The organism is Gordonia sp. NPDC003424, from assembly GCF_053588655.1.
The window spans coordinates 1-57,192 of record NZ_JBSFQJ010000010.1 but is presented as its reverse complement, the minus strand read 5'-3'; the positions used below and the strand labels follow the sequence as shown (position 1 = coordinate 57,192).

At 68.1% G+C, this 57,192-nt stretch carries 51 protein-coding genes (1 of these 51 only partly in view); 24 read left to right on the top strand and 27 right to left on the bottom strand.

Features of this window, described 5'->3' with window-relative positions:
- On the top strand, positions 1-939 hold the 3' portion of the coding sequence (locus tag ACWDTI_RS16070; protein WP_449739104.1) for a DNA polymerase IV. 216 nt of this gene lie to the left of the window's left edge; only the last 939 of its 1,155 coding nucleotides appear in the window; its start codon lies off the left edge, out of view; its stop codon occupies positions 937-939.
- Positions 940-956: 17 nt separating this feature from the next.
- Complete coding sequence (locus ACWDTI_RS16065; protein WP_449739202.1) at positions 957-1,913, top strand: esterase/lipase family protein; 957 nt, start codon at positions 957-959, stop codon at positions 1,911-1,913.
- A 31-nt stretch (positions 1,914-1,944) separates the two neighbouring features.
- Here the strand turns inward: ACWDTI_RS16065 and ACWDTI_RS16060 are convergent, their stop codons facing one another.
- The 10 genes from ACWDTI_RS16060 to ACWDTI_RS16015 form a co-directional block, all read right to left on the bottom strand.
- A complete protein-coding gene (locus tag ACWDTI_RS16060) occupies positions 1,945-3,432 on the bottom strand; it encodes a hydrogenase large subunit (RefSeq protein WP_449739103.1) in 1,488 nt (495 codons plus the stop codon).
- Positions 3,432-4,871, bottom strand: coding sequence for a proton-conducting transporter transmembrane domain-containing protein (locus tag ACWDTI_RS16055; protein ID WP_449739102.1), 1,440 nt, complete (start codon positions 4,869-4,871; stop codon positions 3,432-3,434). The genes ACWDTI_RS16060 and ACWDTI_RS16055 overlap by 1 nt, the downstream gene beginning before the upstream one ends.
- The gene (locus ACWDTI_RS16050; RefSeq protein WP_449739101.1) at positions 4,871-5,533 is read right to left on the bottom strand and encodes a hypothetical protein; all 663 of its coding nucleotides are present in this window, start codon (positions 5,531-5,533) and stop codon (positions 4,871-4,873) included. Before ACWDTI_RS16050 ends, ACWDTI_RS16055 begins: the two co-directional genes overlap by 1 nt.
- Positions 5,530-6,471: a respiratory chain complex I subunit 1 family protein gene (locus tag ACWDTI_RS16045; RefSeq protein WP_449739100.1), complete on the bottom strand. Its 942-nt coding sequence runs from the start codon at positions 6,469-6,471 to the stop codon at positions 5,530-5,532. The genes ACWDTI_RS16050 and ACWDTI_RS16045 overlap by 4 nt, the downstream gene beginning before the upstream one ends.
- A complete protein-coding gene (locus ACWDTI_RS16040; RefSeq protein ID WP_449739099.1) occupies positions 6,468-8,468 on the bottom strand; it encodes a proton-conducting transporter transmembrane domain-containing protein in 2,001 nt (666 codons plus the stop codon). The genes ACWDTI_RS16045 and ACWDTI_RS16040 overlap by 4 nt, the downstream gene beginning before the upstream one ends.
- A 2-nt stretch (positions 8,469-8,470) precedes the next feature.
- Entirely contained in the window at positions 8,471-9,052 is a 582-nt protein-coding gene (locus tag ACWDTI_RS16035; protein ID WP_449739098.1) for an NADH-quinone oxidoreductase subunit B family protein, read from the bottom strand.
- Positions 9,049-9,426: an ArsR/SmtB family transcription factor gene (locus ACWDTI_RS16030; RefSeq protein WP_449739097.1), complete on the bottom strand. Its 378-nt coding sequence runs from the start codon at positions 9,424-9,426 to the stop codon at positions 9,049-9,051. The genes ACWDTI_RS16035 and ACWDTI_RS16030 overlap by 4 nt, the downstream gene beginning before the upstream one ends.
- A 167-nt stretch (positions 9,427-9,593) precedes the next feature.
- Positions 9,594-10,088, bottom strand: coding sequence for a SixA phosphatase family protein (locus ACWDTI_RS16025; protein WP_449739096.1), 495 nt, complete (start codon positions 10,086-10,088; stop codon positions 9,594-9,596).
- Positions 10,085-10,363, bottom strand: a complete 279-nt coding sequence (locus tag ACWDTI_RS16020) for a hypothetical protein (protein WP_449739095.1) — start codon at positions 10,361-10,363, stop codon at positions 10,085-10,087. The genes ACWDTI_RS16025 and ACWDTI_RS16020 overlap by 4 nt, the downstream gene beginning before the upstream one ends.
- Positions 10,364-10,429: 66 nt before the next feature.
- On the bottom strand, positions 10,430-11,446 hold the full coding sequence (locus ACWDTI_RS16015; protein ID WP_449739094.1) for an LLM class flavin-dependent oxidoreductase: 1,017 nt from the start codon (positions 11,444-11,446) through the stop codon (positions 10,430-10,432).
- Positions 11,447-11,613: 167 nt separating this feature from the next.
- Between ACWDTI_RS16015 and ACWDTI_RS16010 the strand changes: the two genes are divergently transcribed.
- Positions 11,614-12,105, top strand: coding sequence for an SRPBCC family protein (locus ACWDTI_RS16010; protein WP_449739093.1), 492 nt, complete (start codon positions 11,614-11,616; stop codon positions 12,103-12,105).
- 69 nt (positions 12,106-12,174) lie between these two features.
- Positions 12,175-13,032 (top strand): DMT family transporter, encoded by an 858-nt coding sequence (locus ACWDTI_RS16005; protein WP_449739092.1) that lies wholly within the window; start codon positions 12,175-12,177, stop codon positions 13,030-13,032.
- Positions 13,033-13,056: 24 nt separating this feature from the next.
- Here the strand turns inward: ACWDTI_RS16005 and ACWDTI_RS16000 are convergent, their stop codons facing one another.
- Positions 13,057-13,518 carry a flavodoxin domain-containing protein gene (locus ACWDTI_RS16000; protein WP_449739091.1) on the bottom strand — a complete coding sequence of 154 codons (462 nt, stop codon included), beginning with the start codon at positions 13,516-13,518 and terminating at the stop codon, positions 13,057-13,059.
- Positions 13,519-13,717: 199 nt separating this feature from the next.
- Here ACWDTI_RS16000 and ACWDTI_RS15995 point away from each other — a divergent pair, with 199 nt between their 5' ends.
- From ACWDTI_RS15995 to mmsB, 3 genes are read left to right on the top strand one after another with little or no spacing between them, the layout of a single operon-like run.
- Positions 13,718-15,250 carry a CoA-acylating methylmalonate-semialdehyde dehydrogenase gene (locus tag ACWDTI_RS15995; RefSeq protein WP_449739090.1) on the top strand — a complete coding sequence of 511 codons (1,533 nt, stop codon included), beginning with the start codon at positions 13,718-13,720 and terminating at the stop codon, positions 15,248-15,250.
- Between the two features lie 9 nt (positions 15,251-15,259).
- Positions 15,260-16,426 carry an acyl-CoA dehydrogenase family protein gene (locus tag ACWDTI_RS15990; protein ID WP_449739089.1) on the top strand — a complete coding sequence of 389 codons (1,167 nt, stop codon included), beginning with the start codon at positions 15,260-15,262 and terminating at the stop codon, positions 16,424-16,426.
- Positions 16,427-16,448: 22 nt separating this feature from the next.
- On the top strand, positions 16,449-17,318 hold the full coding sequence (mmsB, locus tag ACWDTI_RS15985) for a 3-hydroxyisobutyrate dehydrogenase (RefSeq protein WP_449739088.1): 870 nt from the start codon (positions 16,449-16,451) through the stop codon (positions 17,316-17,318).
- A 73-nt stretch (positions 17,319-17,391) separates the two neighbouring features.
- Here the strand turns inward: mmsB and ACWDTI_RS15980 are convergent, their stop codons facing one another.
- The 3 genes from ACWDTI_RS15980 to ACWDTI_RS15970 all read right to left on the bottom strand — a co-directional run bounded on the left by ACWDTI_RS15980 (position 17,392) and on the right by ACWDTI_RS15970 (position 19,093).
- Positions 17,392-17,760: a DoxX family protein gene (locus ACWDTI_RS15980; RefSeq protein ID WP_449739087.1), complete on the bottom strand. Its 369-nt coding sequence runs from the start codon at positions 17,758-17,760 to the stop codon at positions 17,392-17,394.
- Positions 17,761-17,762: 2 nt separating this feature from the next.
- Entirely contained in the window at positions 17,763-18,275 is a 513-nt protein-coding gene (locus ACWDTI_RS15975; RefSeq protein ID WP_449739086.1) for a MarR family winged helix-turn-helix transcriptional regulator, read from the bottom strand.
- A gap of 176 nt (positions 18,276-18,451) precedes the next feature.
- Positions 18,452-19,093: a TetR/AcrR family transcriptional regulator gene (locus ACWDTI_RS15970; RefSeq protein WP_449739085.1), complete on the bottom strand. Its 642-nt coding sequence runs from the start codon at positions 19,091-19,093 to the stop codon at positions 18,452-18,454.
- Positions 19,094-19,323: 230 nt separating this feature from the next.
- On the opposite strand from ACWDTI_RS15970, the gene ACWDTI_RS15965 reads away from it, so the two are divergent.
- The 8 genes from ACWDTI_RS15965 (at position 19,324) to ACWDTI_RS15930 (ending at position 28,223) form a co-directional block, all read left to right on the top strand.
- Entirely contained in the window at positions 19,324-20,907 is a 1,584-nt protein-coding gene (locus ACWDTI_RS15965) for an amino acid permease (protein ID WP_449739084.1), read from the top strand.
- A gap of 89 nt (positions 20,908-20,996) precedes the next feature.
- Complete coding sequence (locus tag ACWDTI_RS15960) at positions 20,997-21,887, top strand: urea amidolyase associated protein UAAP1 (RefSeq protein WP_449739083.1); 891 nt, start codon at positions 20,997-20,999, stop codon at positions 21,885-21,887.
- A gap of 82 nt (positions 21,888-21,969) precedes the next feature.
- Entirely contained in the window at positions 21,970-22,638 is a 669-nt protein-coding gene (locus tag ACWDTI_RS15955) for an urea amidolyase associated protein UAAP2 (protein WP_449739082.1), read from the top strand.
- A gap of 5 nt (positions 22,639-22,643) precedes the next feature.
- Positions 22,644-24,680: a 5-oxoprolinase/urea amidolyase family protein gene (locus ACWDTI_RS15950; protein WP_449739081.1), complete on the top strand. Its 2,037-nt coding sequence runs from the start codon at positions 22,644-22,646 to the stop codon at positions 24,678-24,680.
- Positions 24,677-26,353: an allophanate hydrolase gene (gene atzF / locus ACWDTI_RS15945; RefSeq protein WP_449739080.1), complete on the top strand. Its 1,677-nt coding sequence runs from the start codon at positions 24,677-24,679 to the stop codon at positions 26,351-26,353. Before ACWDTI_RS15950 ends, atzF begins: the two co-directional genes overlap by 4 nt.
- A gap of 221 nt (positions 26,354-26,574) precedes the next feature.
- Positions 26,575-26,769, top strand: coding sequence for a hypothetical protein (locus ACWDTI_RS15940; RefSeq protein WP_449739079.1), 195 nt, complete (start codon positions 26,575-26,577; stop codon positions 26,767-26,769).
- A 12-nt stretch (positions 26,770-26,781) separates the two neighbouring features.
- Complete coding sequence (locus ACWDTI_RS15935; protein WP_449739078.1) at positions 26,782-27,672, top strand: DUF3558 family protein; 891 nt, start codon at positions 26,782-26,784, stop codon at positions 27,670-27,672.
- Entirely contained in the window at positions 27,669-28,223 is a 555-nt protein-coding gene (locus tag ACWDTI_RS15930) for a DUF3558 domain-containing protein (RefSeq protein WP_449739077.1), read from the top strand. Before ACWDTI_RS15935 ends, ACWDTI_RS15930 begins: the two co-directional genes overlap by 4 nt.
- Positions 28,224-28,376: 153 nt before the next feature.
- Here ACWDTI_RS15930 and ACWDTI_RS15925 read toward each other — a convergent pair whose 3' ends face one another.
- Positions 28,377-29,213 (bottom strand): acyl-[acyl-carrier-protein] thioesterase, encoded by an 837-nt coding sequence (locus tag ACWDTI_RS15925; RefSeq protein ID WP_449739076.1) that lies wholly within the window; start codon positions 29,211-29,213, stop codon positions 28,377-28,379.
- A 100-nt stretch (positions 29,214-29,313) separates the two neighbouring features.
- On the opposite strand from ACWDTI_RS15925, the gene ACWDTI_RS15920 reads away from it, so the two are divergent.
- From ACWDTI_RS15920 to ACWDTI_RS15900, 5 genes are read left to right on the top strand one after another with little or no spacing between them, the layout of a single operon-like run.
- Positions 29,314-30,993 (top strand): FAD-dependent oxidoreductase, encoded by a 1,680-nt coding sequence (locus tag ACWDTI_RS15920; RefSeq protein WP_449739075.1) that lies wholly within the window; start codon positions 29,314-29,316, stop codon positions 30,991-30,993.
- A 2-nt stretch (positions 30,994-30,995) separates the two neighbouring features.
- On the top strand, positions 30,996-32,270 hold the full coding sequence (locus ACWDTI_RS15915) for a glycosyltransferase family 4 protein (protein WP_449739074.1): 1,275 nt from the start codon (positions 30,996-30,998) through the stop codon (positions 32,268-32,270).
- Positions 32,264-32,992, top strand: a complete 729-nt coding sequence (locus ACWDTI_RS15910) for a class I SAM-dependent methyltransferase (protein ID WP_449739073.1) — start codon at positions 32,264-32,266, stop codon at positions 32,990-32,992. Before ACWDTI_RS15915 ends, ACWDTI_RS15910 begins: the two co-directional genes overlap by 7 nt.
- Positions 32,989-34,035 carry a prenyltransferase gene (locus tag ACWDTI_RS15905; protein WP_449739072.1) on the top strand — a complete coding sequence of 349 codons (1,047 nt, stop codon included), beginning with the start codon at positions 32,989-32,991 and terminating at the stop codon, positions 34,033-34,035. Before ACWDTI_RS15910 ends, ACWDTI_RS15905 begins: the two co-directional genes overlap by 4 nt.
- 54 nt (positions 34,036-34,089) lie before the next feature.
- A complete protein-coding gene (locus tag ACWDTI_RS15900; protein WP_449739071.1) occupies positions 34,090-34,944 on the top strand; it encodes an LLM class F420-dependent oxidoreductase in 855 nt (284 codons plus the stop codon).
- A gap of 469 nt (positions 34,945-35,413) precedes the next feature.
- Here ACWDTI_RS15900 and ACWDTI_RS15895 read toward each other — a convergent pair whose 3' ends face one another.
- From ACWDTI_RS15895 to ACWDTI_RS15850, 10 genes are all read right to left on the bottom strand, one after another.
- Positions 35,414-35,722 carry a Rieske (2Fe-2S) protein gene (locus ACWDTI_RS15895; RefSeq protein WP_449739070.1) on the bottom strand — a complete coding sequence of 103 codons (309 nt, stop codon included), beginning with the start codon at positions 35,720-35,722 and terminating at the stop codon, positions 35,414-35,416.
- Complete coding sequence (gene nirB / locus ACWDTI_RS15890) at positions 35,719-38,190, bottom strand: nitrite reductase large subunit NirB (RefSeq protein ID WP_449739069.1); 2,472 nt, start codon at positions 38,188-38,190, stop codon at positions 35,719-35,721. Before nirB (ACWDTI_RS15890) ends, ACWDTI_RS15895 begins: the two co-directional genes overlap by 4 nt.
- Complete coding sequence (locus ACWDTI_RS15885; protein ID WP_449739068.1) at positions 38,190-38,543, bottom strand: molybdopterin oxidoreductase; 354 nt, start codon at positions 38,541-38,543, stop codon at positions 38,190-38,192. The genes nirB (ACWDTI_RS15890) and ACWDTI_RS15885 overlap by 1 nt, the downstream gene beginning before the upstream one ends.
- Before the next feature lie 32 nt (positions 38,544-38,575).
- On the bottom strand, positions 38,576-42,679 hold the full coding sequence (locus ACWDTI_RS15880) for a molybdopterin-dependent oxidoreductase (protein ID WP_449739067.1): 4,104 nt from the start codon (positions 42,677-42,679) through the stop codon (positions 38,576-38,578).
- Complete coding sequence (locus ACWDTI_RS15875; protein WP_449739066.1) at positions 42,676-43,407, bottom strand: sirohydrochlorin chelatase; 732 nt, start codon at positions 43,405-43,407, stop codon at positions 42,676-42,678. The genes ACWDTI_RS15880 and ACWDTI_RS15875 overlap by 4 nt, the downstream gene beginning before the upstream one ends.
- Positions 43,400-44,647, bottom strand: coding sequence for a uroporphyrinogen-III synthase (locus ACWDTI_RS15870; RefSeq protein ID WP_449739065.1), 1,248 nt, complete (start codon positions 44,645-44,647; stop codon positions 43,400-43,402). The genes ACWDTI_RS15875 and ACWDTI_RS15870 overlap by 8 nt, the downstream gene beginning before the upstream one ends.
- The gene (nirD, locus tag ACWDTI_RS15865) at positions 44,647-45,018 is read right to left on the bottom strand and encodes a nitrite reductase small subunit NirD (RefSeq protein WP_449739064.1); all 372 of its coding nucleotides are present in this window, start codon (positions 45,016-45,018) and stop codon (positions 44,647-44,649) included. Before nirD ends, ACWDTI_RS15870 begins: the two co-directional genes overlap by 1 nt.
- Complete coding sequence (nirB, locus tag ACWDTI_RS15860; RefSeq protein ID WP_449739063.1) at positions 45,002-47,575, bottom strand: nitrite reductase large subunit NirB; 2,574 nt, start codon at positions 47,573-47,575, stop codon at positions 45,002-45,004. Before nirB (ACWDTI_RS15860) ends, nirD begins: the two co-directional genes overlap by 17 nt.
- Positions 47,572-49,011, bottom strand: coding sequence for a nitrate/nitrite transporter (locus ACWDTI_RS15855; protein WP_449739062.1), 1,440 nt, complete (start codon positions 49,009-49,011; stop codon positions 47,572-47,574). The genes nirB (ACWDTI_RS15860) and ACWDTI_RS15855 overlap by 4 nt, the downstream gene beginning before the upstream one ends.
- A gap of 404 nt (positions 49,012-49,415) precedes the next feature.
- Complete coding sequence (locus ACWDTI_RS15850; protein WP_449739061.1) at positions 49,416-50,033, bottom strand: TetR/AcrR family transcriptional regulator; 618 nt, start codon at positions 50,031-50,033, stop codon at positions 49,416-49,418.
- Positions 50,034-50,141: 108 nt separating this feature from the next.
- On the opposite strand from ACWDTI_RS15850, the gene ACWDTI_RS15845 reads away from it, so the two are divergent.
- Both ACWDTI_RS15845 and ACWDTI_RS15840 read left to right on the top strand, forming a co-directional pair.
- Positions 50,142-51,551, top strand: coding sequence for a flavin-containing monooxygenase (locus ACWDTI_RS15845; RefSeq protein WP_449739060.1), 1,410 nt, complete (start codon positions 50,142-50,144; stop codon positions 51,549-51,551).
- A gap of 2 nt (positions 51,552-51,553) precedes the next feature.
- Positions 51,554-52,504, top strand: a complete 951-nt coding sequence (locus tag ACWDTI_RS15840; RefSeq protein WP_449739059.1) for an alpha/beta hydrolase — start codon at positions 51,554-51,556, stop codon at positions 52,502-52,504.
- A 99-nt stretch (positions 52,505-52,603) separates the two neighbouring features.
- Here the strand turns inward: ACWDTI_RS15840 and ACWDTI_RS15835 are convergent, their stop codons facing one another.
- A complete protein-coding gene (locus ACWDTI_RS15835) occupies positions 52,604-54,019 on the bottom strand; it encodes an APC family permease (RefSeq protein ID WP_449739058.1) in 1,416 nt (471 codons plus the stop codon).
- A 102-nt stretch (positions 54,020-54,121) separates the two neighbouring features.
- Here ACWDTI_RS15835 and ACWDTI_RS15830 point away from each other — a divergent pair, with 102 nt between their 5' ends.
- Both ACWDTI_RS15830 and ACWDTI_RS15825 read left to right on the top strand, forming a co-directional pair.
- Positions 54,122-54,778, top strand: a complete 657-nt coding sequence (locus tag ACWDTI_RS15830) for a TetR/AcrR family transcriptional regulator (RefSeq protein ID WP_449739057.1) — start codon at positions 54,122-54,124, stop codon at positions 54,776-54,778.
- Entirely contained in the window at positions 54,775-55,902 is a 1,128-nt protein-coding gene (locus ACWDTI_RS15825; protein ID WP_449739056.1) for a DmpA family aminopeptidase, read from the top strand. The genes ACWDTI_RS15830 and ACWDTI_RS15825 overlap by 4 nt, the downstream gene beginning before the upstream one ends.
- 103 nt (positions 55,903-56,005) lie before the next feature.
- Here ACWDTI_RS15825 and ACWDTI_RS15820 read toward each other — a convergent pair whose 3' ends face one another.
- Positions 56,006-56,968 carry a hypothetical protein gene (locus ACWDTI_RS15820; RefSeq protein WP_449739055.1) on the bottom strand — a complete coding sequence of 321 codons (963 nt, stop codon included), beginning with the start codon at positions 56,966-56,968 and terminating at the stop codon, positions 56,006-56,008.
- Positions 56,969-57,192 lie beyond the last annotated feature (224 nt).

Sequence of the window (57,192 nt, the reverse complement as noted above, 5' to 3'; positions counted from 1 at the left end):
CGCAAACTGCCCGACGCGGTGTACCTGCCCCTCGACATCCCCGCCTACGACGTCGCGTCCGGCGAGGTCATGGAGGTCCTGCGGAGCTTCGGACATCCCGTCGAGGTGTGGGGCTGGGACGAGGCGTACCTGGGGATCGGGCCGTTGCCGGCGCCCCCGACACCCGTTGACACCGCGCCCGTTGACACCGCACCCGACGACGCGACCGTCGTCGGGATCGCCGCCGATATCCGCGCGGAGATCCTCGCGCGCAGTGGGCTCGCCTGCTCGATCGGCATCAGCGACAACAAACAGCGTGCGAAGATGGCGACCGGGTTCGCCAAGAAGGGCGTCTCGGGGGCCGAGCTGGCGGCGGACAAGGTGTTCCTCCTCGACGACCGGAACTGGCTCGACCTGATGGGCGATCAGCCCTGCCGCGAGCTGTGGAGCGTCGGGCCCAAGACCGCTGCGAAGCTCGAGAGCGCCGGCGTCGCCACCGTTCGCGATCTGATCGCGACTCCGCGCGACCGACTGATCTCGATTTTCGGTCCGCACCAAGGCAATTGGCTCTACGTCCTGTGCCGCGGCGGCGGTGACCCGTCGATCACCGAAGAGCCGTGGCTGGCCAAGTCGCACTCCAAGTCCCGGACCTTCCCCGTCGACCTCACCGACCGCGTCGAGATGCGATCTGCAGCAGAGCAACTCACCGGTGAGGTGCTCGACCAGGTGCTCGGCGAAGAACGTGTGGTCTTCCGGGTCGCCGTCACGGTGCGCACCTCGACGTTCTTCACCCGGACCAAGTCGCGCAAGTTGCCGGGGGAGACCACCAGCCGCGACGACATCCTTCCAGTGGTGATCGCGTTGCTCGATGACTTCGACGTCGACCGCCCGGTGCGGTTGCTCGGCGTGCGTCTCGACCTGGTGGCAGACGACGCGGAACTCACGGAGGTGGACGCGTGATCACGTCCCGGCGCACGATGCGCGCAGTGCTGGTGCTCATCGGTCTCGTCGTCACGGTGGCGGCCGGTCACCCGGCGCCGTCACCGGCGTCGCCTCGTCCCCGGCCCCCGCTTCCGGTCACCTACGACTTCTTCGCTGGTATCGCCGCCGAGCTCGCCGACCCGGGCGGATCGTTACCCGGGACCAACGACTTCAGCTGCCGCCCTTCGCCCGCCCATCGTCGGCCGGTGGTCCTTCTGCACGGCAGCGGCGGTGGGCGGCAAACCAATTGGGCCACCCTCGGGCCCGCGCTGGCCAACGCGGGGTACTGCGTGTTCGCTCCCACCTACGGCGCGGTCGGCACGGTCTGGCCGGCATCGGCGCTCGGCGGACTCGGCCCCAAGATCGACAGCGCATGGGACGTCAAGCTCTTCATCGATCGCGTACTCGCCGTCACCGGCGCGCGACAGGTGGACATCGTCGGGCATTCCGAGGGGACCCAGATCCCCACCTACTGGATGAAGTACTTGGGTGGGAAAGGCAAAGTGGCCCACTATGTCTCGCTCGCGCCGTACTGGCGGCAGGGGCCCGACGACGACGATGCCCGCGGGGAGTCGATCGCAGCGTTCCGTCGTGCGCTCGGCGTATCCGCCGCGCCCCGTCCACCCTGTCCGGCGTGTACGCCGCCGCCCCACGACGCGGACTTCAACCGGGCGGTACGTTTCCCCACGCCCTACCTGCCCGGCGTGCGGTACACCAACATCGTCACACGCTACGACGACGTCGTGGTGCCCTTCGACGTCGGCATCCTGCCCGGTGGGCCGGGCACCGAGGTGCGCAACATCGTGCTGCAGCACGGGTGCCCGCTCGATCATGCCGATCACCTGTCCATCGTCGCCGACCGTCGCGCGGTCGCCGAAGTGCTCGGGGCACTCGACCCGGCGCACGCGCCCCCCGTCCCGTGCGTCCCCGTGCCGCCCTTCACCGGCGGGTGAGCCGGCGATCGGTGGTGTGCCGCACGGACGGTTACAGGTCGTTACCCGCGTAGGACTGGTTGAAGCTCTTGTTCGTCAGCGGGAAGTCGGGAACGATCGTGTCGTTCAGCGCGACGGGCAGGGCGGGCCAGTTGAAGAACGACGGGTCGGTGATCCGCACCCGGGTCAGCAGACCGTCGTCGAGTTCCACGTGGCAGGTCACCGGACCTCGCCAGGCCTCAACCGAACCGATGCCGATGCCGTGTCCGCCGGACGCGTCGACCGATCCGCAGGTGTCCGATCCACCCGGTGCATGGCCCGGCTCGGACACCAGTGCGCACACCAGCCCCGCCGACACGGCGGCCTCACGTTCGCGGACGCGGAAGCGGGCCAGCACGTCACCTGCCGACTCCGTACACACCCTGAACGAGTCGGGCAGTTCGACGAACGGGTGATCGCGGCGCAGATCGGCGTCGATGCCGGAAGCGCGCGCGACATAGCCGACGGTCCCCAACGCGACGGCCTCGTCGGTGGGGAGCACACCGGTCCCCGCGAGCCGCTCGTGCACCATGCCGTGACCGCGGATCAATTCGCAGAGCGCGGCGATCTCGTCGCCGATCATGCCCACCGATGCGGGGTCCGGGAGGCGACGCACCGTGGCGCCACCGAGCCGGATTGCGCCACGCAGGAACCGGTGACCGGTGACCGTCTCGTTGATCCGCAGCAACCGCTCCCGCAGCGCGAGGGCGTGGACGTTCGCGATGCCGAATCCGGTGTCGTTCGCGATGGCGCCGATGTCGGTGACATGGTTGGCGAGACGTTCGAGTTCGAGGAGGATCGCCCGGACCCGACGCTGTGCCGGCGGGACGTCGACGCCGGTCGCGGCCTCCACCGCCATCGCGTAGGCCAGGGCGTGTCCGATCACGGTGTCACCGGTGACGTGCTCGGCGAGGTGAAGTGCCTCGGCCGGGGTACGGCCCTCGAAGCACTTCTCCACACCGCGGTGGAGGAACCACAGCCGGGGCTGCATCGCGATGATCGTCTCGCCGACGACGGAGAAGCGGAAATGCCCCGGTTCGATGATGCCGGCATGTACGGGGCCGACGGCGATCTCGTAGATGCCCGGCCCGGACACCTCCGCGAACGGGTAGCCGGCCACATCCGGCCCGAAATCGGGGGTCGGCCCGTCGAGCATCGGCGCCCATCCGGACGGCCAATGGGCATGGGTGACAAGTCGTTTGGGCATTGGGTGATTGACCGGCCGGACGCCGAAGAGGTCGGCCATCTCGCGTTCGAACCGTCCTGCGGGATAGGACAACTCGGCGAGGCTCGGCACCGCCGGGTCGGTGGCGGGGATGTCGACGGTCAGTTCGACGTCGTGCCCCGCCGAGCGGGCCGGGGCGACGAACACGTACCGGATCCGAAATCCGTCGCCGCGCGGACGACACACGACGGTGGCCAGCCGTCGGCCCTCGGCGAGTTGATCGGCGGCCGCGCCGGGCAATTGGTCGCGGCTGATCTGCCGGACGTCGTAGGTCATCACACACCGCCGATCGCGGCGGCCGCCTCGGTGAGCGCCGAGCCCACCGGACCGGCGATGAACGGCAGGACGGCACACACCACGAGCGCGGCGACGATCGGCATCTGCAGTCCGCCGGCACCGGTTGTCGAACCTGTCACCTCGGCGCCGGCTGTCGTCTCCGACGGGCGGCCGAACACCATCGGACCCGTGATGCGGATCAAGGCGGCGAACACCAGCGTGAGCAATGCCAGCACGACCAGTACCAGCCACCCCAGACCCGCCCGCCAGCCCGCGAACACGATCGACATCTCGGCGAGGAAGATGCCGAACGGTGGCATTCCGAGCAGCCCCACCAGTGCGGTCAGCCACGGCACCGCCAGCCGCGGACGGCGGGTCAGCAGGCCGCGCAGGTCGGCGATCGCGGTGGTCTGTTCGGTGGCGAGGATGCGTCCGGACAACACGAACATCACCGCTTTGATGAGGCCGTGCATCAGCATGTACAGCAGGACCGCGGCGAGTGCCGGCGCGCCGATCGCGGCGCCCACCGCCATCATGCCCATGTGCTCGATGCTCGAATAGGCCAGCATCCGCTTGTAGTCACGCTGTCGCCACAGCAGGCCGGCGGCCAATGCGACCGAGGCCGCGCCGAATGTCGCCAGCAATGCGCGCATCAGACCGGTGCCGAGCGTGTGGTCGGCGATCGCCTGGACGCGGATGATCGCATACAGCGCGCACGACAGCAGCACCCCCGACATCAGCGCCGACACGGCAGCAGGTGCCTGCCCGTGAGCGTCGGGCAGCCAGCTGTGCATCGGTGCGAGTCCGGCCTTGGTCGCGAAGCCGAGAACCGCCAGCGCGCTGCCCAGCCGCAGCAACCCGGGATCGAGACCGTCGGCTTGGGACAGGTCGGTCCACGCCAGCGTGGCCTCACCGCCGACCGACGACGCGTAGATCAGCACGATGCCGAAGAACGCCATCACGATGCCGACCGAGCCGAGGACCACATATTTCCACGCGGCCTCCAGCGCCAGCCGGGTGCCGTTGTGCGAGACCAGGAATGCGGTCGCCACCGTCGTCGCCTCGATGGACACCCACAGCAGGCCCAGGTTGTCGACCACCACCGCGAGCGACATCGTGCCGACGAAAACGCAGAGCAGGGCGGCGTAGCGCGGCGGCACGTCGGCGCTCGCCGACCCCAGTCCCGCCCAGGTGGCCACCAGCCCGACGGCCCCGATCGTGGTGAGCATCCAGGCCGACGCCATATCCGCGCGGACCTGGCCGCCCAGAGCGGTCACCGGGGCCGACAAGGTCGCCGACAACCATGCGCCGGTCGCGCAGGTGACGGCACTGACCGTGACGGGCGCCCAACGGCGCACGACTGCCGGACCGGCGGACGGCAGTGTCGCCGTCGCGCACACGATCGCGACCAGGACCGGGAGGAGAGGTAGCAAGTCCATCAGTCGTGCAGCCTGTTCAGTCGGGTGATGTCGGTGTCGCCGAACTCGTCGCGCAGCCGAACGGTGAACACACCTAGGATGACCATCACCAGCAGGACGTCGAAGGTGGCGGCGAACTCGACCAGCAACGGCACCCCACCCGAGGAGAAGAAGGCGACCGCGGCGATTCCGTTGTCCAGCACGAGGAAACCGACCAGCATGGTGATCGCCTTGCGGCGGGTCGACATCGCCAGCAACCCGATCAGGATCACCGCGACACCGACCGGGGTCAGCCGGATCGCCTCGTCCGGACTGTCGGAGACCAGCGGCCAGATCGCGGCGTACGCGCCCACCGACAGCGCCGCCGCGAGCACCAGGGTCGCCGTCGGATTGATCAGCGGTCGATCGGTGTCGGGTTCGGTGTCGCCATCCGCAGAGCGCGATGAGCGCAGCGCCCGCGCGAGCAGCAGCGGCAGTGCGACGATCTTGACCGCGACGACCAGGGCCACCACGGCCACCGTCCAGCGATCGTGATGATGCGCGCCGATCACCGCGACCAGCACCGCCAGCGCTGCACCCTGCGCGGCGAGCACTCGAACGGCGCCGCTCTCGGATCGGCGCCAGACCGTCAGCAGCGCGGTGACCAGCAGCGCACCCGCGCACGCCTCGAGAATCGCGATCATGCCGGCACCACCGCCGACATCGCCACGGCGAGGAAGGCGAGAACCATGGAACCGGCCAGCAGCTCGGGCACCCGGAACAGCCGCAGTTTCGCCATGCCGACCTCGGCCACCGCCAGCAGCGCACCGAGCACCAGGACCTTGACCACCAGACTCACCACCCCCACGATCAATGCCGGTCCCGCCGCCGTGGCCACCCCCCACGGCAACGCAAGGTTCGCGAGCAGGCCCAGCAGGGCGACCAGCTTCAGCGACGCCGCCAGATCCAGCCAGGCCAGGTCTCGTCCCGAGCTCTCCAACACCATCGCCTCGTGGATCATCGTCAGTTCCAGGTGTGTCGACGGGTTGTCCACCGGTAGCCTCGACCCCTCCGCGATGACCGCGATCACCAGCGCCGCCAACGCCAGCAGCCCGACCGGTGAGACGATCACCGCCGGATGCTCCAGGCGCACGTCGAGGATTTCCGACAGGTCGGAGCTGCGGGCGGGGGTGGAGATCGCGTAGATGGCCAGCAGCAGGGTGGGTTCGACCAGGGCCAAGACCGTCAGGTGGCGGCTGGCGCCCATGCCGCCGAACGCGGTGCCCCCGGCCAATCCCACCAGCGCGGGCACGATCGCGCCCACCGCCATCACCGACACCACCACGAACAGGTCGCCGGGGACGATCGTGGCGCGGGAGGTCAACGGGATCAGCAAGCACAGCGTCAGCGCTGCGGCCGCACCGATCACCGGCCCCAGCCACAGCAGCTGTCCGCCGGTCGGGATGCGTTGCGGCGCACGGCGGAACATCTTCGCGAGGTCTCGCCACGGCTGCCACACGCCGCCGCCGCGCCGGCCCTCGAGGGTGGCCTTCACCGTGCGGATCACGCCGAGGAGCAACGGCGCGAGCGCCACGACGGTCAGCGCCTGGACAATCGCGACCACCACCGCATCACCGGTCATAACGGCATCGCCGCGATCACCATGACAACGACCACGGCCGTGAACGAATAGACGATGTAGCGGTGGATGCTGCCGTTCTGTATCCGCCGCGCCCACACGCCGGCCGCGTCGAGCAGCCGCAGCAGCGGCAGATACACCCGATGCTCGACGACGTCGTCGGTGGTCAGGGCGGCGTCGACACGTTCGACGAGATACTGCGATTCGCCGCTCTGGGTCACCTCGACGTCGCGTGTCGGCGCCAGCACGTCGTCGAAGACGCGGAGCACGGGCTCGGAGAAGGACGTCGCGGTGTACTGCATCCGCGGGTTCGTCAGCACGCCGCCGCAACCCCACGGCAGCTCGGCGCGTTCGGCCCGATGCCGACGGGCCAGGGCGAATGTCGTGGCCGCCACCGGAATCAGCGTCACCGCCGCCAGCAGCACGATCGCGCCCGGCGACAGGCGTGCGGTCAGACCGGGGATGACGACGGCGAGCGGATGACCCGAGGTGTCGGCCCCCGTATCGGGTAACAGCGGCACCAGCGCCCGGCACGTCGCACCCGGGAGCAGGCCGAGCGCCAGGACTGCGATCGCACCGAGCACCAGGCTGACACGCTCGGCCGGGCCCGCCTCGTGGGCGTCGGCGGCGCCGGCCGAGCGTGGCAGGCCCAGGAATCCGATGCCGTAGGCCTTCACGAACGTCAGGATCGACAGACCGACGGTCAGCGCCACGACGGCGACCGAGACCGGGAACAGCAGCCGGTCGACAACCGGCGCCCCCTCCGGGGTGGCGTGCACCAGGCTCTGGAGCAGCACCCACTCGGCGACGAACCCGGCCGTGGCGGGCAGCCCGGCCGCACCGAGTGCGCCGATGCCGAACACGCCCGCGGTCGTGGGCATCCGCGCGGACAGTCCGCCGAGTGCGTCCAGGTCGCGGTGTCCGGTCGCGTGCATCACCGATCCGGTGGCGAGGAACAGGGTCGCCTTGAACGCGGCGTGCGCGGCGCACAGCAACAGCGCGGCCAGCAGCACCGCCGATGCGACCAGCGGGCTGCCGGCAGCCTGCAGCAGCACGTAGGCGCCGACGGCGAGCGCGATGAGTCCGAGGTTCTCCGTGGTCGAGTAGGCGAGGAGCACCTTGAGGTCACTGCTGACCGACGCCCGCAGGATTCCGTAGGCGGCCGAGACGCCGCCGGTGGCCAGCACGATCGCCCCCCACCATGCGGGTAGATCGGGCACCAGCCGCAGACACACCAGCAGCAGCCCGTACACACCGAGTTTGACCATCGCCGCGCTCATCAGCGCCGAGACGTAGGTCGGTGCCTCGGGATGAGCGTGTGGCAGCCAAACGTGCACTGGTACCAGGCCCATCTTGACCGCACAGCCCAGCGCGATCAGACTCGCACCCCACAGTCGCGCCGACCCGTCGGCAGTCAGGTGCGCGAAGTCCGCGGACGGACCCGAGGTCGCGCACAGGGTCGCGAAGCCGGCGGCGAGCAGCACGAAACTCAACTGCGACATCGCGGCATACCAGACCGCCGACCGGACCGCGGAGACGCGGTGGGCGTGGTCGGCGAGGACCAGTGCGGCCGATCCCAGCGCCATCAGTTCCCAACCGAGGAGGAAGGTGATCGGGTTGGCCGCGGCGGCCACCAACTGCATGCCCGCCACGAAGACCGCGAACGCGGACCACCCGGTCCGCGATGCGGCCGGCCCGTGTTCGGTCGCCGCACCGGTCCACGCGGCGAGTACCGCGACCGCGGAGACCAGCAGTAGAAAGAAGCCGCCGAGCCGATCGGGGTCGACGACCAGTTGCATCCCGGGTAGCGCGGTGGGCAGCGTCAACCGTGCGGTGGAGCCTGCCATGGCCAACCCGCCGGCGAGGGTACCGAGCACAGCGGCCAGCACGCAGAGACCACCGGCGGTCACGGACCGGCGCGTCGTCGTCGGGGATACGCAGGCCGCGACGACCGCGAGGAGACCGGCCGCGAAAGGTGCGGCGAGAAGCGCAGTGGGCATGATCAGCGCCCAGAGATCTGCCGTAATGCGGCCACGATGTCCGCCGGGGTGGGTGGATCGCCGGGAATCTCGAGGTCGACCGGTATCACCGCGGACACCGGACCCACGACACCGTAGGCGTCCCGGAAACAGCCGCCGTCGATCGCCGCGTCACCGGCCGCGACGACGATGCGGGGAGCCGGCATGGACTCGAACGTGTTGCGCAGGGGGCTGGCCATATTGCGGGTCACGCACCCGGCGACCAGCAGCACGTCGGCGTGCCGCGGTGACGCGACGAGGTGGATCCCGTACCGCTCGACGTCGTAGACCGGTCCGAGGGCGGCCTGCAGTTCGAGTCCGCAGTCGTGGCCACCGCCCGCGTCGACGTAGCGGACGTGCATGCTGCCGCGCAACCTGCGGGCCTTGGCCTGCCACGGTGCGTTCGACGGGGATCGGGCCGGGGCCGGAGGGGATGACTCGGCGATCCGGCCGGTGCGCAGAACGAGTGCGGCGAGGGTCGACAGCGTGGCACCGGATCGGTGCTTGCGCCGCGCCGGCGCCGTGTCCGCGGGGAGAACCGCGGATTCTGGGGCCGACGGACTCATTTCCTGGTCACCGGGGGTAGGGATGCGATCGCCTCGAGCTGAGCCTGCTGCGCGCCGAGCGTGTCGAACAGGAAAGTCCGCGCGATGACGAGCAATTCGGAGACCTTGGGGTGTGCGAGTTCGTAGAACACGGCGTTGCCGACCCGCTCACTGACCACCACGTGATGGCGTTTGAGCACGGCGAGGTGTTGCGACAGAAGCGTCGGTTCGAGCTCGGTGATGGCCAGCAGTTCGCTGACCGCCGTCGGCGCGTCGTTGGCGCTGAGCACTTCGAGTACGCGGATCCGCGCGGGATGCGCGAGCGCCTTGAACAGGTTGGCCTTGATCTCGTACAGCGGACGTTCTGGTCCGCTCATCGCGCCGTTGGACGCCATCGGTAACTCCTCGACCACGCAATGACTTGACTGATTTCTGGATTGATGAATTGCACGAATTCTCAATCCGTACGATAGCCCAGACCTATGGGCGTCGCCAAGTCGCTCCGCCGACGATGGCGGAGACCCGGGTGGTCGCCTGCACGCGGCGGCCCCCGCACATGAGTTCAGGTCGCGGTGTCACGCGGGATCCGGACTCCGATCAGTTCGGCATCCGCATCGGCGTCGAGGCCGATCTGCCCCCACGCAAGGCCCACCCGCAGCACCGCATACGCCGATGTCGGGAAGCGGTCGATCTCGCCGTCCGGGTCGATCGTGAGTGCGGTGGCGGGCATGCCCGGTGAGTGCCCGACGACCAGTACGGTCGAGGCTTCCGCGGGCGCGTGCAGGCGCAGCGACTCGAGAATCTCGTCGGGCGAGCCGCCATAGATCTCGTCGACGAAGGTGGTCGGGGCATCGATCCCGGTCTGCTCGAGCGTCTCGCGGGTGCGGGTCGCGGTGGAGCAGAGGACGGCGTCGATGTGCAGTCCTTCGCGGGTCATCCATTCCCCCGCGAGGGCGGCCTCGCGTTGTCCGCGGTCGGCGAGTGGGCGATCGTGATCGCCGACGCCGGGCGGATAACCGGACTTCCCGTGCCGCAACAGCACCAATGTGCGGCTCATGCGACCCCCTCGATTCGACGGGTACCGGGTGGCGCTGCTGCGATCTCACGCAGGACGGTCACGGTCGCCCGCCACGCCGACGCCTCCTGTCGGCAGAAGGCGGCATGCTCGTCGTTGCCGGTGAGTTGGAGATCGTCGGCACGCTCGTCGTAGTCGATGCACTCGTCGAGCGCGGCGGCGATCAGCGCCGCGGCGAGTGACGGGGTGGCACACACCCGGGCGATGGTCTCGGCGTCGAGCGTCGCGAGTCGTTCGAGTTCAGCGCGGTAGGACATGTGCCTCACGGTACGGCGCGACACCGACAGGGTGGCGGCACCACACCGAGCCGCCCCGAACGTGCCTCACATCCGTCCGACGGCGTCGAGCAGCACGCCCAGCGTCGTCAGCTGCTCGTCGAACGAACCGTCCACCTTGGCCAGCATCTCGTCGATCCCCACCGCGCGGTAGGCCCGCAGCCGGTCCACGATCATCTCCGGCGGTCCGAGAAGGTTTGTGCGACTGCCCAGTTCGAGCGGGACCGCGCGACGGGCCGCGTCCCGATCGCCGGCGCGCCACAGGTCGGCGACCCGGGCGACATCCTCGCCGAACCCGAGCCTGGCGAATGCGTCGTTGTAGAAGTTACGGCCGCCGGTGCCCATCGCCCCGATGGTGAACGCGTAGCCGTCGGCGTGCCGCCGGGCCGCCTCGTCGACGTCGTCGGTGACCTCGACGGCCACCGGCGCGACCAATGTCAGATCCGTGAGAGAACGTCCGCCGGCGGCGGCGCCCTCACCCAGCGGTCCGAGGAACACCTCGGCCGCCTCCGGGATGAATGCGTTGCCGAGCCAGCCGTCGGCGAGTTCTCCGGTCAGTCGCAGATTCGCCGGCCCCATCGCCGCGACGTACACCGGGACGTGGGCGGGCGCGACCAGCGGGGTCAGCGCCGCCCCCGCACTGTCGGGGAGTGGCAGCGGGTAGATCTCGCCGGGATGCTCGAGTCGATCGCCGCGTTCGATGATGCGGATGATCTCGATGGTCTCCCGCGTCGTCTGCACCGGTTTGGTGAATCGCACCCCGTGAAAACCCTCCATCACCCGCGGGCCCGACACCCCGACGCCGAGCGTGAATCGGCCACCGGAGAGCTGCTGCAGACTCATCGCGGACGTACCCAGCAGCGCGGGCGAACGCGAGCCCAACTGCACCACGAACGTGCCCAGGCCGATCCGTTCGGTGCGTGCCGCGACGTAGGCGAGGCCGGTCAGCGCGTCGTATCCCCACACCTCGGGCACCCACAGGGTGGAGACGCCCAGCCGTTCGGCCTCCTGCGCGAACTCCACCGCGCCCGGTAGCCGCGGTTCGATCATCGCTCCGATGCGCATCGTCGTCTCCTCGCCGGCCGACCTGGCCTGCACCCGTCCTGACGCCGCTCGTTCCCCGCGTACTCATCGCCGATCGGCAATGCGCCGCAAACCCACGTGCCGCTCTATGCAGGGTGGCATAGTCCATGATGGGCCAGCAACCATCCGAGCCGCCAAGGGGATCACCAGTGCGCTATCGCGATCAACCGACCATCGAGGTCGCCGAGAAGTTCGACGCCGACCCGGCGACGGTGTGGGATCTCGTCACCGACATCACGTTGCCGACCCGATTCTCGGCGGAACTGCAGCGGGTCGAGTGGCTCGACGGTGCCGACCACCTCGAGGTGGGGGCGCGCTTCCGTGGCCACAACCACCATCCGGCGCTCGGCGACTGGCAGACCGAGTGCCGGGTCGTCGAGTTCGAGCCGCCCACCCGCTGGGTGTACGAGGTCTCCGCCGCCGAACCGTTCGCGACCTGGGGATTCGAGGTCGACCCGGAGCGTGACGGCGGCGCGACCGTGCGGCAGTGGGCGCGCATGGGTCCCGGCCCGTCCGGACTGACCCCGGCGATCGAACGGATGCCCGAGAAGGAGGGCCGGATCATCGCCCGACGGCTGCGGGAATGGGAACAGGGCATGCGCGCCAACCTCGCGGGACTCCGCGAGATGCTCGGCCACTGACGCCGCCCACGCACGCCCGGCACACGGGCCTACAGCGATCCGGGCGACCGACTGGTTAGCCTGGACCGCGTGCACTCCTGGCTCCCCGCGTTGCTCGCGCTCATCGCGGCGCTGCTGATCGCCACCGGGTCGGTGATGCGTCAGCGCGCGTCGCACGCGTCCGGCGCGATCCGTCAGGGGTGGTGGCTGGGTGCGGTTGTCGCGTTGTGCGGCTTCGCCTTTCAGGTCGCAGCGCTGGGTCTGGGGCCGATCCTGCTGGTCCAGCCACTGGTCACCTTCGCGGTGCTGTTCGCCCTGCCGTTGGAGGCCTGGGCCGACCATCGCCGCCCCATGCGCATCGAGTGGATCTGGGGTGCGGTGCTCGTGGTGTGCGTGACGGTGTTCCTGACGATCGCGCAGCCCGAGCCGTCGGACCGCCGACCGAACAACATGCTCACCGTGATCATCGTCGGGGCGATCGTCGGCGTGCTGGTGTGCTGTGTGATCGTCGCCGAACGGTCGAACCGGCACTATCGCGCCCTGCTGTACGGGGTGGTCGGCGGCATGCTGTTCGGGATGTCGGCGATCCTCGTCAAGACCGTGGTCAATCAGTCCGTCGAGGACGGTCTGCGCACCTTCGTGCAGCCCGGCCTCTACCTGTTCCTGGTGGTCGCCGGATGCGCGATCGTCGCGCAGCAGCGCGGCTTCGGAGCCGGTGAACTTCAGACGTCGTTCCCGGCGCTCACCGTCACCGAACTGGTCGCGTCGATGGCACTGGGCATCGCCCTGCTCGGCGAGAACATCGCGGTCTCCGTGCCCACGGCGCTGTTCCTCGGCGTGGTGCTCGCGGCCATCGTGCGGGCCGTGCTCGAACTGGCACGCCACGCCGGCGAACGGGCCGAGCACATCGTGTGGCCCGATGGACCGGACCCGATCAGCAAATGCTGACGCGGGCGTGGCAGCGCGACGGCGTCAGTTCGCGCTGACGGGCTTGACCACGGAGTTGATCTCCTGCGCCCAGTCGCTGGCCTGCTTGGCGGGCTTGACGACCGACGAGTTGTCGTGACGTGCGTGCTCGCCGACCTGGGTCGCGCCGCGCTTGGTCAGCATCTCGGCGATGATCTCTCCACCGCGGTTGAAGGTCTCGCCGTACACCGAGTCGCCGAGTCCGAAGACCGCGAAGCGCAGTCCGGTCAGATCGGGATCGACCGAATCGAGCTCCTCGGCGAACGGCAGCGCGCCGGTGGGGAGCTCGCCCTCGCCGTAGGTCGAGCAGACGATGACGACGAAGTCGGCGGGATCGAGATCCTCGACGGCGAACTCGCTCATGTCGTAGATCGACGGATCGTGATCGACCGCGAGCACATCGGAGATGGCATCGGCGACCAACTCGCCGTTTCCGGTTTCCGTGCCGTACAGAATGACGACCGACATGACAGATCTCCTCTCGTGGCCGCGCGTTCTTCTATCACGACCCAGGCAACTTCGGTGAACGAGGGTACCCGCGCGTGCCTCCTCGGTGGTAATCGACGAGAACGCCCAGTTCAGAGGGGGTGGGAAAAATTACTTGGATGTCCTACTATTGGGTGCAGAGGCCAATATCCCGACTTCGATGAAAACCAGGTGATCTCTCGTGTCTGCTTCTGACGTCCGGTCCATCCCGCACTACTTGAACGGTTCGGCCGTGACCGCCACCGACGGTCGGTTCGCCGACGTCTTCAATCCGAGTACCGGTCAGGTCGCCGCGCAGGTGCCGCTGGCCACCACGGCCGAGGTCGACGCCGCGGTCGCCACCGCCGTCGAGGCGCAGAAGGAATGGGCGGCGTGGAATCCGCAGCGTCGCGCCCGGGTGATGATGCGTTTCGTCGACCTGGTCAACCAGAACGCCGACGAGTTGGCCACCCTGCTCTCGCTGGAGCACGGCAAGACCCACGCCGACGCGAAGGGTGACATCCAGCGCGGCATCGAGGTCATCGAGTTCGCCATCGGCATCCCGCACCTGCTCAAGGGTGAGTTCACCGAGGGTGCCGGCGGCGGCATCGACGTGCATTCGGTCCGCCAGCCGCTCGGCGTGGTGGCCGGCATCACCCCGTTCAACTTCCCCGCGATGATCCCGCTGTGGAAGGCCGGCCCGGCCCTCGCGTGCGGCAACGCATTCATCCTCAAGCCCAGTGAGCGGGACCCGTCGGTGCCGGTGCGGCTGGCCGAACTGTTCACCGAGGCGGGTCTGCCCGACGGTGTCTTCCAGGTCGTCCACGGCGACAAGGAATCCGTCGACGCGCTGCTCAACAATCCCGATGTGCAGGCCTTCGGCTTCGTCGGCAGCTCCGACATCGCGCAGTACATCTATTCGACGGCGGCGGCCAACGGTAAGCGCTCGCAGTGCTTCGGCGGCGCCAAGAACCACATGATCATCCTGCCCGACGCCAATCTGGATCAGGTCGTCGACGCGTTGATCGGTGCCGGCTACGGCAGCGCCGGCGAGCGTTGCATGGCCATCTCAGTGGCCGTGCCGGTGGGGGAGCAGACCGCAGATCGGTTGCGCGCCCGCCTGATCGACCGTGTCAACGCGCTGCGGGTGGGTCACAGTCTCGATCCGAAGGCCGATTACGGCCCGCTGGTGACCGCGGCCGCCCTCGAACGCGTCAAGGGTTACATCGGCAAGGGTGTCGAGGAGGGTGCCGACCTGGTGATCGACGGCCGCGAGCGCACCAGCGACGAGCAGACCTTTGGTGACGAGGACATCTCCAACGGATTCTTTGTCGGCCCTACCCTTTTCGATCATGTCACCAAGGACATGTCGATCTACACCGACGAGATCTTCGGTCCGGTGCTCGCAATCGTCCGCGCCCACGACTATGAAGAGGCCCTCGCGCTGGCGTCGGATCACCAGTACGGCAACGGTGTCGCGATCTTCACCCAGGACGGCGACGCCGCCCGCGACTTCTCCGCGCGGGTCAACGTCGGCATGGTCGGCGTCAACGTCCCGATCCCGGTCCCGGTGGCCTACTACACCTTTGGTGGGTGGAAGCGCTCAGGTTTCGGTGACCTCAACCAGCACGGCCCGGCATCGATCCAGTTCTACACCAAGACCAAGACGATCACCTCGCGGTGGCCGTCGGGCATCAAAGATGGCGCCGAATTCGTCATCCCGACGATGGACTGACGCGGCCTGATGACCACGTTCACAGAGAGCGGTCTCGACGGCGACGAGCGGGTGATCGTCGAGACCGCAGCGGGTTTCGCCGCGAAACGGCTCGCGCCGTTCGCCCTCGAATGGGATGCGTCCAACCACTTCCCGGTCGACGAGCTGCGCGAGGCCGCCGAACTGGGCATGGGTGCCATCTACTGTTCCGAGGATGTCGGAGGCACCGGACTGCGCCGCCTCGACGGGGTGCGGATCTTCGAGCAGCTCGCCTACGCCGACCCGGCCGTGGCCGCGTTCCTGTCGATCCACAACATGTGCACCTGGATGGTGGACAAGTACGGCACCGATGAGCAACGCGCACAGTGGATTCCACGACTGGCGAGCATGGAGACCATCGCCAGTTACTGCCTCACCGAACCCGGCGCCGGATCGGACGCGGCGGCGCTCGCCACGCGCGCCGAACGCGTCGGGGACGATTACGTGCTGACCGGGGTGAAGCAATTCATCTCGGGGGCCGGGTCGAGTGACCTGTACGTCGTGATGGCACGGACCGGCGGCTCGGGGCCGAAGGGCATCTCGACGTTCCTCGTCGAGAACGGTTCGCCCGGACTGTCGTTCGGCGCGCAAGAGCACAAGATGGGGTGGCACGCCCAGCCCACCGCCCAGGTCATCCTCGACGAGGTCCGGGTGCCGGCGTCGAATCTGCTCGGCGCACAAGAGGGTATCGGGTTCGGCATCGCGATGAACGGTCTCAACGGCGGCCGGATCAACATCGCCGCGTCGTCGCTGGGCGGGGCGCAGGCCGCGTTCGACAAGGCCGCGAGCTACGTGGCGTCGCGCAAGGCGTTCGGCCAGGCGCTGATCGACGAGTCGACGATCCGCTTCACCCTCGCCGACATGGCCACCTCGCTGCAGACGTCACGGCTGATGCTCTGGCACGCCGCCGCCGCACTCGACGCCGACGCGCCGGACAAAGTGGAGCAGTGCGCCATGGCCAAGCGCTACGTCACCGACAGCTGCTACACGGTGGCCGACCAGGCCCTGCAACTCCATGGCGGCTACGGATACCTGTCCGAGTACGGAATCGAGAAAATCGTGCGCGACCTCCGGGTGCACCGCATCCTTGAGGGGACCAACGAGATCATGCGGGTGGTGCTCGGCCGTTCCATTGCCGCGCGGCACCGTGAGAACTGAAGAGACAACAGGAGATTCGACAATGACGACGATTGCCTTCCTGGGACTGGGCAACATGGGCGGCCCGATGGCCGCGAACCTGGTGAAAGCCGGCCACACGGTGCACGGCTTCGATCCGGTGCCCGAGGCCGTGAAGACCGCACAGGCCAATGGGATCGACACCTTCCCGACAGCCGTCGAGGCGGTGGCGACCGCCGAGGTCGTCATCACCATGCTGCCCAGCGGCGCCATCGTGAAGAATCTGTACGCCGAGATCCTGCCCGCCACCCCCACCGGCGCGCTGTTCATCGACAGCTCCACCATCTCCGTCGACGACGCCCGCTCCATCCACACCCAGGCTGTCGACGAGGGTTTCGCCCAGATCGATGCCCCGGTGTCGGGCGGGGTCAAGGGGGCCGTCGCCGGCACGCTCGCGTTCATGGTCGGCGGTGAGAACGAGGCCTTCACCGCCGCTCGCTCGACGCTCGAACCCATGGCGGGCAAGGTGATCCACTGCGGTGGCGCCGGCGCCGGACAGGCCGCCAAGGTGTGCAACAACATGGTGCTCGCCGTGCAGCAGATCGCGGTCGGCGAGGCCTTCGTGCTCGCCGAGAAGCTGGGTCTGTCCGATCAGGCGCTCTACGACGTGATCACCGGTGCCACCGGCAATTGCTGGGCCGTGCAAACCAACTGCCCGGTGCCCGGTCCGGTGCCCACGTCGCCGGCCAACAACGACTACAAACCCGGCTTCGCCACCGCCCTGATGAACAAAGACCTCGGTCTGGCGATGGACGCCGTCGCCAGCACCGGCTCCCGCGCGCCGCTCGGCACCCACGCCGCTCAGCTGTACAAGGCGTTCGCCGAACAACATTCGGATCTGGACTTCAGCGCGATCATCACGTCTCTGCACTGAGGTGCTACCGCTGATCGAGTGAACCCCGCCGATCGAGTGCCATTTTCGTTGATCGATCTCATCGAGACCGACCTCACACCCACACCGTCGCCAGCCAAACCGTCACCGCGGCAACGACGATCAGCCCGATGTTGAGGCCGATCTGCTTCGTCTCGCCGCGGGACAGGTGAAACCCGGTGGCCAGAACCTGCAGGGCGACGAAACCGATTGCGGCGCAGAGTGCCAACACCGGGGCGATACCGGTGAGCGGGGGCAGGATCAGACCGATCGCGCCGAGTACTTCGATGGCGCCGATTGCCCGGACGCCGGGCATGGGGATCGCGGTCCCGGCCCACGCCATCATGGGCTGCAGTTGCTCCTGGCTGCGGATCAACTTCAGCCCGCCCGAATAGAGATAGAAGACCGCCAGCAGGGCGGCGACGATCCAGTACGCGATGGTCATGGTTACTCCTCGGAGAAGTCGCCGGAGTTACGGCGCAGGGACTCAATGGCTTTTACCAGTGAGACCATCTCGTCCTCGCTCATGCCGACATCGGAGAACACTGCGCGATTGAGTGTCGTCGTGGCGTCCTCGACCGTGGACTGACCCAGTGCGGTGATCTGCACCAGTGTGGTGCGTCCATCGGTCGGATGCGGTACGCGCCGAACGAGGTCGGCCTCCTCGAGGCGGCGGATCGCGTGCGTCACGCTGGTCACGTGCACTTGCAGGCGGTCGCTCGCCTTGGTGATCGGCAGCGCACCCTGCCGGGAGAACGCCAGCAGGCGCAGCAGTTCGAAGCGCGAGAAGGTCAGGTCGTAGGGCCGCAGCGCCGACTCCACCCTGGCCAAAAGGATCTGGTGGGCGCGCATCACCGAGGTGACCGCGACCATCCCGTCGGCGACGTCGCCCCACCCCGCGTCGATCCAGTTCTCCCGTGCCTGCTCGATGGGGTCGAAAGGCATGCTGCGCCCGGCCATGTGATCACCCTAGGGCATGGGCTGCGGTCCGGAACCGATCCGTCGCCACCCCCACGACCCGCGGCCACCAACTCATCCGCCGACGCCATCCGCATGACAACCATGGTTCCTCCCCCTCGTTTGCGAGAACTCTCCAAATACTTGCGGAGAGTTGTCGCAAACCGGGGGGAAGAACGTCAACCGGCTGCCCGGTGCTCCAACAACATCCGGATCGCGTCGACGATGGTGTCCACCAGCCCCGCGACGGTGTGGTCGCCCAGTTCGCCGCGCTCCTCGTCGGACCGCATCATGATGGCGGACTCGACGAGCCGAAACGGCAACAATGCCCTGGTGTCGGCGGGATCACCGAGCGCGGTGGCCGCCAGGCGCTCGTAGATACCTGCCAATTCGCCACGCGCAGAACGGAATTCGGCGAACTGTGGATCGCGTACCTCGGGCAGGAGGTAGAGCGCACCCAGGTTCCAGCGTGACTCGGCCAGTTGAGTGACGTCATAGCGGGCGAGGTCGAGGAGTCGGTTCAGCGCCGGTCCGTCGCCGTCGAGGAGTTCCCGGGCGCGTTCGAGGGGCGCGGTGACCGTCGTCCCGAGCAGTGCGACGAGGATGTCGTCCTTTGTCCCGAAGTAGTGGTACATCGACGCCTGACGGATACCCACGGCCTCGGCGATCATCCGGGTCGACGTCCCGGTGTAGCCGTGCCGGGTGAACAGTTCGGCCGCCGCGTCGAGAATCTCCTCGCGTGCGGTCTCGCCCCGGCGCTTCGGTTTCTCCAGACGTGGCCGACCCGGCCCGACGGGACGTGGGGTGGAGCGTGCGGCCATCGGAAAGCCCAACTCCTCTTCGGGTGTTTACGTCTCGCGACAGAATTACCCTAGCGCAGTGATGGTCCGAGGTCGCGCCGGCCGACCTGCGTCGGCGTAACACGGCTGTAGCAGGAGGTAGCGTAAGCGCAACAAATCTGTCACTTGATAGAAAAACCGCTGCGGTTATCTATCAACTGGCAGATAAACCAAGCTCGACGTGGAGCCTTCGACACCAGAGAGAAGCACCCATGACCTCCACCGCCCCAAATTCCGCACCCCAGGCCAACGGCATTTCGTCGGTCGAGGATGCCGCGACGCTGACCCAGCTCGGCTACGAACAGGAACTGCACCGGGGGATCGGCGGCTACGCCGCGTTCGCCTCCGGTTTCTCCTTCGTCTCGATTCTCACCACCGTCTTCGCGCTGTTCGCCCTGGGCTTCGGCCTGGGCGGTCCGGCGTTCTTCTGGACCTGGCCGATCGTGTTCGTGTGCCAGTTCTGCGTGTGCCTGATCTTCGCCGAACTCGCCGGCAAGTTCCCGGTGGCCGGCGCCATCTATCAATGGTCGCGCCGACTCGCCGGCAATGCGGTCGGCTGGTTCGCCGGATGGTTCATGCTCATCGGTTACATCGTGAGCGTGGCCGCCCTGGCGATCGCGATGCAGAGCGTGCTCCCCGAGATCTGGTCCGGATTCCAGTTCGTCGGCGACGATGTCAGCCTCACCTCGGTGTCGGGCGCGACCAATGCGATCATCCTCGGCACGATCACGATCATCCTGTGCACGGCGATCAGCGCGGTCGGGGTGTCGTTCATGGGCAAGATCACCGTCACCGGCGTCACCATCGAGATCGTCGGCGTGGTGCTGCTCGTGGTGCTCATGTTCCTCAAGGCCGAGCGGTCGCCGATGGCGGCGGTGGCCAACGACGGTTCGCACGGCACCGGCCTCGGCTACTTCCCTGCATTCCTCGCCTCGATGCTGATGGCGTGCTACGTGATGTACGGATTCGACTCCGCCGCGGAACTCTCCGAAGAGACCAAGGATCCGCGGCGGACCGCACCCAAGGCCATCGTCAACGCGCTGCTGATCTCGTTCGTCGGTGGTGGCCTGATGATCCTCGGTGCGCTGATGGCCGCACCGTCGCTCGACGCCCCGGAGCTCTCCGCCCAGGGCATCGCCTGGGTGATCACCAGTCAGCTCGACACCTGGATGGGTAAGACGCTGCTGGCCATCGTCGCGGTCGCCATCTTCTCGGCCACCCTGGCAATCCAGGCGTCGGCATCGCGCGTCATGTTCTCCATGGCCCGCGACAACCGACTCCCGTTCAGCGGCTTCCTGTCTCGCGTCAACCCGCGGACCGGTACGCCGGTCATCACCGGCATCGCGGTCAGCGCGCTGTCGATCCTGGTCCTGCTGGTCAACCTCGGTCAGGCCGGTGTGTTCGCCGCGATCACCAGCGTCTCGGTCGTCATCGTCTACCTCGCCTACCTGATGGTGACCGTGCCCGCCCTCATCCACCGGCTGCGCGGCCGGAGCCTCTCGCACGGCAAACCGGTTCTCGACCTGGGCCGCTGGGGGATTCCGGTCAACCTGATCGCGGTGGTGATGGGCGCCGCGCTGTGCGTCAACATCGCCTGGCCGCGCGAGGAGGTCTACGATCCCGCGGGCACCAGCTGGTACCTGCACTACTTCGCCATCATCTTCGTGCTCGCCACGCTGATCGTCGGTTACTTCGCCTACCTGCGGGTGCGTAGTCTGCCGGGTGCCCCGGAACCCGAGGATGCGCTGGTGAAGTCGACGCCCAAGTCCGAGGTTGCCACAGAACCTGTCATTTGATAGAAATAGGGGGAGTGACGACACTCCCGTCGGTTGACCCGGCCCAGGACGACCTGGGCCACACCCGAATCCATCAGGGAGATGCCCAGATGACCACTCACTCTTCACCCGCCGGACCCTTGGTGGCTGGGCCGGCGCCTCGCACCGCGGGCACCGCGTCCACCGCGGGCGCCCGCGAGCACGCCCGCAGCCAGGCCGGCACCATCACCGACGCGATGCCGGTGGTGCCCGCGGCGAACTGGCCGCACCCGCCCGCCGGCGTGGATTCCGCCGAATTGACCTGGGCCGAAACGGTTCCCGGCGGTCGATACACCAGCAAGGTCCTGGCCCGCGGCACCCGGCTGCGACTGCGGGACATCACCGGGTCGGCCTGCGCGCACCTGCTGCTGTGGCGCGCCGACGCGCCGTGGGAGCGACTGAACGTCGCCGACACGGTCAAGGTGCCGTGGCAGGCCTACCTCGGTGCCGGCCACCCGTTGCTCAGCGACCAGGGCCGGGTGCTGGCGACGGTGATCGCCGACGACTCGGGCCATCACGACGCCCTGTGCGGCACCACGACGCTCGCCGCCAACGCCGCGAAATACGGTGATGGACATGTGCATTCGGCCAGCCCGGCCGGCCGCGAGATGTTCACCCTGGCCGCGGCCAAACACGGCCTCACGCCGACCGACGTGGCGCCGTCGCTGTCCTTCTTCCACGGTGTCGTGGTGGAGGCCGACGGCACGCTCACCTCGAAGGGCTCGGCCGGGCGCGACAAGTCGGTCGACGTCATCCTGCACCTGCCGTGCGTCGTCGCCGTCGTCAACACCGCGCACCCGCTGGATCCGTCGCCGACCTTCGACACCGGACCGCTCGAGGTGCTCGCCTGGAAGGCACCCGCCGACCTCGGCGAGGTGCTCGACGGCGTCGAGTCCGCCGACCCGGAGTACCAGCGCGCCGTCGCCAACTCCGAAGATGCCTGGGCCGCAGCCCATTTCTGACCATCCCGCTGGTCGAGTAGCCACGAGCGAGCGCAGCGAGCCCGAGGCGTATCGAGACCACCCCCCGAGCAACAAGGACACCATGACCACCATCACCGACCTCACCACCGCCCCCGCCGCCGACCTCGCCCTCGTACCGGGCACCGTGATCGACGACGCCGAGGTGTCCGAACGCGGCCCCTGGTCGGGCGTCGTCGCCGCCGGCGACGTGCTCACCATCGTCGACCTCTACGGCAACCAGGCCGTCGACACCCTCTTCTATGGCGCACAGGATCATTCGGTCCGCTACTCGGCGCAGGCCACCATCGCCGCGCAGGGCAACATCTTCCTGACCACCGGATCGGTGATCCGCGACCAGGAATCCGCGCCGCTGATGACCATCGTCGCCGACGAGGTCGGCAACCACGACACCGTCGGCGGCGCCTGCTCGCAGGAGTCCAACACCCTGCGTTACGGGCACCACACCCGCCAACAGCACGCCTGCGTGGAGAACTTCCTCATCGAGGGTGCCCGACACGGCCTCGGCAAGGCCGACCTCGTCGGCAACGTCAACTTCTTCATGAACGTGCCCGTCGACCCCGACGGATCGCTCGGCATCGTCGACGGCCTGTCGGCCCCGGGCAAGCGACTGGCCCTGCGCGCCGAGGTCGACACCCTCGTGCTGATCTCCAACTGCCCGCAGATCAACAACCCCTGCAACGGATTCGACCCCACCGCGGTCCGCGTCATCGTCACCCGCCCGGAGAAGTGAGCACCATGACCACCATCACCGTCGTCCGCGCGGGACCCCTGACCACCATTCAGGACTGGCCGGGCCGCATCGGCTACTGGAAGGTCGGGGTGCCGCCGTCGGGCCCGATGGACGACCTCTCGTTCCGCCTCGCCAACGCCGCCGTCGGGAACCCGGATCACGCGGCCGGACTCGAGGCCACCCTGATGGGGCCGGCGCTACGCTTCGACGCACCCGCCACGGTCGCGGTCACCGGAGCGCCGGCCACCGTGACGGTATCCGGAAAGCCGATGCCGCAATGGGTTCCGCTGGAACTCGCGGCCGGCGACACCCTCGATGTCGGCGCGGTGGGCGGCTGCGGCATGCGCGTCTACATCGCCGTGTCGGGCGGCCTCGACGCCGAGGAGTACCTGGGCAGCCGCTCGACATTCACCATGGGCCGCTTCGGCGGGCGCGACGGTCGCAAACTCGTCGACGGCGACACCATCGCCCGCACAGAGACCGTGACCACCACCGCGCGCCGCATTCTCGGCGACGAACAGCCGGCGATGACCAACGCCTGGCAGCTCGGCGTCACCGTCGGCCCGCACAGCGCCCCCGAGTTCTTCACCCCCGACGACATCGCCGACCTGTTCGCCACCGACTACGAGGTGCACTTCAACTCCGACCGCACCGGCGTCCGGCTGATCGGCCCCCAACCGCGGTGGGCGCGCTCCGACGGCGGCGAGGCGGGCCTGCACCCGTCGAACATCCACGACAACGCGTATTCGGTTGGTGCACTTGACTTCACCGGCGACACACCGATTCTGTTGGGCCCCGACGGGCCCAGCCTCGGCGGCTTCGTCTGCCCGGTCACCGTGGTCGCCGCCGAGCGGTGGAAGCTGGGACAACTCAAGCCCGGCGACACCGTCCGGTTCGTCGCGGTGCGCAGCGAGCACGCTGCGTCGACCACCGAAACCGGTCTCGCACGGCGCGCGTGTTTCGTCGACGTGCTCTCGAGCGGGGGAGACCCCGACGGCGGAATCCTCGGCACCACCACCACGGCCGACGGCACCACCGATGTCACCTACCGCCGCAGCGGAGACGACAACATCCTCGTCGAATACGGCGACATGCGACTCGATCTCGCGCTCCGGGCCCGCGTGCACGCGTTGGCCGAGCGCATCGCCGCCGAGCGGCCGGCGGGCCTCGTCGACCTCACCCCGGGCATCCGGTCACTGCAGGTCAAGGCCGACCCCGACGTGTGGTCGCAGCAGCGGATGCTGCAGTGGCTCAGCGAATGTGAAAGCCAGCTACCCGCCGCCGGCGATCTCGTCGTGCCGAGCCGGACCGTGGAATTGCCACTGTCCTGGGACGACCCGGCCACCCGCGAAGCCATCGAACGCTACATGCTCGGCGTCCGTGGCGACGCCCCATGGTGCCCGTGGAACATCGAGTTCATCCGGCGGATGAACGGTCTCGACTCGGTCGACGACGTGTATCGCATCGTGTTCGACGCGAGCTACCTCGTGTTGGGCCTCGGCGACGTGTATCTCGGTGCGCCGGTGGCAGTTCCGCTCGACCCGCGGCATCGCCTGGTGACCACGAAGTACAATCCGGCACGCACCTGGACCCCGGAGAACGCCGTCGGCATCGGCGGCGCCTACCTCTGCGTGTACGGCATGGAGGGGCCGGGCGGGTATCAGTTCGTCGGACGCACCACCCAAGTGTGGAACCACCGGCATCCGTTGCCCGCACCGGGATTCGATGCCGAGCACCCGTGGCTGCTGCGCTTCTTCGACCGGATCCGCTGGTACCCGGTGAGCGCCGAAGAACTGCTCGACATGCGCGCCGATGTCGCGGCCGGCCGCGGCGATTCCGTCCGCGTCACCCCCGGCACGTTCTCGCTCGCCGAGCACCAGCGCTTCCTCGACGAGAACGCCGCCGACATCACCGCCAGCCGTGCGACGATGGAGATCGCACGCGCCGAAGAACGTGAACGCTGGTCGCAACACGGCGAGTTCGCGGCCACCGCGATGCCCGCCGAAGCCGAGATCGCTGTCGAACAGGGGAAGGTCGCATGAGCCGCATCGACGACATCTACCGCCGGATCGACGATGCCGACCGGCCCGAGGTCTTCATCACGCTGCGTCCGCGCGACGAGGTCGACGCCGACTACCGCGCATCGATCGCCGACGGCGGGCCGCTGGCCGGAATCGTGTTGGCGGTCAAGGACAACGTCGATGTCGCGGGGCTGCCGACCACCGCCGCATGCCCGGGCTATGACCACCGCCCCGCGGCCGACGCCGCCGCCGTGGCCGCCCTGCGCGCCGCGGGCGCCGTCGTCATCGGCAAGACCAACCTCGACCAGTTCGCCACGGGCCTCGTCGGAACCCGCAGTCCCTATGGTGCCGTGCGGGATTCGCGACGCCCGGACCGGATCTCCGGCGGTTCGAGCTCCGGGTCGGCGGTCGCGGTCGCGCTCGGTTTCGCCGACATCGCCATCGGCACCGACACCGCCGGATCCGGACGGGTCCCTGCGGGTCTGCAGGGCATCGTCGGCATCAAACCGACGCTGGGTGTGGTGTCGACCGAGGGTGTCGTGCCGGCCTGCGCGAGCTACGACACCGTCACGATCTTCGCCGCCGACCTCGACCTCGCGGACCGTGCCATGGCCGCGATGGCCGCCGCCCACGGACCCCGACCCTTCGGTCCCGCAACGCCATTCGCGGCCCCCGAACAGCCGACGGTGGCGATCCCCGCCGAGCTCCCGGAACTCGACGGTGCCTGGCGAGCCGCGTTCGAGACCGCCGTCGCGCGCGCCGAGGCCGCCGGGATTCGCGTCAAGCCGATCGACCTGAGCGCCTTCCTCACCGCCGCGAAACTCTTGTACGAGGACGCGCTGGTCGCCGAACGGTACGACGCGGTCGGGGAGTTCCTGGCCACGGCCGATCCGGTATCCGCCGATGTGGATCCGGTGGTCGCGCAGATCATCCTGGGCGCCAATCGGTTCGGCGCCGTCGACCTGCTGCGCGCCCGACGCCGGCTCGCCGAACTGCGGGCCGAGGCGATGGCCGCACTCGGCGATGCCGATGCCCTGATGGTGCCGACCGCACCCGCACACCCGACGCTCAAGCAGGTGGCCGCCGACCCGATCGGCGTGAACGCACGGATGGGCACCTACACCAACTTCTGCAACCTCTTCGACCTGTGCGGAGTCGCCATCCCGGCCGACGTCGTCGACGAATCCGACGGCACGCGAGCACAATTCGGTGTCACACTGTTGGCGGCCGCCCATCACGACGCCGTCGTCGCCGACCTGGCGCGCCGATTCCTCGACGCCGATGCGGCGGCCTCGTCGCGCGCGACCTGGGCGGAGGCCGCCACCGGCGAGGGGCTGAGGGTCGAACTCGCGGTGTTCGGCGCGCACATGCGGGGCGGTCCTCTGACCCACGAACTGGCGGATCGGGGAGCCCGGTGGGCCGGTGTCGTGCAGACGGCGCCGCGGTACCGGTTGGTGGCTCTCGACACCACGCCACGCAAGCCGGGACTCGTGCGGGACCCCGGATGCGGCCGGGCGATCGAGGGCGAGTCGTGGTCGCTGTCGCCGGCCGCCCTCGGCGCGTTCCTGGCCGATCTGCCGTCCCCGATGATGCTCGGCCAGGTCGAGCTGTCCGACGGACGGTGGGTCGTCGGGTTCGGTTGCGCCGACGACGCGGCGGCGGCCGCGGAGCGATTGGATCGCCGTCGCTGGTGATCTCTGACTGCGCACCGCTGCGGGGGTGCTCGTCTCGACCGGCGTCGGGCTCGCTGCGCGGGCCCTGAGCAAGCGAGCCTGCGAGCACGTCGAAAGGCGCTCGTCGCGCCCAACGAGCGGTGGGCTCGCCGAGCTTGCGCGTGCCGGGACCGAGATGGGCGGGGCATGTCGGTCGCCTTGGCTACAGTGGACACCACAAGCACCTCAGCAAGGAGGAAGCCATGGCGGTGGATCCGGCCAAGGGCAAGGCGGTCAGTCAGGTCGTCCGCCAGCATCCGGGAATGTCCCTGGTCGCCGTGTCACCGGCGATCGTCGTCTTCGGTGTGCTGTGGTGGCTCATCGGGTTCTTTCCGGCGCTGATCCTCGGCGCCGCCGCCGCCGGTGCCGGCTACTACTTCCTCACCAGGCAGAAGTAGCCGCCGGGGCGTATGGCCACTCGCGTCGACAGCTGGATCTGGGCGATCCGGCTGACCAAAACCCGCTCTGCGGCCGGGGCAGCGTGCCGTGGCGGCCACGTGCGCGTCAACGGTGCCACCGCCAAACCGGCCCAGCCGGTCGTCGTCGGTGACGAGGTGCGCGTCCGGTTGAACGGTCGCGAACGGATCGTCGAGGTGACCAAGCTGATCAGCAAGCGCGTGTCCGCGCCCGCCGCCGCGGAATGCTTCATCGACCACAGCCCGGCGCCGCCACCCAAGGAGGTCGTGGCCAGTCAACCGCGCCGCGACCCCGGTGCCGGGCGTCCGACGAAACGGGAACGGCGCGAACTCGATCGGCTGCGCTTGCGGGGAGGTCTGCTGCTGATGATCGTGACGGTCTGCGGGCTCGTACTCACCGGGTGCTCCGGATCCTCCGACGACGAGGCGGGCGCGAAGACACCCGAGGCGCCGGGCAAGGCCGGCGCCGGACCGTTCTTCGGGGCGTGCGGTGGCGTCAGCACCGAGGAGGTCACCCGGATCACCACCTTCTCGGGCCTCACCAACACCGTCAACAACGCGTCGGCCTGCGAGTGGAGCAGCAACGCCGACCGCACCGGCCCGGTGGCGTCGTTCAACTGGTATCGCGGCTCACCGATCGGCCGCGAGCGCGCCACCGAACAGCTGTCCCGCGAGTCCACCAAGGACATCGAGATCAACGGACACAAGGGATTCATCGCGTCGGACTCCGGCATCTGCGAGATCGGCATCGCCTTCGGCGCCGACTTCTTCGAGTGGTCGGTCAGTGCGGGGTCGGTCTCGGCGGACACCCAGCCGCCCCCGACCGAACAGATCTGTGGCGCGGCCCGTCAACTGTCCACGATGTCGATCGAGCGCTCCTCATGAGGCGGGCGCTGTCCGTCCTCGCGGCACTGGTGCTGATCGTCGCGGTCGCCTCGGCCTGCGCCCGCACCGTCGACGGCAATCCGGTCGCGGTCGGCGCCGCCGACAACGAGCAGGAAGGCCACGTCGACACCGACCAGTTCGACAAGCTGCTCCTCGAATGCTCGGTGCTGTCGCCCGCCCAGATCGGGCAGGCCGTCGCCGGTGACGGCGCGATCGCCCGCGGCACCTTCAACGGGGCGATCTGCCGATGGATCGTCGAGGGGTCGATGGTGGCGGATGTGACCTTCAACTGGTTCGAATGGGGTAACCCGACCGTCGAGAAGGACACCGCCAAACGGCTCGGGTATCAGACGGAGAACATCAAGGTCGCCAGCCAGGCCGCGTTCACCCAGCGTGACCCCAAGCGGCCGGCGGTGTGCGGCGTCACCGCCCGCGCACCGAGCCGCGGTGTCTACACGTGGTGGGTCGAGCCGCGCTCCAACGCCGTCCCCGCCGACCCGTGTGCGGCGCCGATCAAGCTGATGGAGCTGCTGCTCTCCGGCGGGCAGTAGCCGGCAAACAGTGGTCCGCCGCAGTTCCTCCCCCCGCTTTGCGGGAACCCTCCCGATGCTCGCGGAGGGTTCTCGCAAAGTGGGGGGAAGAACGTGACCGCCGCCGGCCAGCGCCGCCCAGGGGCGTGGTCCGGGGGCGGGGTCGAGGGTGGGTCAGACCGGTAGCGGCACGATCGACACCGTCGACGCCACCACCTGCTCACCGGTGACCGCGTCGTCCATCAGCACCCACATCAGCAGGCGCTGCGGCTCGCGGACCCGGCGCACGGTGAGCTTGGTGCCCGGCACGATCGGACGCAGATACTCGATCACCGCACGATGCGGCACGTCGACGAGATCCGGGTGGTCCTGCAGTTCGTCCTCGACCGCCTCGAGATACGCGGCGTTGTTCAGGTGCTTGAACGGGTCGAAGTCGGTGCTGCGCAGCACATGCTCGCGGTCGGGGATCTGCAGGTCGTCGGCGGCCGGCGCCTTCTCCGGATTCATCGACTTCCACCGCAGGCGGTGTTCGTCGGTCATCGACGACAGCATCTCGAAGGCGTCGTCGGTCAACCGCGACGGCATCCCCTTGTCGTTGACGTTGATCCAGAACGCCTCGGTCTCGATCAGCCCCTCCGGGCGGGGTTCGGGATTGAAGCGGTTGGTCTCGTGCTCCGAGGTCAGCCGCACCCGCATGTTGGTCCAGCGGGTGGACAGGGCACCGCACCAACGCTGTGCGGTCACACTCGCCGGCCAGGAGATCGGCCGGATCACGTCGATGATGGTGCGGCGGACGATCCAGAACGGGTCCGTCGAGTGGAAGTCCGTGGCCTCGATGTTGTCGTTGGCGACATCCTGCAGATATCGGGCGACCGCATCGAGACGGACCCGCATCTCCTGATCGACGTCGCCGGTGCGGACGCGGTAGTCCACCTCGAAGTAGCGCGCGCCCTCCTTGCGATCGGATAACGGTTCGATCGCCGTCGATTCGGCAGTGCTTGAAGTGCTCACCGGGTTCCTGCTTTCACCGTGCCCATGGTTTTCTAGTTAAGATACAGAGAATCGAAAAACTAGAACACGTTCCACGTGTCGGATCGCGAGGAAATTGCAGATGGCGCATGTGATCACCCGGCCATGTTGTAACGATGCCAGTTGCGTTGCGGTCTGCCCGGTCAATTGCATCCACCCCACGCCCGACGAACCCGAGTTCTTCACGGCGGAGATGTTGTTCATCGATCCGGAGACCTGCATCGACTGCGGCGCATGTATCGACGAGTGCCCGGTCGAGGCGATCCTCCCGGACGATCAGCTCGAAACTCGCGACGAACCGTACCTGCAGATCAACGCCGACTACTACAAGGACCACGACGTCGAGGGCGGTCTCGTGCCGCCGAAGAAGTCCCCGCAACTGCCCGACGGCGAGTTGCACGTGGCGATCGTCGGTGCCGGGCCGGCGGCGTTCTACGCGGCCGAAGAACTCGTCCGCAAACCTCAGGTGAAGGTCGACATGTTCGACCGCCTGCCCACCCCGTACGGCCTGGTGCGGGCCGGTGTCGCACCCGATCACGCCTCCACCAAGGGTGTCGAGAAGACCTTCGCCGCGACCGCCGCCAAGCGCAACTTCGCGTACTTCCTGAACGTCGAGGTCGGCAAGCACATCAGTCACGCCGAACTCGTCGACCGCTATCACGCGGTCGTCTACGCGGTGGGTGCCGCGACCGACAAACACCTCGGCATCCCCGGTGAGGATCTGCCCGGCTCGATCCCCGCGACCGAGTTCGTCGCCTGGTACAACGGCCATCCCGATTACGTCGACCTCGACGTCGACCTGTCCACCGAACGTGCGGTGGTCGTCGGCAACGGCAACGTCGCCCTCGACGTCGCGCGCATCCTGGTCAGCGATCCCGACGACCTCGCGAAGACCGACATCGCCGACCATGCGCTCGCGAAACTGCGGGACTCGCAGGTGAAAGAGGTTGTGCTGCTGGGTCGGCGAGGGATCGCGCAGGCCGCATACACCAACAGCGAGTTCCTCGCGCTCGGCGACGTCGACGGCGTCGACGTGATCATCGACCCCGACGAACTGGCGCTCGACCCGGCGACCGAGGCGGCGCTCGCCGACGACACCCTCGACTCGACGATCGCCACCAAGATCCGGCTCGCCCGCGAGTTCGCCGAGCGGCCGGCCACCGAAGACCATCGGCGGATCGTGTTCCGGTTCCTCGTCTCGCCCGTCGAGTTGTCGGGTGGCGGCCGAGCCGAGACACTGACATGTGTGCGCAACGTCTACGCCGAAGGCACCGGCCGGGTGGCCATCACCCCGACCGCGGAACGATTCGACATCTCGGCCGGGCTGGTCCTGCGCGCGATCGGATACCGTGGCGTACCGGTGACCGACCTGCCGTTCGACGACGTGAAGGGCGTGGTGCCGAACACCGATGGACGGGTACGGACCGGCGCCGACGGGGACGTCATGCCCGGCCTGTACGTGACCGGATGGATCAAACGAGGGGCGACCGGGGGGATCGGTATGAACCGAATGTGTGGACAGCAGACCGCGGAGGCGGTGCTGCGGGACTTCGTCGACGGGGTGCTGAGCCCGCCGTCGACCTCGCGTGACGATGTCCCCGAGATCGTCGCCAACAACGGTGCGCACCGCATCGACCTGGCCGGCTGGAAAGCCATCGACGCCGCCGAACGCGCCGCCGGCAAGTCGGCGGGCCGTCGTCGGGTCAAGTTGGTCTCGATCGCCGAGTTCGAGTCGGCCGCCACCCTGGAATCGGTGCAGTAACCGTGCGGGTTGCACTGCTGTCGTACCGCAGCAAGCCGCATTGTGGTGGCCAGGGCGTCTACGTTCGTCACCTCTCGCGTGAACTCGCGCTGCTCGGGCACGAGGTGGAGATCTTCTCCGGTCAGCCGTATCCGGATCTCGACCAGGTCGCCATCGACGCCGGCGTGAAGCTCACCAAGGTGCCCAGCCTCGGGCTCTACGACGAACCGGATCCGTTCCGCACGCCCCGGCCCGGCGAGTACCGCGACTGGATCGACGCTCTCGAGGTCGGAGCCATGTGGACCGCCAGCTTCGGTGAGCCGCTGACCTTCAGCCTGCGGGTCGCCCGGTTGCTGAAGGACCGTCGCGACGACTTCGACATCGTCCACGACAACCAATGCCTCGGATACGGGCTGCTCGACATCCAGAAGGCCGGGTTCCCGCTCATCGCGACCATCCACCATCCGATCACCCGCGACCGTACGCTGGCGGTGAAGGCGGCGAAGGGCTGGCGCAAGATCACCGCGTGGCGGTGGCATTCGTTCCTGCGGATGCAGGGCCGGGTGTCGCGGCGCATCCCCGAACTGCTGACGGTCTCCCGCAGCAGCGAGGTCGACATCCGCAAGGCCTTCGACATCCCGTCCGGCCGGATCACCACCATCCCGCTCGGCGTGGACACCGCGGTGTTCACCCCGGGGGTGGAACGCGTACCGGGCCGCGTCGTGTGCATCGCCAGCGCCGATGCCCCGCTCAAGGGTGTGTCGTACCTGCTGGAGGCGATCGCCAAGCTCAGCGCCGAACGGGACGTCGAACTGGTGTTGGTGTCCAAGCTCGATCCCCACGGGCCGTCGGCGAAACTGATCGACGACCTGTCCATCCGGGACCGGGTCCGGGTGGTCTCCGGGCTCGAGGACGAGGAGATGGCCGAGCTGCTGGCCTCGGCCGAAGTCGCTTGTGTCCCTTCGCTGTACGAGGGCTTCTCGCTCCCGGCGGTGGAAGCCATGAGCTGTGCGACGCCGCTGGTCGCGACCCGCGCGGGCGCCATCCCGGAAGTCGTCGGCACCGCCGAGGAGGCGGCATTGCTTGTGCCACCACGGGATTCGGGCAAGCTGGCGCAGGCGATCGGCCGCCTGCTCGACGACGAGGAGCTCCGCCGACGGTTGGGTGCGGGCGGACGCGAGCGAGTCGAGGAACGCTACAGCTGGGCCGCGGTGGCCGCCAAGACCGCCGCCCACTACGAGACGGTGTTGGCCCGCGAAGGTTTCGCGGTGAACGAAGAGGAGAGCAACGCGTGCTGACAGTGGATTTCGACCGTCTCGAGGTGGGGCCGGGCGTCAAGGCGATCGACATCGGGGCTGGGCAGGGTCGGCACTCGTTCGAGATGTTCCGCCGCGGCGCGGATGTCATCGCGTTCGACCAGTCCGAGGGTGACATGGCCGACGTCGGCGAGATGTTCGACGCCATGATGGCCGAGGGTCATGTACCGGCGTCCGCCAAGGCGCGCGCCGAGGTCGGAGACGCCCTTCGACTTCCCTACACGGACAACAGCTTCGATGTCGTGCTCATGTCGGAGATCCTGGAGCACATCCCATCGGACGAGGCCGCGATCGCCGAGATGGTACGCATCCTCAAGCCGGGCGGGCTCGCCGCGGTGACCGTGCCGCGGTACTGGCCGGAAAAGGTGTGCTGGGCATTGTCCGACGAATACCACGAGGTCGAGGGCGGCCACGTGCGGATCTACAAGGCATCCGAGTTGGCCGGCAAGCTGTCGGAGGCCGGCCTCGAGGTCACCGGCACCGACCACGCACACGCCCTGCACGCCCCCTACTGGTGGCTCAAATGCGCTGTCGGCGTGGAGAACAACGACAACCTGCTGGTCAAGGGATACCACCAGTTGCTGGTCTGGGACATGATGAGCAAGCCGTGGCTGACCCGCGTGGGGGAGCAGGCGCTCAACCCGTTCATCGGCAAGTCGGTGGCGCTCTACCTGCGCAAGCCCGCAGAGTCCGCGGCCTCGTGACCTCGATGCCCGCGATCGCGGGAGTGCTGACCTGCGCTCAGGTCGACGCCACCGGTGCCGCGATCGCGGGTATGCAGGAGGATTCCGGTGCGCTGCCGTGGTTTCCGGGTGGGCAGACCGACCCGTGGGATCACATCGAATCGGCGATGGCGCTGACCGTCACCGGGCGCACCGCCGAGGCCGAGGCCGCCTACGACTGGTCGCGGCGGTATCAGCGGCCGGACGGTTCCTGGCCGATCCGGACCGTCGTCGGGCGCGTCGACGATCCGAACATCGACAGCAACTTCTGCGCCTACATCGCCGTGGGCGTCTGGCATCACTATCTCGTCACCGGCGACACCGCGTTCCTCAACCGGATGTGGCCGACCGTCTGGGCGGCCATCGATCTCGTGATCAAGTTCCGCAGGCCCGACGGCGCGTTCCGCTGGGGCGGCGACCACGCCACCGGCGCCATGTTCGACGACGCCCGGATCACCGGTAACGCCAGCATCTTTCAGGCGCTCGACTGTGCGATCCGGATCGCCGAGGAGATGGGCCGGCCCGACGGGGTCTGGGAGGACGCCCACACCGGCCTCGGCGAGGCTCTGCGCGACCGGCCGGAGATCTTCGAGAAGCCGTCGGAACACTCGATGGATTGGTACTACCCGATCCTCGGCGGGGCCGTGCGCGGCCGCGCGGCCCAGGAACTGATCGCCCGGCGATGGGACGAATTCGTGGTGTCCGGCTTGGGGATTCGCTGCGTCGACCATCGCCCGTGGGTGACCGGCGCGGAGACCTGCGAACTGGCCCTGGCGCTCGACGCGCTCGGCGACACCGCCGACGCCGTCCGGCTCATCGAATCCATTCAGCACCTGCGGGATCCGGACGGCTCCTACTGGACCGGGCTGGTCTTCGCCGACGGCAAACGCTGGCCGGTGGAGAAGAGTTGCTGGACCTCGGCGGCGGTGGTGCTGGCCGCCGACGCGGTCAGTCGCACCACCGACGGCAACGGAATCTTCCGGGATGTCCGTCAGACCCTTTCGGCCCGCGCCCGCATCGCCTAGACTGGTGTCCAGTCAACCGTCCAGGGCCGGGCGGTGTGAGGCTGTGGAGGGTTCATGGAATTCGGAATCGTGCAGTTCACCAGCGACCGGGGGCTCAAGCCGCACGTGCTCGCGCCGCTGATCGAGGACGCCGGGTTCGCGTCGTACTTCGTTCCGGAGCATGGGCACATCCCGACCCGCCGCGACGCCGCCCACCCGGGCACCGGGGACTCCACGCTGCCCGACGACCGGTACATGCGCACCCTCGACCCGTGGACGTCGCTGGCGGCGGCCGCCGCGGTCACCGAGCGCATCAGGCTCGCCACCGCGGTCGCCCTGCCCGTCCAGTCCGATCCCATCACTCTCGCGAAAACCCTTGCCACGCTTGATCACATCTCCGGGGGTCGGCTGTCGCTCGGCGTCGGATTCGGCTGGAACCTCGACGAGCTCTCCGACCACGACGTCCCGCCGAAACGGCGGCGCACCATGCTTCGTGAGTATCTGGAGGCGATGCGCGCGCTGTGGACCGACGAGGAAGCCGAATACCATGGCGAGTTCGTCGATTTCGGCCCGAGCTGGGCGTGGCCGAAACCGCAGTCGCACATCCCGACCCTGGTGGGCGCGGCCGGCAACGAGAAGAACTTCCGCTGGATCGCCCGCAGCGCCGACGGCTGGATCACCACCCCCGGCGAGCAGGACATCGAGGGCTCGATCGGACTGCTGCAACAGATCTGGTCCGACGCCGGCCGCGACGGCGCCCCGCAGATCGTCGTGCTCGACTTCAAGCCGGTGCCCGAAAAGCTCGACCGCTGGCGGGAACTCGGTGTGACACAGGTGCTCTACGGCCTGCCCGACGACACCGTCGAGCGGGCGAGCGGCTACCTCGCCAAGCTGGCCGGGAAGCTGGACCTCGCGCCCGCGCCCGCGTGAGTGCGGATCGAGATCTCGTTCACCGTTGATCTCGATGCGCTCGCTCGCAAGCTCGCGGGCTTACTCGATCAGCGAAGGTCTGCGACTCGTCCCAGCCCACGCTGACTGCCTGCGGCGGCCCAGGTTTTTTCTCGAAGAGTCCCTCCCCGTTGATCGAGTAAGGCTCCGAGCTTGCGAGGCGCCGCATCGAGATCTCGTTCACCGGTGATCTCGATGCGCGGGCCGGTTCCTGAGCAAGCGAGGAACGAGCGCGTCGAAGGGCGCAAGCTCGCGGGCTTACTCGATCAGCGAAAAGGGCTGCGACTCTTCGCGGTCCACGCCCCGCCTGCGGCGGCCCCAGGTTACTTACTCGAAGAGTCGTCCCCGCGGGCTTACTCGATCAGTGAAAAGGGCTGCGACTCGGCCCAGCCCACGCCCCGCCTGCGGCGGCGCAGGTTCTTTACTCGAAGGGTCCCTTCCCGGCCAACCCCTACACCTCGACGAACAACGTCCCGGCTTCGTCGGCGCGAACCGGGTAGGTGCCCACGCCGGACCCGCCGAACGCGGTCTCGGCCCCGGTGGCCAGATCGTAGGTGTAGTTGTGCAGTGGGCACACGACGACGCAGTCGTCGATCAGCGCGTCGGCGAGGGGGCCGCCGCGATGCGGGCATACCGCGTCGAGAGCCCGCAGCGAACCGTCACGCAGCCGGAACACCGCCACCTGCGTGCCGTCGATGCCGTATGTCCGTCCCTCGCCGGGCGGGATGTCGGCGATGTTGCCGATCGTGAACTCGCTCATCGGACGGGCACCTGCGGCAGTGGGATCAGGGGAAGGGCCGAGCGGAATTGTCCGGGGGTGACCGGGGCCTTGCCGTCTTGCCACGGATCCCGGTACGCGTCAACGGATTTCTGCATGTTGGCATCCAGTTGCGCGGCGATGCCCTCGGCGTCGTCGACCACCACGGCGCGGATCTTGTCGATGCCGTACCGCGGCACCCAGGCGTAGGTACGTTCCAGCCATTTCGCGTTCTCGCGGTAGTACTGGAGGAACCGGCCGGTCAGGGTCAGCACGTCGTCGGGTGAGTCGACGGTGGCCAGCAGGTCGCCCTTGCGGATGTGCGCGCCGGCCGCACCGCCGACGTAGATCTCCCATTTCCCACCGTCGATGGCGACCACGCCGAGGTCCTTGCACAGGGCCTCCGCACAGTTGCGCGGGCATCCGGTGACCGCGAGCTTCATCTTCGCCGGACCCGCGATGCCCTGGTACCGTTCCTCGATCGCAATACCGAGTGCGGTGGAGTCCCCGACGCCGAAGCGGCAGAAGTCGCTGCCGACACAGGTTTTCACCGTGCGGAAGCTCTTGCCGTAGGCGTAGCCGGACGGCATGTCGAGATCGGCCCAGACGTCGGGCAGGTCCTCCTTCCGGATGCCGAGCAGGTCGATGCGTTGTCCGCCGGTCAGTTTGATCATCGGGACCGAGTACTTCTCGGCGACATCGGCGATCGCGCGCAGCTGCTCGACGCTGGTGACACCGCCCTTCATCTGCGGCACGACCGAGAACGTGCCGTCGCGCTGAATGTTCGCGTGTACCCGGTCATTGATGAACCGGTCGGCGCGTTCGTCGAGAAAGTCTGCGCCCCACATCATCTCCAGCAGCGACGACAGGCCCATCTTCGAGTTCGCGTCCTCCTTGCCGTCGGGCGCCAGGGCCGCGAACACCGATCGCACCGAGTGCAGCTTCAGCTCCCGGATCAGGCGCATCAGTTCGGGCTTCTCGTACGGGATCGCCGGCACGTACCAGTTCGCGGACGCGTCCTCGGTGACCGCATCACCGGCCGCCCACTCCACGACCTGTGTGACAAGGCCTTTGCACGAGCCGCAGCCCTTGCCCGCACGGGTCGCGGCCATCACGCCGGCCACCGACGTGGTGCCGCCCGCGACGCATCCGACGATGGTCTTCTTGTCCACGCCGTTGCAGTTGCAGACCTGCGCGTCGTCGGCGAGTTCGGCGACACCGGTCGCCACGTCCGGCGTGCCGATGTCGAACATCAGCGAGAGGCGTTCGTCGGGCAGCTCGGTCGCCTGATCGAACGCCTGCATCAGGAAGGAGACCTTGCTGACGTCGCCCACCAGGGTGGCGCCGATCAGTTTGTTCTCCCGGATCACCACCGTCTTGTACACACCATGGCGGGGCTCGTAGAACTGGAGATACTCGTCGTCCTCGCGCTCCGGTGACTTGACACCCATCTGGGCGACATCGACGCCCGCGACCTTCAGCTTCGTCGACGTCCGGGAACCGCGGTAGGCGGATGCGACGTCGGTGCCGGTCAGGTGATCGGCGAGAACCTTCGCCTGCTCCCACAGCGGTGCGACGAGACCGTACACCTGGCCGCGGTGCTGGGCGCATTCGCCGACGGCGTAGATGTCGTCGTCGTCGATCGACCGCAGGTGATCGTCGACGACGACCGCTCGTTCGACCGTCAGGCCCGCACCACGGGCGAGGCCGACATTGGGCCGAATCCCGGTGGCCACCACCAGCAGATCGCAGTCCAGCCGATCGCCGTCCGCGAATCCGATTCCGGTGATCGCATTCTCGGCGTCGGCGAAGGCCCGCGTGGTGCGTTTGCCCGTCACCACCCCGACTCCGGTCGACTCGATGGCACCGCGCAGCACCGCACCCCCGGTGTCGTCGAGTTGGGCGTTCATCAGTATCGACCCGGAATGCACGACGGTGGCGTCCAGACCCCGCCCCCGCAAACCGTGCGCGGCCTCCAGGCCGAGCAGGCCGCCGCCGATGACCGCGGCATGCCGGGCGCCGTCGGCGTGGGCGATGATCGCGGTGGTGTCGTCGAGACTGCGGAACCCGAACACCCCGCGCAGCAACGTCGTATCGTCGACCCACAGTCCGTCGATGGGCGGGAAGAAGGCGCGGCTCCCGGTCGCGATGATCAGCTTGTCGTAGGGGACCCGTGAACCATCGTCGGCCAGAACCACTTTCGCAAACGAGTCGATCCGCACCACGCGGATGCCGGCACGCAGGTCGATTCCGTTGTCCCGGTACCAGTCGACGGTGTTCAGGTAGATGTTGTCGGGCACGTCCGAACCCGCCAGCACATGGGTCAGGGCGATCCGGTTGTAGTTCCCGTACGGTTCGTCGCCGAACACGGTGATGGAGAACTGGTCGCCGCCGCGTCGGGCCAGGATCTCCTCGATCGCCCGTGCCCCGGCCATACCGTTGCCGATCACCACCAGCGACGGTCGGGTCATCAGAACTCCACCAGGCCGAGGTCGATGACGACGGTGCCCGATGCCGACGGCGCCGCCGCGAGCGAGAGAGAGAGTCGCGCGCCGTCGAGGAAGTCCTCGACCAGCCGCAGCGGCACATGCGTGGCACCCTGGGCCGGAATCGGGAAGTAGCGCACCGGATCACCGTCGCGCAGCAGTGCGACGGTGATCATCTCGTCGGTGCTGTTGCCGCCGCGGAAGTAGACCGCCTGCAACGTCTTGCCGTCCGGAACGGTGAACGCGAGCGAGTCGTCGATGACGGCCAGGCTGTCGAATCCCGCTCCCTGGAACGGAAAGCATCCCTGGAGGAATCGTGGGGTACTGCTGTCACTCACGGTCGTCACCTTTCACATCTGCGGTCGGCTGGTCAGTACACGTCACGGACGTAACGTTTCTCGGCGGCAAGGGCTTTCACGTAGGACTCGGCGCTGGGTCCGGACAGTCTGCCGTGCTCGGCGACGATCCGCGTGAGGGCGGCGTCCACGTCGCGCGCCATCCGGGTGCGGTCGCCGCACACGTAGAAGTGGGCGCCCTCGGACAACCACCGCCAGATCTCCCCGCCCCGCTCGATCATCCGGTCCTGGACGTAGACCTTCGACGGCTGATCGCGGGAGAACGCCACGTCGAGGCGGGACAGGGAGCCATCGGCGAGCATCGCTTCGAGCTCGTCCCGGTAGTAGTAATCGGTGGCCGCGTGCTGCTCTCCGAAGAACAACCAATTGCGTGCCCGATGCCCGAGCGCGCGACGATGCGCGAGGAAACCGCGGAACGGTGCGATCCCGGTTCCCGGGCCGACCATGATCATCGGGGTGTCGGGGTCGTCGGGCGGTGCGAAATGCGCGGAACGCTGGACCCAGATCCCGATCTCGTCGGCGTCGGCGTTGTCGGCGAGGTAGGTCGAGCAGACGCCGTGGCGGGGCACCCCGTGCACGTTGTAGCGCACCGCCGACACCGTCAGCTGCACCTCACGTGGATTCTCCAGGGGGCTCGACGAGATCGAGTACTGCCGGGGGGCCAGCGGCGCGAGTACCGAGAGCCAGTCGGGCACCGACGCATCCACCGGGAACTGCGTGATGAGGTCGGCGATCTGACGGCCCCACATCCAGTCGTCGAGTGCGGCCTTGTCGTCCGGCAGCGGCATCGACCGCAGGTCCGCCGACGTGCGATCGCTGACGAAGTCGAGGACGGCGGGGGTGATCTTCGCGATCTCCAGACGATCGCGCAGCGCGGCGTGCAGCGGCATCGCCTCGCCGGCGAGGTCGACAATCGTCTCGGGGGCGAGCCCGGTGGCGTCGAGGAACGCCTCGACGAGTCGTGGGCTGTTGCGTGGCCACACCCCCAGCGAATCGCCGACGTCGTAGGAGAGCGTGCCGTCCGGCAGTGCGAAGGTCAGTCGTCGCACATCCTTCACCGACCCGGCACCGTTGAGTCGCTCATTGCGGATCAGCCTGGCGGGCAGCGGGTTCGACCGCCCGAACGAGCGCGCTGCATCGTCGCCGACGTCCGGCACCGGCACGGATCCGGTCCCGGCGAGACCGGCGTCGACGAGGACGTCGGACACCGATGTCAGCCAAGCCGAGGCGGTTGTCGTGTAGTCGGGTTCGCAGTCCACGCGATCGACGAGGCGGGTGGCGCCCAGTTCGTGGAGCCGGGTGTCGAGTTTGCGCCCGAACCCGCAGAACTCGTCGTAGGTGGGGTCGCCAAAGGCGAGCACCGCGTATCGCAGACCGTCCAGCGAGGGGGCGTCGTCGGCGCGCAGCGCCTCCCAGAGGGAGGCGGCGTTGTCCGGTGGGTCACCGTCGCCGGTGGTCGAGGTGAGCACCAGCGCGGTGCCCGCCGACCGCAGCGTGCCGGGATCGAGGGCATCCAACGATCGGGCGCGCGCCGTGATCCCGTTGTCGCGCAACCGTTCCACCACCATCGGTGCGTAGTCCTCGACGGTGCCGGTCTGCGACGCCCAGAGCACCTCGATGGTCTTGGTGGCGGCGGCGTCGGACGCATCGCCCGATCCCGCGTCGTCCGCGCGGGAGAAGGCCCCGGCGAGAACGCCGTTGACCCACTCGACGACCTCGGTGCGCAGGGGCGCGCCGGGCGGCACGACGGGGATGCCGGGCCGGGAGACGTCGGCGGCCAGTCCGGTCAACAGTCCCGAGAGATACCGTTGCTCGCCCGGATCGAGCACCGGCGGCGTCATGGCCTCGCCCAACCGGAACGCTGCGCGCAGAGACGTCCCGGTGTCTGTGGCGTCGGCCGGGACGGCCGGCGCGGTGTCGACGCGGGTGAGCGAGACGGCGCACGCCTTGAATTCCGGCTGCAGCGACGTCGGGTCGACCGCGTCGTTGGTGACGGCGTTGATGGCCAGATCCTCCCCGAACATGTCGCTCCAGTGGAAGGGGGCGAAGCAATTGCCCTCGCGCACACGGTCGGTCACCACGGCGGGCAGGATGGCACTCCCACGCCGGGACGCGACACACACCCGGTCACCCGCGGCGATCCCGGCCCGGTCGGCATCGGCGGGGTGAACCTCGACGAACGGGTCCGGGTTCAGTTTCATCAGTTTCGGCACCCGCGCCGTTTTGGTCATCGTGTGCCACTGGTGCGCGAGCCGACCGGTGTTGAGTACCAAGGGAAACGCGTCGTCCGGCAGTTCGTCCGGTGGGAGCGCGGGGCGCGCGTGGAACACCGCCCGTCCGTTGGGGGTGGCGAACACGAACCGAGGTTCGGTGCCGTCGTCGCGGGTCACCTTCGCCTGGCTGCGGCCGTCGTTGAGGTAGCGGATGGGATGGCGATCGGTGTCGTCGTCGGGCGGGCACGGCCACTGCAGCGGTGTGGTCCGCAATCGGCCGTAGCTGGCGCCGCGCAGATCGTATCCGGTTGCCGGATTCCAGAATTCGCGGATCTCGCGGAAGATCTCCTCCGCGTTCGGATAGGCGAAGGCGTCGCGATATCCCATGCGTTCGGCGATCCGGGCGATCAACTCCCAGTCGGCGAGTGCGTCGCCCGGGGGGTCGACGGCTTGTTCGAACAACGTCAGGTTCCGCTCGGAATTGACCATGACACCGTCGGACTCGGTCCACATGGCCGCCGGGAGCGTGACGTCGGCGTAGGCCATGGTCTCGTTGTCGGCGAACACATCCTGGACGATCACCAGATCGCAGCGCTCGAGCGCCTCGATGACCCTCGACCGGTTGGCCACGCTGGCAACGGGATTGGTGCAGATGATCCAGCAGGCTCGGATCTTTCCCTCGCGCATCTCGTCGAACATCGCGATGGTCCCCGGCCCCACGTCGCTGCGGATGCTCTGTGGCGGCAGGCCCCATTTCTCCTCGACGAACCGCCGGTCGTCGGCCGAGGTGACGCTGCGTTGCCCGGGGAGTCCCGGACCCATGTAGCCCATCTCGCGGCCGCCCATCGCGTTGGGCTGGCCGGTCAGGGAGAACGGTCCGCTGCCCACGCGGCAGATCGCGCCGGTGGCCAGGTGCAGGTTGCAGATCGCATTGGTGTGCCAGGTGCCGTGTGTGCTCTGGTTGAGACCCATTGTCCAGCAGCTCATCCAGTTGCCGGCGGCGGCGATGGCCGCGGCCGCCTGCCGGATCGCGGTTTCGGGCAGCCCGGTGCGGCGGCTGACCTCGGCGGGAGAATAATCCGCCAGGAACTCGGGCATCTGTTCCCAGCCGTCGGTGTAGGCGTCGATGAATTCCCGGTCCACGGAACCGGATTCGACGAGCAGGTGCAGCAACCCGTTGAGCAGCGCGAGATCCGTGCCGGGTGCGATCTGCAGGAACAGATCGGCCTTGGCCGCGGTCGCGGTGCGTCGTGGGTCCACCACGATCAGGGTGGCACCCGCCTTGACGCGTTCCATCATGCGCAGGAACAGGATCGGATGGCAGTCGGCCATGTTGGACCCGATCAGCAGGAACAGGTCGGCGTGATCGAAATCCTGGTACGAGCCCGGCGGTCCGTCGGCGCCGAGGCTTTGTTTGTAACCGGTTCCGGCGCTGGCCATGCAGAGCCGGGAGTTGGACTCGATGTGGGTGGTACGGAGAAACCCCTTGGCCAGTTTCGTCGCCAGATACTGGGACTCCAGCGACATCTGGCCCGACACGTAGAGTGCGACGGAGTCGGGGCCGTGTTCGTCGGCGATGGCCCGCATCCGGTCGGCGGCGTAATCGATTGCCGTGCCGATGTCGACGGACTCGCGCCGGGCATCGCGGCTGCGCCGCAGGCCGGCCTTCTCCATACGCCCCGACGCCGAGAGCAGATCGGCGGTGGTCGAGCCCTTGGTGCAGAGTCGGCCGAAGTTCGTCGGATGGTCTCTGCGTCCTACCGTTTTGGTGATCACCGGGCGTGTGTCGGCGGTGCCGGGGCCGACATGCAACACCATGCCGCACCCCACTCCGCAGTACGCGCACAGGGAGTTGACCGTCCGCGCGGGCGTGGTGGCGGAGGCGATCTCGCCGGTGCCGGTCATCGCACCGTCCCGATCGAGCGGCGGTCGAGGCCGGCGACGGCCTCGGCGTACCGGGATGCGATCAGTGCGGCGATCCGTGGATCGGCCCCGAGTGGCGCGCCGACGCCGTCGGCCCCGCACGACGTGAGCCGATCGTGGAACAGGCCCGGCGCCAACAGGTATGACGCGATGAACACCCGACGACGGCCGGCGGCGCGCAGTGACCGCACGACGTCGGCCACGCGGGGTTCGCCGGTGGCGATGTAGCCGACCGGGACGTCCGTACCGATCTGCTGCGACAACAGGCGCGCGGCATGGTGCACCTCCGCGCGCGCATGCGGGTCGGAGGATCCGGCGGCCGCGAGCACGACCGCATCACCGTCGCGACGGCCGGCGGCCCGCAGTCGGTCGGCCAAGATCGTGGCCAGCACCGGATCCGGACCGAGGTTGCGGCACAGGGTGACATCGCGATGACCGCTGCGCGCGATGTGGTCCGGGATGTCTCGGCGCACGTGATATCCGGCGGCCAGGAAGGCCGGCAGGATGACCGCCGGGCGGCTGGTGTCGGACAGGATCTCGCTCGGCGACGGTCCCAGCACGTCGACGAATGTCGTCCGGGTCGGACCGATCAGGGAGCCGACCTGTTCGGCGATGCGCCCGATGGTTTCCACGCCGTGCATCGACCGCGTGCCGTGGGCGACCAGGATCGGTTGCGGGGTCTCGTCGGGTTCGGGATGGCGGTCAGTCATCGGAGTCGTCATCGTCGTACTCGAGGTCGACCGCGAGGCGGTAGCCGCGCTTGACCACGGTCTGGATCATCTTCGAATCACCCAGTGCCGAACGGAGTCTGGTGACCGCCATCTCGACGGCGTGCGTGTCGGTGCCGCCGCCGGGCAGCTCGGTGAGCATGGTCTGCCGTGAGATCACCTGTCCGGGAACACGAGTCAGTGTCCGCAGCAGGGTCATGCTGGCCCCGGTAACCGGCCGGTAATCGCCGTCGACCACCACGCCACCGGCGCGGATACCGACGTCGTGGCCGGCCACCCGCAGGGTCAGCGCGCGTCGCGGCAGTTCGTCGGCGATCAGGCGGACCAGCGCACCCAGGCGAAACCGGGTCGGCTGCATCGTGGGGACCTGCAAGGCGTGCAACGGCCCGGCCGTCACGTTCCCGACGCACATGGCCGGGACCGCGGTGCGCATCGCGTGCAGAAGGGATTCCAGGACGCCCATCCGGTTGGCCTGACCCAGCATCGAGGCAACGGCCGGGGCACTCGTGAACGTGATCGCGTCGAGATCCCGGTCGATGATCGCGGTGATCATCCGCGTCATCGGCTCCGGGTCGTCCGGCGGTGTCCAGCGATACACCGGGATGGGGATGACCTCGGCGCCGGCCTCCCGGAGCACCTCGCAGAGATCGGGCAGCGGTTCCCACTCGGTGGTGGCACCGTGCAGTTGCACGGCCACACGCAACCCGGCGACACCCTCGGAGAGCAGCTCGCTGATCAGCTCACTCGACGACTCGCCCGGCGGCGACCACTGCTCGCGCAGCCCGGCCGCCCGGATCGCACCCTTGGCCTTGGGCCCGCGAGCGAGCAACCGCACCCCGCCCAACGTCTCCACCAGCTCGTCGGCCAGACCCCATCCGTCGGCCGCCTCGACCCACCCGCGGAAACCGATCCCGGTGGTCGCGACGAGGATGTCCGGTGGGTCCTTGAGTGTGGTCTGCGTCGACCGCTCGAGTTCGTCGTCGTCGACGAGCGGGATGATCCGGATGGCGGGGGCGTGCAGGACACCGGCCCCCCGACGTTCGAGGAGCGCGGCGAACTCGTCGGCGCGCCGCGCGGCGGTGACGCCGATGGTGAATCCGGTCAGCGATTTCTCTGCCGTGGTCGAGCCCGCTGTGGTCGAGCCCGCGGTGGTCGAGCCCGCTGTGGTCGAGCCCGCTGTGGTCGAGCCCGCCGTGGGCGGACCGGGTTGCTGCGAGGTCATCAGCCGCCGCCCACCTCGACGACGACGTCGTCGACGACCCGGATCGGGTAGGTGGTCAACGCGACCGTCTCATCGTCGAGACACACCCCGGTGTCGAGGGAGAACACCTGCTTGAGCAGGGGAGATGCCACGGTCGGGACACCGGACCGGTCACCGACGATGCCGCGTGACATGACCGCGGCCCGGCCGAACGGATCGATGTTGTCGACGGCGCGCAGTTCCGGGTTCGCCCGGTCGGCGGAGAGACGGAACACGGCGATCTGGGTGTCGCCGACCAGGGCGGCCACACCTCGGCCGACGGTCAGGTCGTCGAGGTGGGATACCGCGACCCAGGTGCGTGTCGATGACGGGGCGTCATCCAACGTGGTCATGAGTGCTCTCCTTGAGTTCGATGGCGGAACCGACGGACGGGGAACCGAGCAGGACAGGGACCTTTCGTCCCGATGATTCGTCGAAACCGATGGTCGGATCCGGCGTGTCGGGGGCGTTGACGAAGGATACGAATCGGCGCAGCTTGTCGTCGTCCTCGAGGACGGCGGCCCATTCGTCGCGGTACCCGTCGACGTGCCGGGCGACCGCAGCTTCGAGGTCACCGGCGATACCCAGGATGTCGTCGCAGACGATCTCCCGCAACCGGTCGAGTCCGCCGGTGAAGCTCTCCTGCCAGGGCGCGGTGCGCTGCAGGCGGTCGGCGGTGCGGATGTAGAACATCAGGTATCGGTCGATGTAGCGGATGAGCGTGTCGTCGTCGATGCCCGATGCCAGCAGCTGGGCATGCCGGGGGCTCTGACCGCCGTTGCCGCCGACATACAGATTCCATCCGTTCTCGGTCGCGATGACGCCGACATCCTTGCCGCGGGCCTCGGCGCACTCGCGCGCACACCCGGAGACGCCCAGCTTGAGCTTGTGCGGAGAGCGCAGACCCCGGTACCGGTGTTCGAGTCGGACCGCCATCGCGACGGAATCCTGCACGCCGTAACGGCACCAGCTCGAGCCCACGCAGCTCTTCACCGTTCGCAGGCTCTTGCCGTAGGCGTGTCCGGACTCCATGCCGGCGTCGACGAGGCGACGCCAGATCTGCGGCAGCTGTTCGACGCGGGCACCGAACATGTCGATGCGCTGGCCGCCGGTGACCTTGGTGTAGAGCCCGAAGTCCTTGGCGATCTGCCCGATCACGATGAGCTGATCGGGGGTGACCTCGCCGCCGGGCATCCGCGGAACCACCGAGTAGCTGCCGTTGCGCTGCAGGTTGGCCAGGAAATGGTCGTTGGTGTCCTGCAGTGCGGACTGTTCGCCGTCGAGGATGTGGTCGCTCGACGTCGACGCCAGGATCGAGGCCACGGTCGGTTTGCACACCTCGCAGCCCTTCCCGGTGCCGAAGCGTGCGATCAGCTCGGAGAAGGTGCGAATCCCGGTGGCCGCGACGACGGAGAACAGCTCGGCGCGGGACTGGGTGAAGTGCGCGCACAGTGCGGTCGACAGTTCGACGCCGGAATCGGCGAGCAGCCGGGTGATCGACGGGACGCAGCCGCCGCAGGTGGTGCCTGCCGACGTGCACAGCTTGACGTCGGCCACGGTGCAGGCGCCGTCGGCGATCGCACCGCAGATCGCCCCTTTGGACACGCCGTTGCAGGAGCAGATCTCGGCGTCGTCGGGCAGCGCTGAGAGCCCGATGCCCGCACCGTCGCCGCCGGCCGGGGCGATCATCGCGGCCGGGTCGCCGGCGATCTCCCGGCCCACCATCGGCTTGAGCGTCGCGTAGGCGTCGGCGTCGCCGACGAGGATGCCGCCCAACAGGGTCGTCGCATCATCGGAGAGCACCAGCTTCTTGTAGGTGCCGGCCACCGGGTCGGAGTACACGATCTCGAGGGCGTTCTCGGTGACCCCCATCGCGTCGCCGAAGCTGGCCACGTCCACGCCGAGCAGTTTGAGCTTGGTCGACATGTCCGCGCCCGGGAACCGGGTGTCGTCGACGCCGAGGATGCCGTCCGCGGCGATCTCGGCCATCGTGTAGCCGGGGGCGACGAGACCGTAGCACCGGCCGTCGACGGCGGCCACCTCCCCGATCGCCCAGATCGCGGGATCGCTTGTGCGGCATCCGGTATCGGTGATGATGCCGCCACGCGCGCCGACGTCGAGTCCGCATCCGCGCCCGAGCGCGTCCTGTGGCCGCACGCCGGCCGAGAACACCACGAGCGCGGCGTCGAGCACGGTGCCGTCCGACAGGGTGACCGCGAGCAGGTCGGAATCGGGCGCGTCGGCGATGGCGGTGGTCGACACCCCGGTGTGCACGTGCAGTCCGAGACCGGTGACCAGCGAGGCGAGCAGCGCGCCACCTCCGTCGTCGACCTGCAGCGGCATCAGCCGCGGCGCGAACTCGACCACGTGAGGCGTCATCCCGAGCAGACGCAGGGCGTTGGCCGCCTCGAGTCCGAGGAGACCGCCGCCGACCACCACACCCGGCGCACCGGGTGCCGCCGTCTCGGCGGTCGCGCGGATGGCGTCGAGGTCGGCCAGTGTCCGGTAGACGAAGCTGCGCGGATTGTCCCGGCCGTCCACCGGCGGCACGAACGGATACGATCCGGTGGCCAAAACCAGTGCGTCGTAGTCGATCTCGTCGCCCGATGACGTGGTGATCCGTCGGCTGTCGCGATCGATGGCGGTCGCCGATTCACCGAGCCGGACCTCGACGAGGTCGTCGTCGGGATAGGCGTTGCCCGCCAGGGCCATCGAGGTCGGGTCCCAGGATCCGACGTAGCTCGACAATCCCACCCGGTCGTAGGCGGCGATCGGCTCCTCGCTGAGAACGATCACGCGGAATCGATTGTCGGCGTCGCGTTTCCGCAGTTCCTGCACGAACCGGTGGCCGACCATGCCGTGGCCGACAACCACGCAGGTCGACGATGCGGGTGCGGTCGCGGGGCTCATACGTGCGCCCCGGGTGCCGGGGTGTCGGCGGTTGCCGGGGCGGCGACCGCGATGTCGGTGGTCTCGTCGTGCAGGACGATCTCCCGGCGTGCGTAGAAGTACCAGGTGGTGATCGCCGCGATCACGTAGAACCCGAGGAACACCCAGAACGCTGCGGTGGCAGACTGATTCGCCTTGTAGCTCGAACGCAGCACCAGGTTGATCCCGACACCGCCGAGGGCACCGACCGCGCCGGCGATACCGATCAGCGCGCCCGACATCTTGCGCGACCAGACGACCTTGCCCATGGGGTTCAGGCCGGTCAGGCCGCGGGCCTTGTGCTCGAAGACGGTGGGGATGATCTTGTACACCGATCCGTTGGCGATGCCCGAGATGAGGAACAGCAGGATGAAGCCGACGATGAACGCGACGAGCTGTGGGGTCTCGATCCGGTGCCCCGGGTGCCCGTCGGCCACCGTGCCGGAGATCACCAGGATGGCCGACGACGCGATCATCGCGCCGAAGCAGACGAGGGTGATCCGGCCGCCGCCGAAGCGGTCGGCCAGCTTGCCGCCGTACGGCCGGGCGATCGACCCGAGCAGCGGCCCGATCCAGGCGATCTGCGCGGCGGCGAGCGCGGGGGTGGCGGCGCCGGAGGACTTGAAGCTGATCTGGAGGACCTGCGAGAACGCGAAGCTGAATCCGATGAACGAGCCGAAGGTGCCGACGTAGAGCAGCGAGATCAGCCAGGTGTCCCGATACTTCAGGCAGTCGACCATGGATCGGTAGCTCGCGGTCTGATGATCCAGGTTGTCCATGTAGATGGCCGCGCCGATGCCGGCGAAGGCCAGGGCCACCAGGTAGATCGCGCACACGATCTCGGGTTGATCGCTGGCCAGCCAGATCACCAGCAGGCCGACGAGCTGGATCACCGGCACCCCGATGTTGCCGCCGCCGGCGTTGAGTCCGAGCGCCCAGCCCTTGAGGCGGTGCGGATAGAAGGCGTTGATGTTGGTCATCGATGACGCGAAGTTGCCGCCGCCGAGGCCGGTCAGGGCCGCGACGAACAAGAACCAGCCGAAGCCGAACGAGCCCGGATTCATCATCAGCATCATCACCAGGCCGGTGGGGATGAGCAGCACCACCGCGGAGAAGATCGCCCAGTTGCGGCCGCCGAACTTGGCGGTGGCCTGGGTGTAGGGGATGCGCAGGCAGGCACCGACGAAGGTCGCCGTGGCCGTGATGGTGAACTTCTGATCGAGGCTGATCCCGTAGGCGGGCGACATGAACAGCACCATCACCGAGAACAGCGACCAGATCGAGAACCCGATGTGTTCGCAGACGATAGACCAGGTCAGGTTGCGCCGGGCGATCTGGGCGCCACCGGAGTCCCAGGCCTCGCGATCCTCGGGATCCCAGTCGGTGATGTGATGTTTGCGCGTTTGGACATAGCTCATGAGGGCGGCTTCCTGACGATGAGGTGGCTGGGACGCCGCGGCCATCGGTGCCGGCGGGCGTTGGTAGAGACAGTAAGGATCGGCTATTTCGACGAGTTTGCATCGCGTGACCGGTCCGTCACGGTCTCCTCACGGGCATCCGATCGGCCGTGTGAGCAGAACGCGGCGCGCCGGATCGCCGCTCACCAGCGGTGACGGCAATGTCCGTCCGGTTGGCGCGGGCTGTTCGGGCTCGATGTCGCGGTGTCGAAAACCGTTGACCTGGGGACGAATTCAGCGCCGCGGGGCGGCCGGTTGTGGAATGGATCACATGTCTGGTGTGGGATGGCTCACAGTTGCCGACGATGTCGCCGAGCCCGGATGGCCGCGGCCGGAGCGGCGCATTCGGGCGCGCGCCGGGGCGGTCAGTCTTCCGGCCGGGCCCGCAGCGCCGACATCACGTATCGGCCGAGATACCGTAGGACGGCCTCGCCGTCGTCGGGATCCACCGTCTCGCCCGGCACCGTCCCCAGACTGATCAGCACGCGCGCCACCCACTCGGACACCTCGACGAGGTCGTGGTCGGGATGGATCTCTCCCCGGTCGGCGGCCGCCTCCACGTAGGGGCGCCAGAACAGTGCGAGATCGGGGACGAGGCCGCTGACCCCGGCCCCCGCGCAGGCCGCGAACTCCTCGGGTTCGGTGGTGCGCAACCGCAGGAGCAGTGCACCCGGATCGTCGTAGGCGCCGCGGCCGATCCGCACGCCGGCGGCGATCTGCCGGTCGAACCCCTCGATCTCGTCGAGTTCGACTTTCGCATCGGCCCAAAAGGATTCGTTGAGCCGGACGATCGCCGCGCCGATGAGTGTGGGTTTGTCCGGGAAGTGGCGATACAGCCAGGCCCGCGACACCCCGGCGGTCTCGGCCACCTCTTGCATCGTCGTCGACCGGATTCCCTTGTCGGCGAGCAACTTCTCGGTCGCATCGAGTAACCGGGCGCTGACCTTGCCGGTCGGCCGCTGCTCGGTGATCGCCTCGCCCACGCTCGCACCCTAGCAAATCGACGGACAATTCCGGCGAAGCTGTTTACCTCGACCGCCCGATGGGGTAGACAGATGTAGGAATCTGTCTACCCCAGCGGATGGGAAATAATGACCACACAGCGACCCACCACCGCCATCATCGGTGCGGGCATCAGCGGTCTCACCTCGGGAAAGATGCTCGCCGACTACGGCGTGCCGTACACCTGCTTCGAGTCCTCGGACCGGATCGGCGGCAACTGGGCCTTCGGCAATCCCAACGGCCACAGCAGCGCCTACCGTTCGCTGCACATCGACACGTCGAAGCATCAGCTCTCCTTCCGCGACTTCCCGATGCCGCCGGAGTATCCGGACTTCCCGCACCACACCCAGATCAAGCAGTACCTCGACAGCTACGCCGACGCGTTCGACCTGCTCGACGCCATCGAGTTCGGCAATGGGATCACCCACGCCGAACGCCTCGACGGTGGCGGGTGGGAGCTGGAAACCCAACGCGGAGAACGACGACGGTTCGATCTGCTGGTCGTCGCCAACGGGCACCACTGGGACCCGCGGTTCCCCGATTTCCCCGGCGAGTTCACCGGCACCACCATGCACGCGCACCACTACATCGATCCCGCCACGCCCCATGACTTCTCCGGCAAGCGAATCCTGGTGGTGGGTCTGGGCAACAGCGCCGCCGACATCGCGGTGGAACTGTCGTCGAAGGCTTTGGACAACACGCTGACCCTGTCCACCCGGTCCGGTGCGTGGATCGTGCCCAAGTACTTCGCCGGCAAACCGGCCGACAAGTACTACCACACCTCGCCGTACATCCCGTTCTCCTGGCAGCGCAAGTTCATGCAGGTGATGCAGCCGATGACCGCAGGCCGCCCAGAGGATTTCGGCCTCCCGACGCCCAATCACAAGTTCTTCGAAGCACATCCGACGCAGTCGGTGGAGTTGCCGCTGCGACTCGGATCGGGCGACGTCATCCCCAAACCGAATGTCTCACTGCTCGACGGGCAGACCGTGCACTTCGATGACGGCACCTGCGATGACTTCGACATCATCATCTACGCCACCGGTTACAACATCACCTTCCCGTTCTTCGACCCCGACTTCATCAGCGCCCCGGACAACCGGATCGACCTGTACAAGCGGATGTTCCACCCGGGCATCGACGGTCTGATCTTCGCCGGTTTCGCGCAGGCCACCCCGACGCTGTTCCCGTTCGTGGAGTGCCAGGCCCGCCTGGTGGGCGCATACGCGGTCGGGCAGTACCGGTTGCCGTCGACCGACGAGATGCGCCGGGTGATCGCCGAGGACATGGCGTTCTACACCGGGCACATGCTCGACCGCCCGCGCCACACCCAGCAACTCGATCACTATCTCTACGAACACAATCTGCGCGCCAGGGAGATCCCGGCGGGGCGTCGCCGGGCCGCACTGCAGGGCGGGCACCGTTGGGCCGGTGTCGGTGTCGGTGTCGGTGATGCGCCCGAGCCGGTGGCCGTCGGCGTGCAGGCGGGAGGGGAGTGACGATGAGCCATTCGACGGTGACCTTCGATTCGCACGGAACTCCCTGCGACGCCTGGTTTTTCGCGGGACCTGAGATCTCCCCGTTCGACGGCCCGGACGGACGGCCGGTGGTGGTGATGGCGCATGGTTTCGCCGGCACCAAGGACTCCGGGCTCGAGCCGTACGCGCAGCGACTCGCCGATGCCGGTCTCGCCGTTCTCGCCTTCGACTATCGGGGCTTCGGTCTCTCGGGAGGTGAGCCGCGGCAACGGATCTCGATGTCCGGACAACAGGACGACTTCCGCGCGGCGATCGAGGCGGCCAAGGGGCAACGCGGGGTTGACGCCGAACGCGTGATCCTCTGGGGCGTCTCGCAATCGGCCGGGCATGTGCTCATCGTCGCCGCCGACCGCACCGATGTCGCCGCGGTCATCACCGTGGTTCCGCTGGTCAACGGGCTCGCCGCGGGGGTGCATCACTACCCGCAGGTGGGCGCGGCGTCGATGGCGCGATCCACCGTCGTCGGGATCGGCAGTGCGATCGCCGGGAAGCTCGGCCGGCCGGCGACGATGATGCCCGTCGTCGGACGCCCGGGGGAGAAGGCTGCACTCACGTCGCCGGGCTTCTACGAGGACTACCTCGCGATCGCCGGGCCGTCGTGGCGCAACGAGGTCGACGCGTCGATCGGGTTGGAACTCGGGAGTTTTCGCGCCGACAAGGCCGCGCACCGGGTCACCGCACCGGTGCTGATGCAGATCGCCGACGTCGACCAGGGCGCCCCGCCACACGCGGCGGCCAAGGCCGGCTTCGCGGCGCGGGCCGAGGTGCGGCACTACCCGTGCGATCACTTCGACATCTTCGACGGCAAGGAGTGGTTCGAACCCGCAGTCGCGCACCAGCTCTCGTTCCTGAGCCGGCACCTCGCGCCGAACCGCGCGGTGCTCGGAAACGTCCGAGCGACGGTGGGCGAGTAGGCTGCCTCAGCGTTCCTCCCCCGAAATGCGCGCTTCCCCCGCAGCCGACGGGCATGCGGGGGAAGTACACATTCGTGGGGGAGGAGCCGCGACGTCGGCTCAGATCTCCTCGTGGATCGGGTCGGGCAGCGTCCAGCGCTCCCCGCGCCGCGGGTGCAGGTACAGAGCGTAGTAGAGAACTCCGACGACCATGGTGACGACGGCGACGGCGAGCTGTGCCCACGTCGACGGCGTCAGCAGCTCGTAGCACACGTACAGGCAGATCGCGACGACGACGAGCGGGGCGAGCGGCCACCACCGCATCTGGTAGCCGCGGCTGCGCGCTGCGCCCTTGCGGCGCAACCGAAGAGCAGAACCCGAGACGACCAGGTAGACGATCACGGTGCTGGCACCGGTGGCGATCAGCAGCCAGTCCATCGGGACGAAGCTCGCGGTGATCGCGGCGACGGCGCCGACGAACAGTGTTGCGACGATAGGGCTTTGCAGCTTCGGGTGCACCTTGCCGAGCACATCGTCGATCGGTCCCGGCCATGACCGGTCACGCGCCGAGGCGAACAGCAGGCGGGCGATCTGCAGGATGATCGCGATGACGGCGTTGATGATCGCGAGCGCGATGCCGATGCTGACGATGACGTTGAGGGTCTCACCGCCGCGGGCGATCAGGAAGTAGTTCATGGGGGTCTCCGACGACAGGAGATCCGACATCGACGGGCTGCCCAGGATGACCGCCATGAGCGGGATCATCTCGACGGCCACGGTCACCGCCAGCGACACCATGATGACGCGGGCGATGGTCTTGCCGGCGTTCTTGGTCTCCTCGACGTAGTACACGGCGGCGCCGTAGCCGTTGTAGGCGAACAGGGCGACCGGGATCATCGTCACGATGGCGGCGAAGCCGACGTTGCTGAGCACGCCGTCGCTCATGGCCTGGGCGTGGAAGAACTCGCCGGGCCCGCGGGAGATGTTCATGAAGCCGAGGACCGCCACGATCGCGACCGCCGCGATCTCGACGACGAGGAACAGTCCGGTGACCCAGGCATTGGTGCGGATGTTGAGGGTGGCGATCACCGTGGTCACGAGGATGACACCCACGCCGATCCACTTGCCGGACAGCCCCGACCACGCCACGCCGAGGTATTCACCCGTGCCGAGTGCGATGACCGCGATGATGAACACGCCGCTGACCAGGGTCAGCAGGAAGGTCGCGAACCCGAGCGGCTTGCCGAGGAGCCGGGCTGCCCAGGTGTACTCGCCGCCGGTGATCGGATACGTGGCGGACAGCTCGGCGTAGCACATGCCGACGAAGACGGCCGCGACCGCCGCGATGGCCATCGTGATCACCGAAGCGCCGCCGACGCCCAGCAGGATCGTCGGAATGATGATGAACACGCTCGATGCCGGCGTGACCGACGACAGCGTGATCAGGATGTTCTCGCGCATCGTCAGGCTGCGCGAGAGCTGCTGCTCGTACGCCGTCCCGGCGACGGGCGCAGTGCGCGAATTGAGGTCGGTCATGGAAAACACCTTTCTTTGACTGGTCAATCAAAGAATGGTTTGGTTATGATGTCAACCACTATCGATGAAGAAATGTGAAATTAACTTGTCAGGCAGGTGACCATGGCTCGACGCAAGGATCAGGCGGCGGCGCGGGAAGCGATCGTGGCCGCGACGCTGGTGGCGATCCGTGATCGTGGATTGTCGTCGTTGCGGATCGCGGACATCGCGGAGATCGCGGGCGTCTCCACCGGAACGGTCCACTACTACTTCGGCGACTTCGAATCGCTACTCAAAGAGGTGCATCGCCTGGCCAGTGACCGTTTCTTCGCGGCGCGGCTCGATCTGATCGGCCGATACGACGACGCGCGTGAACGCCTCGGTGCGATGATCGCCGCGGGACTACCGCAGTCGGCCCAAGACGCGCTGGTGGCCGCGCTCTATCAGCTCGACTCGCACATGGGATTGCGCGCCGACCACGCCATCCTGGTCACCGCCCTCTACGACAAACAGGTCGCGCTGTACCTGGGGATTCTCGAAGTCGGTGTGGCACAGGGGCATTTCACGCTGTCCGAGCCGTCGGTGGACGTCGCCAGCAATCTGGTGACTCTCGAGGACGGTTACGGACTGCACATCATTTCCAAGAACGCGTCGATCACCTACGACAAGGCCGTACGACTGATCGGCTCCTACGCGCGCACGGCCACCGGCTGCGCCGACATCGACCCGACCGACTCCGACATCCCGTCGGCGCTCCAGAACGAAGGACAGAACCCATGAGCCGCAATCGTATTCGAGATCTCGGCGTCAACCTCCCGGGTACCCCCGGACCCCTCAACGCGATCACCGATGTCGCGGGTCTCGAGGTCGGGTACGCCACGCTCAACGCCGGCGACGGACCGCTTCGGTCGGGCGAGGGGCCGGTGCGCACAGGTGTCACGGCGATCCTCCCTCGCGGTCGAGACGGTGTCGGCCGGCCCTGCTCGGCAGGATTCCACTCCCTCAACGGCAACGGCGAGATGACCGGCGTGCACTGGATCCAGGAGGTCGGTGAGGTCTCGCTGCCGATCACCATCTCCAACACGCACGCGGTCGGACCGTGCCACGCCGGCGTTGTCGAGTGGATCAACGAGGTCGACCCGACCCTCGGGCGCCAGTGGCTCCTGCCGGTGTGTGCCGAGACATGGGACGGCTACCTCAACGACATCAACGGCGGCCACGTCACCACCTCGGTGGTGCGGTCGGCCCTCGACGCCGCGCGACCCGGGCCGATCGCCGAGGGCAATGTCGGCGGTGGCACCGGCATGAACTGCTACGGCTACAAGGGCGGCAGTGGAACGTCGTCGCGCGTCGTCGACTTCGGGGCGCAGTCGTTCACCGTCGGAGCCTTCGTGCAGGCGAATTTCGGCTCGCGGCATGAGCTTTCGATCGCCGGCAGCCCGGCCGGTGCGGTGGCCGACGTCCCGTGCCCGATCGAACAGGACGACTGGCTGGACCGCGAGCTGGCCGTGCCCGGCGGCGCCGGATCGGTGATCATCATCGTCGCGACCGACGCGCCGGCATCGCCGAAGCAGTGCGAGGCCATCGCCCGGCGGGTACCCATGGGCCTGGCCCGCACCGGCACCACCGGATCGTTGTTCTCCGGCGACCTGTTCCTCGCTCTCTCGACCGCCGACGACCGACCCTCCACGACCGGCTTCCCGACCGCGGGCACCTCGGACCTGGAGACGGTGACCCGCACCGAGATGCCGTGGAACCGCATGGACGAGGTCTACGCGGCAGCCGTGTACGCCGTCGAGGAGGCGGTGCTCAACGCCCTCGCCGCCGCCGAGGACATGATCGGCCGCGACGGCCACCGGTCCTTCGCCCTCCCGCACGACGTGATCCGGGCGGCGGTGCGCTAGCCTCGCACCGGCCCGTTGGCCGTCGTCAACCGTTCTTCCCCCCGCTTTGCGAGAACCCTCCACGAACTAACGGAGGGTTCTTGTAAAGCGGGGGGAAGAACGTTCAGCCGAGGATGCCGCCGGCTTTCAGCGCCGCGATCACCTTGGCGTGCAGCACCTTCGGGCGCTGCGAGTCCGACCATGTCCAGCGGACCATCGACGGGCCGGTCGCGCGGATCGCGTCCTCCCGCAGCTTCTCCTGGTAGATCACGTCCTCTGGAAGGCGGTCGCCGAACGGGTTCGAGCGATGGTATTTGAGCCGGCCGTCGAACTCGCCGACGACGCGGAGCACGCCGTGTTTGTCGCGCCAACCGAAGTCGCTCCGCACTGTCTTCATCCGTCCGTCGAGATCGATCACGATCTTCACCTGCAGTTCCGGTGGTGGGATCAGTGGGCAATCAGCGAGGACGAGCCTGCTCACCGACTCGCCGACACTTTCGGACAAGCCGTCTGCCAACGTCAACGCGGTACGAAGCAGGCCGGCGCCGCGGTGGCGACTGAGCAGGCGCACCTCCGCGTCGAGTTCCTCCGTTGTGACCCCGAGGTGTAACCCGGAGTCGAGGACGCAGACCGCTTGTTCCAAGGTGGGGCTGGTCCGCGCGACGTCGCAGACCGATCGCGGCCGCGACGTGAGCCTGACGCCGTCGTCGACGACGATGGCCGAGTCGGCGAGTTTTGCCTGGTGGACCACCCCACGGGCTATCGTCTTACCCGTCGTCGCGGACGTGAAATGCACTTTCGAGAAGTCTGGCCGCAGCATAGGGATGCGATGCAGTGCGGTCGCAGACTCGTGGCTCAGCGTCCGGCCCGGTCCGCCGTTGCGAGCGGCGGCGATGACCGTCGCCCGGTAGCGCTCCAGCTTGGCGGCGTGGGTCTGCGTCGTCGCCGCCGGGAGGTACGCGCCGTGCCATACGCGTTCGCGGACCCCGGCCTTGACCTCCTGTTGTAGCGCGGCATCGGTGCCGCCGCCGGCGATTGTCTCGGACCGGAACATGAGGTGTTCGACGCCGATCTCGAAGTCGTTCATGCCGTTTGATCATGCCCGCGATCGCCGACGAGGCTCAGATTCCATCCACAGGCCGCCTCCGGGCTGTGTCCGGGCTGTGCAGTCGCAACTTCCCCCTCCCGCTTTACAACAACTCTCCGTGAGTTCGGTATTTGTCAACCTGCCTGAGACAGGTCGGTTACTGGGTTCTTCTTCGGTTTGGTCGGTTTGTGGTTGATCCCGACGATTGCCGGGACGACGGGAGC

Excerpts from the sequence above, each read along its gene's own strand:
- ACWDTI_RS16065 (WP_449739202.1), top strand. The coding sequence starts at position 957 with ATGCGCGCAGTGCTGGTGCTCATCGGTCTCGTCGTCACGGTGGCGGCC.
- ACWDTI_RS16060 (WP_449739103.1), bottom strand. The coding sequence starts at position 3,432 with ATGACCTACGACGTCCGGCAGATCAGCCGCGACCAATTGCCCGGCGCG.
- ACWDTI_RS16055 (WP_449739102.1), bottom strand. The coding sequence starts at position 4,871 with ATGGACTTGCTACCTCTCCTCCCGGTCCTGGTCGCGATCGTGTGCGCG.
- ACWDTI_RS16050 (WP_449739101.1), bottom strand. The coding sequence starts at position 5,533 with ATGATCGCGATTCTCGAGGCGTGCGCGGGTGCGCTGCTGGTCACCGCG.
- ACWDTI_RS16045 (WP_449739100.1), bottom strand. The coding sequence starts at position 6,471 with ATGACCGGTGATGCGGTGGTGGTCGCGATTGTCCAGGCGCTGACCGTC.
- ACWDTI_RS16040 (WP_449739099.1), bottom strand. The coding sequence starts at position 8,468 with ATGCCCACTGCGCTTCTCGCCGCACCTTTCGCGGCCGGTCTCCTCGCG.
- ACWDTI_RS16035 (WP_449739098.1), bottom strand. The coding sequence starts at position 9,052 with ATGAGTCCGTCGGCCCCAGAATCCGCGGTTCTCCCCGCGGACACGGCG.
- ACWDTI_RS16030 (WP_449739097.1), bottom strand. The coding sequence starts at position 9,426 with ATGGCGTCCAACGGCGCGATGAGCGGACCAGAACGTCCGCTGTACGAG.
- ACWDTI_RS16025 (WP_449739096.1), bottom strand. The coding sequence starts at position 10,088 with ATGAGCCGCACATTGGTGCTGTTGCGGCACGGGAAGTCCGGTTATCCG.
- ACWDTI_RS16020 (WP_449739095.1), bottom strand. The coding sequence starts at position 10,363 with ATGTCCTACCGCGCTGAACTCGAACGACTCGCGACGCTCGACGCCGAG.
- ACWDTI_RS16015 (WP_449739094.1), bottom strand. The coding sequence starts at position 11,446 with ATGCGCATCGGAGCGATGATCGAACCGCGGCTACCGGGCGCGGTGGAG.
- ACWDTI_RS16000 (WP_449739091.1), bottom strand. The coding sequence starts at position 13,518 with ATGTCGGTCGTCATTCTGTACGGCACGGAAACCGGAAACGGCGAGTTG.
- ACWDTI_RS15990 (WP_449739089.1), top strand. The coding sequence starts at position 15,260 with ATGACCACGTTCACAGAGAGCGGTCTCGACGGCGACGAGCGGGTGATC.
- mmsB (WP_449739088.1), top strand. The coding sequence starts at position 16,449 with ATGACGACGATTGCCTTCCTGGGACTGGGCAACATGGGCGGCCCGATG.
- ACWDTI_RS15980 (WP_449739087.1), bottom strand. The coding sequence starts at position 17,760 with ATGACCATCGCGTACTGGATCGTCGCCGCCCTGCTGGCGGTCTTCTAT.
- ACWDTI_RS15975 (WP_449739086.1), bottom strand. The coding sequence starts at position 18,275 with ATGGCCGGGCGCAGCATGCCTTTCGACCCCATCGAGCAGGCACGGGAG.
- ACWDTI_RS15970 (WP_449739085.1), bottom strand. The coding sequence starts at position 19,093 with ATGGCCGCACGCTCCACCCCACGTCCCGTCGGGCCGGGTCGGCCACGT.
- ACWDTI_RS15965 (WP_449739084.1), top strand. The coding sequence starts at position 19,324 with ATGACCTCCACCGCCCCAAATTCCGCACCCCAGGCCAACGGCATTTCG.
- ACWDTI_RS15960 (WP_449739083.1), top strand. The coding sequence starts at position 20,997 with ATGACCACTCACTCTTCACCCGCCGGACCCTTGGTGGCTGGGCCGGCG.
- ACWDTI_RS15955 (WP_449739082.1), top strand. The coding sequence starts at position 21,970 with ATGACCACCATCACCGACCTCACCACCGCCCCCGCCGCCGACCTCGCC.
- ACWDTI_RS15950 (WP_449739081.1), top strand. The coding sequence starts at position 22,644 with ATGACCACCATCACCGTCGTCCGCGCGGGACCCCTGACCACCATTCAG.
- atzF (WP_449739080.1), top strand. The coding sequence starts at position 24,677 with ATGAGCCGCATCGACGACATCTACCGCCGGATCGACGATGCCGACCGG.
- ACWDTI_RS15940 (WP_449739079.1), top strand. The coding sequence starts at position 26,575 with ATGGCGGTGGATCCGGCCAAGGGCAAGGCGGTCAGTCAGGTCGTCCGC.
- ACWDTI_RS15935 (WP_449739078.1), top strand. The coding sequence starts at position 26,782 with ATGGCCACTCGCGTCGACAGCTGGATCTGGGCGATCCGGCTGACCAAA.
- ACWDTI_RS15930 (WP_449739077.1), top strand. The coding sequence starts at position 27,669 with ATGAGGCGGGCGCTGTCCGTCCTCGCGGCACTGGTGCTGATCGTCGCG.
- ACWDTI_RS15920 (WP_449739075.1), top strand. The coding sequence starts at position 29,314 with ATGGCGCATGTGATCACCCGGCCATGTTGTAACGATGCCAGTTGCGTT.
- ACWDTI_RS15900 (WP_449739071.1), top strand. The coding sequence starts at position 34,090 with ATGGAATTCGGAATCGTGCAGTTCACCAGCGACCGGGGGCTCAAGCCG.
- ACWDTI_RS15895 (WP_449739070.1), bottom strand. The coding sequence starts at position 35,722 with ATGAGCGAGTTCACGATCGGCAACATCGCCGACATCCCGCCCGGCGAG.
- nirB (WP_449739069.1), bottom strand. The coding sequence starts at position 38,190 with ATGACCCGACCGTCGCTGGTGGTGATCGGCAACGGTATGGCCGGGGCA.
- ACWDTI_RS15880 (WP_449739067.1), bottom strand. The coding sequence starts at position 42,679 with ATGACCGGCACCGGCGAGATCGCCTCCGCCACCACGCCCGCGCGGACG.
- ACWDTI_RS15875 (WP_449739066.1), bottom strand. The coding sequence starts at position 43,407 with ATGACTGACCGCCATCCCGAACCCGACGAGACCCCGCAACCGATCCTG.
- ACWDTI_RS15870 (WP_449739065.1), bottom strand. The coding sequence starts at position 44,647 with ATGACCTCGCAGCAACCCGGTCCGCCCACGGCGGGCTCGACCACAGCG.
- nirD (WP_449739064.1), bottom strand. The coding sequence starts at position 45,018 with ATGACCACGTTGGATGACGCCCCGTCATCGACACGCACCTGGGTCGCG.
- nirB (WP_449739063.1), bottom strand. The coding sequence starts at position 47,575 with ATGAGCCCCGCGACCGCACCCGCATCGTCGACCTGCGTGGTTGTCGGC.
- ACWDTI_RS15855 (WP_449739062.1), bottom strand. The coding sequence starts at position 49,011 with ATGAGCTATGTCCAAACGCGCAAACATCACATCACCGACTGGGATCCC.
- ACWDTI_RS15845 (WP_449739060.1), top strand. The coding sequence starts at position 50,142 with ATGACCACACAGCGACCCACCACCGCCATCATCGGTGCGGGCATCAGC.
- ACWDTI_RS15840 (WP_449739059.1), top strand. The coding sequence starts at position 51,554 with ATGAGCCATTCGACGGTGACCTTCGATTCGCACGGAACTCCCTGCGAC.
- ACWDTI_RS15835 (WP_449739058.1), bottom strand. The coding sequence starts at position 54,019 with ATGACCGACCTCAATTCGCGCACTGCGCCCGTCGCCGGGACGGCGTAC.
- ACWDTI_RS15830 (WP_449739057.1), top strand. The coding sequence starts at position 54,122 with ATGGCTCGACGCAAGGATCAGGCGGCGGCGCGGGAAGCGATCGTGGCC.
- ACWDTI_RS15825 (WP_449739056.1), top strand. The coding sequence starts at position 54,775 with ATGAGCCGCAATCGTATTCGAGATCTCGGCGTCAACCTCCCGGGTACC.
- ACWDTI_RS15820 (WP_449739055.1), bottom strand. The coding sequence starts at position 56,968 with ATGAACGACTTCGAGATCGGCGTCGAACACCTCATGTTCCGGTCCGAG.